General features: G+C 71.9%; 44 protein-coding genes (1 of these 44 cut by a window edge). 23 read left to right on the top strand and 21 right to left on the bottom strand.

The window, feature by feature from the left end; translation table 11 throughout:
* Positions 1-714: 714 nt before the first annotated feature.
* Positions 715-1,719: a tryptophan--tRNA ligase gene (trpS, locus tag ACIQZO_RS35625; protein WP_403634671.1), complete on the top strand. Its 1,005-nt coding sequence runs from the start codon at positions 715-717 to the stop codon at positions 1,717-1,719.
* A gap of 39 nt (positions 1,720-1,758) precedes the next feature.
* Here trpS and proC read toward each other — a convergent pair whose 3' ends face one another.
* The 5 genes from proC to ACIQZO_RS35600 all read right to left on the bottom strand — a co-directional run bounded on the left by proC (position 1,759) and on the right by ACIQZO_RS35600 (position 5,402).
* Positions 1,759-2,568: a pyrroline-5-carboxylate reductase gene (gene proC, locus ACIQZO_RS35620; protein WP_403634669.1), complete on the bottom strand. Its 810-nt coding sequence runs from the start codon at positions 2,566-2,568 to the stop codon at positions 1,759-1,761.
* A gap of 125 nt (positions 2,569-2,693) precedes the next feature.
* On the bottom strand, positions 2,694-3,449 hold the full coding sequence (locus tag ACIQZO_RS35615) for an ABC transporter permease (protein WP_403634687.1): 756 nt from the start codon (positions 3,447-3,449) through the stop codon (positions 2,694-2,696).
* A 5-nt stretch (positions 3,450-3,454) separates the two neighbouring features.
* Entirely contained in the window at positions 3,455-4,297 is an 843-nt protein-coding gene (locus tag ACIQZO_RS35610) for an ABC transporter ATP-binding protein (protein ID WP_403634667.1), read from the bottom strand.
* 100 nt (positions 4,298-4,397) lie between these two features.
* Complete coding sequence (locus ACIQZO_RS35605) at positions 4,398-4,928, bottom strand: hypothetical protein (protein WP_403634664.1); 531 nt, start codon at positions 4,926-4,928, stop codon at positions 4,398-4,400.
* Between the two features lie 174 nt (positions 4,929-5,102).
* Complete coding sequence (locus ACIQZO_RS35600) at positions 5,103-5,402, bottom strand: peptidase (RefSeq protein WP_403634661.1); 300 nt, start codon at positions 5,400-5,402, stop codon at positions 5,103-5,105.
* A 105-nt stretch (positions 5,403-5,507) separates the two neighbouring features.
* On the opposite strand from ACIQZO_RS35600, the gene ACIQZO_RS35595 reads away from it, so the two are divergent.
* Positions 5,508-7,682, top strand: a complete 2,175-nt coding sequence (locus ACIQZO_RS35595; RefSeq protein ID WP_403634658.1) for a serine/threonine-protein kinase — start codon at positions 5,508-5,510, stop codon at positions 7,680-7,682.
* Positions 7,683-7,766: 84 nt separating this feature from the next.
* On the opposite strand, the gene ilvD is transcribed toward ACIQZO_RS35595, so the two are convergent.
* The 5 genes from ilvD to ACIQZO_RS35570 all read right to left on the bottom strand — a co-directional run bounded on the left by ilvD (position 7,767) and on the right by ACIQZO_RS35570 (position 12,840).
* Positions 7,767-9,617: a dihydroxy-acid dehydratase gene (gene ilvD, locus ACIQZO_RS35590; RefSeq protein ID WP_403634655.1), complete on the bottom strand. Its 1,851-nt coding sequence runs from the start codon at positions 9,615-9,617 to the stop codon at positions 7,767-7,769.
* A gap of 122 nt (positions 9,618-9,739) precedes the next feature.
* Complete coding sequence (locus tag ACIQZO_RS35585) at positions 9,740-10,369, bottom strand: TetR family transcriptional regulator (RefSeq protein WP_403634653.1); 630 nt, start codon at positions 10,367-10,369, stop codon at positions 9,740-9,742.
* On the bottom strand, positions 10,366-11,211 hold the full coding sequence (locus ACIQZO_RS35580; protein WP_403634650.1) for a sugar phosphate isomerase/epimerase family protein: 846 nt from the start codon (positions 11,209-11,211) through the stop codon (positions 10,366-10,368). Before ACIQZO_RS35580 ends, ACIQZO_RS35585 begins: the two co-directional genes overlap by 4 nt.
* A gap of 122 nt (positions 11,212-11,333) precedes the next feature.
* On the bottom strand, positions 11,334-11,759 hold the full coding sequence (locus ACIQZO_RS35575; protein WP_403634648.1) for a DUF3592 domain-containing protein: 426 nt from the start codon (positions 11,757-11,759) through the stop codon (positions 11,334-11,336).
* A gap of 142 nt (positions 11,760-11,901) precedes the next feature.
* Positions 11,902-12,840 carry a Ppx/GppA family phosphatase gene (locus tag ACIQZO_RS35570; protein ID WP_403634645.1) on the bottom strand — a complete coding sequence of 313 codons (939 nt, stop codon included), beginning with the start codon at positions 12,838-12,840 and terminating at the stop codon, positions 11,902-11,904.
* A 63-nt stretch (positions 12,841-12,903) separates the two neighbouring features.
* Here ACIQZO_RS35570 and ACIQZO_RS35565 point away from each other — a divergent pair, with 63 nt between their 5' ends.
* The gene (locus ACIQZO_RS35565; protein ID WP_403634642.1) at positions 12,904-13,761 is read left to right on the top strand and encodes a hypothetical protein; all 858 of its coding nucleotides are present in this window, start codon (positions 12,904-12,906) and stop codon (positions 13,759-13,761) included.
* A 71-nt stretch (positions 13,762-13,832) separates the two neighbouring features.
* Here the strand turns inward: ACIQZO_RS35565 and ACIQZO_RS35560 are convergent, their stop codons facing one another.
* The gene (locus ACIQZO_RS35560) at positions 13,833-15,611 is read right to left on the bottom strand and encodes a hypothetical protein (protein WP_403634640.1); all 1,779 of its coding nucleotides are present in this window, start codon (positions 15,609-15,611) and stop codon (positions 13,833-13,835) included.
* A 275-nt stretch (positions 15,612-15,886) separates the two neighbouring features.
* Between ACIQZO_RS35560 and radA the strand changes: the two genes are divergently transcribed.
* Positions 15,887-17,299: a DNA repair protein RadA gene (gene radA / locus ACIQZO_RS35555; protein WP_403634638.1), complete on the top strand. Its 1,413-nt coding sequence runs from the start codon at positions 15,887-15,889 to the stop codon at positions 17,297-17,299.
* Positions 17,300-17,492: 193 nt separating this feature from the next.
* Positions 17,493-18,617, top strand: coding sequence for a DNA integrity scanning diadenylate cyclase DisA (gene disA / locus ACIQZO_RS35550; protein WP_403634635.1), 1,125 nt, complete (start codon positions 17,493-17,495; stop codon positions 18,615-18,617).
* 109 nt (positions 18,618-18,726) lie between these two features.
* Here the strand turns inward: disA and ACIQZO_RS35545 are convergent, their stop codons facing one another.
* Positions 18,727-19,464, bottom strand: coding sequence for a hypothetical protein (locus ACIQZO_RS35545; protein ID WP_403634632.1), 738 nt, complete (start codon positions 19,462-19,464; stop codon positions 18,727-18,729).
* A 223-nt stretch (positions 19,465-19,687) separates the two neighbouring features.
* Between ACIQZO_RS35545 and ACIQZO_RS35540 the strand changes: the two genes are divergently transcribed.
* From ACIQZO_RS35540 to ACIQZO_RS35510, 7 genes are all read left to right on the top strand, one after another.
* Positions 19,688-20,305: a phosphatase PAP2 family protein gene (locus ACIQZO_RS35540; RefSeq protein ID WP_403634630.1), complete on the top strand. Its 618-nt coding sequence runs from the start codon at positions 19,688-19,690 to the stop codon at positions 20,303-20,305.
* Positions 20,306-20,328: 23 nt separating this feature from the next.
* The gene (locus ACIQZO_RS35535; protein ID WP_403634628.1) at positions 20,329-21,258 is read left to right on the top strand and encodes an A/G-specific adenine glycosylase; all 930 of its coding nucleotides are present in this window, start codon (positions 20,329-20,331) and stop codon (positions 21,256-21,258) included.
* A 184-nt stretch (positions 21,259-21,442) separates the two neighbouring features.
* Complete coding sequence (locus ACIQZO_RS35530) at positions 21,443-22,003, top strand: SigE family RNA polymerase sigma factor (RefSeq protein WP_403634625.1); 561 nt, start codon at positions 21,443-21,445, stop codon at positions 22,001-22,003.
* 35 nt (positions 22,004-22,038) lie between these two features.
* Positions 22,039-22,680 (top strand): hypothetical protein, encoded by a 642-nt coding sequence (locus ACIQZO_RS35525; protein WP_403634685.1) that lies wholly within the window; start codon positions 22,039-22,041, stop codon positions 22,678-22,680.
* Between the two features lie 29 nt (positions 22,681-22,709).
* Complete coding sequence (gene cseB, locus ACIQZO_RS35520) at positions 22,710-23,420, top strand: two-component system response regulator CseB (RefSeq protein WP_403634623.1); 711 nt, start codon at positions 22,710-22,712, stop codon at positions 23,418-23,420.
* Positions 23,417-24,736, top strand: a complete 1,320-nt coding sequence (gene cseC, locus ACIQZO_RS35515; protein ID WP_403634620.1) for a two-component system sensor histidine kinase CseC — start codon at positions 23,417-23,419, stop codon at positions 24,734-24,736. The genes cseB and cseC overlap by 4 nt, the downstream gene beginning before the upstream one ends.
* Positions 24,737-24,807: 71 nt before the next feature.
* A complete protein-coding gene (locus ACIQZO_RS35510) occupies positions 24,808-26,043 on the top strand; it encodes a LamG-like jellyroll fold domain-containing protein (RefSeq protein WP_403634617.1) in 1,236 nt (411 codons plus the stop codon).
* Between the two features lie 88 nt (positions 26,044-26,131).
* Here the strand turns inward: ACIQZO_RS35510 and ACIQZO_RS35505 are convergent, their stop codons facing one another.
* Complete coding sequence (locus tag ACIQZO_RS35505; RefSeq protein ID WP_403634614.1) at positions 26,132-26,725, bottom strand: M23 family metallopeptidase; 594 nt, start codon at positions 26,723-26,725, stop codon at positions 26,132-26,134.
* A gap of 343 nt (positions 26,726-27,068) precedes the next feature.
* On the opposite strand from ACIQZO_RS35505, the gene ACIQZO_RS35500 reads away from it, so the two are divergent.
* Positions 27,069-30,065 carry an NACHT domain-containing protein gene (locus ACIQZO_RS35500; RefSeq protein ID WP_403634611.1) on the top strand — a complete coding sequence of 999 codons (2,997 nt, stop codon included), beginning with the start codon at positions 27,069-27,071 and terminating at the stop codon, positions 30,063-30,065.
* Positions 30,066-30,136: 71 nt separating this feature from the next.
* Here ACIQZO_RS35500 and ACIQZO_RS35495 read toward each other — a convergent pair whose 3' ends face one another.
* Positions 30,137-32,662 carry an ATP-dependent Clp protease ATP-binding subunit gene (locus ACIQZO_RS35495; protein ID WP_403634608.1) on the bottom strand — a complete coding sequence of 842 codons (2,526 nt, stop codon included), beginning with the start codon at positions 32,660-32,662 and terminating at the stop codon, positions 30,137-30,139.
* Positions 32,663-33,125: 463 nt separating this feature from the next.
* Between ACIQZO_RS35495 and ACIQZO_RS35490 the strand changes: the two genes are divergently transcribed.
* Positions 33,126-33,722 (top strand): SCO3374 family protein, encoded by a 597-nt coding sequence (locus ACIQZO_RS35490; protein WP_403634605.1) that lies wholly within the window; start codon positions 33,126-33,128, stop codon positions 33,720-33,722.
* Here the strand turns inward: ACIQZO_RS35490 and ACIQZO_RS35485 are convergent.
* From ACIQZO_RS35485 to ACIQZO_RS35455, 7 genes are all read right to left on the bottom strand, one after another.
* Entirely contained in the window at positions 33,701-34,039 is a 339-nt protein-coding gene (locus ACIQZO_RS35485; protein WP_398678203.1) for an Lsr2 family protein, read from the bottom strand. The two genes, ACIQZO_RS35490 and ACIQZO_RS35485, sit on opposite strands and share 22 nt — an antisense overlap.
* 165 nt (positions 34,040-34,204) lie before the next feature.
* Positions 34,205-34,735 carry an amino-acid N-acetyltransferase gene (locus ACIQZO_RS35480; RefSeq protein WP_403634602.1) on the bottom strand — a complete coding sequence of 177 codons (531 nt, stop codon included), beginning with the start codon at positions 34,733-34,735 and terminating at the stop codon, positions 34,205-34,207.
* Between the two features lie 11 nt (positions 34,736-34,746).
* A complete protein-coding gene (locus ACIQZO_RS35475; RefSeq protein WP_403634599.1) occupies positions 34,747-35,223 on the bottom strand; it encodes a BlaI/MecI/CopY family transcriptional regulator in 477 nt (158 codons plus the stop codon).
* A 102-nt stretch (positions 35,224-35,325) separates the two neighbouring features.
* Positions 35,326-35,490 carry a hypothetical protein gene (locus tag ACIQZO_RS35470; protein WP_030389724.1) on the bottom strand — a complete coding sequence of 55 codons (165 nt, stop codon included), beginning with the start codon at positions 35,488-35,490 and terminating at the stop codon, positions 35,326-35,328.
* Positions 35,491-35,503: 13 nt separating this feature from the next.
* Positions 35,504-36,067 carry a hypothetical protein gene (locus tag ACIQZO_RS35465; RefSeq protein WP_403634683.1) on the bottom strand — a complete coding sequence of 188 codons (564 nt, stop codon included), beginning with the start codon at positions 36,065-36,067 and terminating at the stop codon, positions 35,504-35,506.
* 98 nt (positions 36,068-36,165) lie between these two features.
* Positions 36,166-36,351 (bottom strand): DUF397 domain-containing protein, encoded by a 186-nt coding sequence (locus tag ACIQZO_RS35460; protein ID WP_030389722.1) that lies wholly within the window; start codon positions 36,349-36,351, stop codon positions 36,166-36,168.
* 182 nt (positions 36,352-36,533) lie between these two features.
* On the bottom strand, positions 36,534-37,664 hold the full coding sequence (locus tag ACIQZO_RS35455; RefSeq protein WP_403634595.1) for a threonine aldolase family protein: 1,131 nt from the start codon (positions 37,662-37,664) through the stop codon (positions 36,534-36,536).
* A gap of 112 nt (positions 37,665-37,776) precedes the next feature.
* On the opposite strand from ACIQZO_RS35455, the gene ACIQZO_RS35450 reads away from it, so the two are divergent.
* The 9 genes from ACIQZO_RS35450 to ACIQZO_RS35410 form a co-directional block, all read left to right on the top strand.
* On the top strand, positions 37,777-38,688 hold the full coding sequence (locus ACIQZO_RS35450; protein WP_403634592.1) for a Rossmann-like and DUF2520 domain-containing protein: 912 nt from the start codon (positions 37,777-37,779) through the stop codon (positions 38,686-38,688).
* Positions 38,685-39,677 carry a pantoate--beta-alanine ligase gene (gene panC, locus ACIQZO_RS35445; protein ID WP_403634589.1) on the top strand — a complete coding sequence of 331 codons (993 nt, stop codon included), beginning with the start codon at positions 38,685-38,687 and terminating at the stop codon, positions 39,675-39,677. Before ACIQZO_RS35450 ends, panC begins: the two co-directional genes overlap by 4 nt.
* A complete protein-coding gene (locus ACIQZO_RS35440; RefSeq protein WP_403634587.1) occupies positions 39,674-41,434 on the top strand; it encodes an L-aspartate oxidase in 1,761 nt (586 codons plus the stop codon). Before panC ends, ACIQZO_RS35440 begins: the two co-directional genes overlap by 4 nt.
* A 2-nt stretch (positions 41,435-41,436) precedes the next feature.
* Positions 41,437-42,405 carry a carboxylating nicotinate-nucleotide diphosphorylase gene (gene nadC, locus ACIQZO_RS35435; RefSeq protein WP_403634584.1) on the top strand — a complete coding sequence of 323 codons (969 nt, stop codon included), beginning with the start codon at positions 41,437-41,439 and terminating at the stop codon, positions 42,403-42,405.
* A 3-nt stretch (positions 42,406-42,408) separates the two neighbouring features.
* On the top strand, positions 42,409-43,218 hold the full coding sequence (locus ACIQZO_RS35430) for a type III pantothenate kinase (RefSeq protein ID WP_052876528.1): 810 nt from the start codon (positions 42,409-42,411) through the stop codon (positions 43,216-43,218).
* A 99-nt stretch (positions 43,219-43,317) separates the two neighbouring features.
* Entirely contained in the window at positions 43,318-43,749 is a 432-nt protein-coding gene (locus tag ACIQZO_RS35425; RefSeq protein ID WP_403634581.1) for a Scr1 family TA system antitoxin-like transcriptional regulator, read from the top strand.
* A 14-nt stretch (positions 43,750-43,763) separates the two neighbouring features.
* A complete protein-coding gene (locus ACIQZO_RS35420) occupies positions 43,764-43,955 on the top strand; it encodes a DUF397 domain-containing protein (RefSeq protein ID WP_403634578.1) in 192 nt (63 codons plus the stop codon).
* A 204-nt stretch (positions 43,956-44,159) separates the two neighbouring features.
* Positions 44,160-44,576, top strand: a complete 417-nt coding sequence (locus ACIQZO_RS35415) for a hypothetical protein (protein WP_403634576.1) — start codon at positions 44,160-44,162, stop codon at positions 44,574-44,576.
* A 5-nt stretch (positions 44,577-44,581) separates the two neighbouring features.
* Positions 44,582-45,052 carry the start of a KGGVGR-motif variant AAA ATPase gene (locus ACIQZO_RS35410; RefSeq protein ID WP_403634680.1) on the top strand. 1,200 nt of this gene lie beyond the right edge of the window, so the window shows 471 of its 1,671 coding nt (coding positions 1-471); it begins with the start codon at positions 44,582-44,584; its stop codon lies off the right edge, out of view.

Here is a 45,052-nt window from a genome sequence, read left to right as displayed (position 1 = left end):
TCAAGGAACGGACGCTTCCTTTGTACTCACCCTCTCGGGCTTTCCTCCGGGCTTTCGTTCTGTTCTTGCGTTTCCGACTCTATCAGACTCTTTCGTGTCCGACTTCCTCGGCGCTTTCCAGGTTTTCGCTTTCGCGCTTTCCTTTCCGGCGGTTCCGACTCTATCAGATCCTTTCGGGCCTGATCCCCGGTCAGCGGGGCTTGTCTTCGGGGCTGTTGGGCCCTTTCGACGAGTGAGACAGTAGCGGATTCCTTGCCTCCGAACCTAATCGGGGGCTGCGTCCTGGAACGCGGATTCCTCATTCGCAAATACGCATGAAAACGAGCCGACGGAGTGCGTCGTTCGTTCGAATGTGTAGTGCGGGATGGCCGTCCGGGGACCGACCGGGGTCGGCGCTCACTTCGGACAACTCGAAGAACCTTACGGACCGGGCACATCTGTGTCAACCCCTCCTGGGCCCGCCGCGCGAGGTTCGCGAAACTCACCGCATCCTCGTCCCCCTCCCTCTACGCTGGGTCCATGACTACGCATGCGCTCACGTTCAGCCTGTGCTGGTGGGCCGCCTGACGGCGGCCGACTTTCCACGCGAGCACGCATGCGCTCACGGCCGCCGCTACGGCGGCCGTTTTTGTTTCTCCCCCTCCCGGGAGTGACTCGGTCGCCCGACGCGGTGGCACCGACACCACTCACGTTCAGACAGAGGGAGAGCCGGACATGGCAACGACGAGGATCTTCAGCGGCATCAAGCCCACGGGACACCTGACGCTGGGGAACTACCTGGGTGCCGTGCGGCAGTGGGTCGCCGCCGACCACACGCCGGAGTCGGCGCTGTTCTGCGTCGTCGATCTGCACGCACTCACCGTCGCGCACGAGCCGGCGCGCGTACGGAGGCTGAGTCGGCAGGCGGCGACGCTGTTGCTGGCCGCCGGGCTGGATCCGGCGCGGTGCACCCTGTTCGTACAGAGCCACGTGGATGAGCACACGCGGCTGGCCTACCTCCTGGAGTGCACCGCGACCGACGGCGAACTGCGGCGGATGATCCAGTACAGGGAGAAGGCGGCGAAGGCGCAGGGCTCCGGAGAGGGCGTACGGCTGTCGCTCCTCACCTATCCCGTGCTGATGGCCGCCGACATCCTGGCGTACGAGGCCCAGGAGGTGCCGGTCGGTGAGGACCAGCGCCAGCACGTCGAGCTGACCCGGGATCTCGCGGTGCGGTTCAACCAGCGCTACGGGCACACCTTCACCGTGCCGCGGGCCACGCATCCGGCGGTGGCCGCGCGGGTCATGGACCTGCAGGACCCGACGTCGAAGATGGGGAAGTCGCACGAGAACGCGGCGGGGATCGTCTATCTGCTCGACGAGCCCGGGGTCGTGCGCAAGAAGGTGATGCGGGCGGTCACCGACAGCGGCGACGGCGACGTGGCGTACGACCGGGAGGCGCAGCCGGGGGTCGCGAACCTGCTGGACATCCTGGCGGCGTGCACCGGCGGCGCTCCGGCCGCGCTCGCCGAGGGGTACAGCGGCTACGGGGCGCTGAAGCGGGATGTCGCCGACGCGGTGGTCGAGCTGCTGAGGCCGGTGCAGGAGCGGCACGCGCAGCTCGCGGGTGATCCGGCCCAGGTGGAGAAGGTGCTGCGGGAGGGTGCGGGGCGGGCCAGGGAGCTGGCGCGGCCGGTGGTGGACCGGGCGTACCGGGCCATCGGGCTGCTGGAGCCGTAACGGATGGGGCCCGCGCGGGCCCCATCCGTTGCGGGTGTCTCAGCTGTTGCCGGAGGCGAGCTCGCGGCTGCGGTCGCGGGCCGCTTCCAGGGCGGCGATGAGGGCGGCGCGCACGCCGTGCTTCTCCAGCTCGACGATCGCGTTGATCGTCGTACCGGCCGGGGAGGTGACGGCCTCGCGGAGCTTGACCGGGTGTTCGCCGCTGTCGCGGAGCATCACGGCGGCGCCGATGGCGGCCTGGACGATCAGGTCGTGGGCCTGGGCGCGGGGCAGCCCGAGGAGGATGCCGGCGTCGGTCATGGCCTCGACGAGGAAGTAGAAGTAGGCGGGTCCCGAGCCGGAGAGCGCGGTGGCCGCGTCCTGCTGGGACTCGGGGACGCGCAGGGTCTTGCCGACGCTGCCGAAGATCTCCTCGGTGTGGGCGAGATGCGCCGCGGTGGCGTGGCTGCCGGCGGAGATGACGGACATGGCCTCGTCGACGAGGGCGGGGGTGTTCGTCATGACGCGCACGACGGGGGTGCCGGGGCTGAGCCGTTCCTCGAAGAAGGCGGTGGGGACGCCCGCGGCGCCGCTGATGACCAAGCGGTCGACGGGGACGTGCGGGGCGAGCTCGTCGAGGAGCTTGGCCATGTCCTGGGGCTTGACGGTGAGGATGAGGATGTCGGCGCGCTTGGCGGCCTCGGCGTTGGAGACGGCCTCGACCCCGTAGCGGGTGCGGAGTTCCTCGGCCCGTTCGGTGCGGCGGGCGGTGACGAGGAGCTTGGCGGCGGGCCAGCCGCCGCGGATCATTCCGCTGAGCAGGGCCTCGCCGATCTTTCCGGTACCGAGGACTGCGACTGTCTGGGTCATGCCCGATTCACCTCGCCTGGGGGTCCCTCCCAACGGTGGCTGGGGGAGTTTCACGCGCGATACGTATACGGCCTCATCCTTTCACTCGTGAAAGGCGCGGGGCGGGACTGTCCGGCCTGTGGGCGTCAGGGGGTGCGGCGGCGGAGGGTGACCGCGCCGAGGGCGAGTACGAGCACGGCGCAGGCGGCGACGATGCCGGCGTCGCGGACGAATGCGGCGGTCATGTCGGTGTGGGTGAGGACCTGGGTCATGCCGTCGACGGCGTAGGACATCGGCAGGACGTCGGACAGGCCCTCGAGGACCGGGTGCATGGTGTCGCGGGCCGCGAAGAGGCCGCAGAGCAGGAGCTGCGGGAAGATCACCGCCGGCATGAACTGGACGGCCTGGAACTCGGAGGCCGCGAAGGCCGACACGAAGAGTCCGAGTGCGGTGCCGAGGAGGGCGTCGAGGAGGGCTACGAGGAGCAGCAGCCAGGGGGATCCGACGACATCGAGGCCGAGGACCCACAGGGCCAGGCCGGTGGCGAGGACGGACTGGACGACGGCGACGGCTCCGAAGGCGAGGGCGTAGCCGGCGATGAGGTCGCCCTTGCCGAGCGGCATGGCGAGCAGGCGCTCCAGGGTTCCGGAAGTGCGTTCGCGCAGGGTGGCGATGGAGGTCACCAGGAACATGGTGATGAGGGGGAAGATCCCGAGGAGTGACGCGCCGATGCCGTCGAAGGTCTTGGGGCTGCCGTCGAAGACGAAGCGCAGCAGGGTGAGCATCAGGACGGGGACCAGGAGCATCAGCGCGATGGAGCGCGGGTCGTGGCGGAGCTGGCGCAGTACGCGGGCGGCGGTGGCGGTGGTGCGGGCGCCACTCATGGCGGTCATGGCGGTCATGGCGGTCATCGGCTCTGCTCCGGGGTGAGGGCGGCGGCGTTGGACGTGTCGGCGTCGGTGGTGTCGGCTGCGGCGTTCGCGTTGGCCTCGTCGACGAGGCGCAGGAAGCCCTCCTCGACGGTGGCGGAGTGGGTCCGGGTGCGCAGCGCGTCGGGGGTGCCCTGGGCGAGGATGCGGCCCTCGCGCATGAGGAGCAGGTCGTGGCAGCGCTCGGCCTCGTCCATGACGTGGGAGGAGACGAGGATCGTCGTACCGCGGGTGGTGGTGATGTCGTGGAAGAGGTTCCACAGGTCGCGGCGCAGGACGGGGTCGAGGCCGACGGTGGGTTCGTCGAGGACCAGGAGCTCGGGGGTGCCGAGGAGGGCGACGGCGAGGGAGACCCGGCTGCGCTGGCCGCCGGAGAGGTTGCCGGCGAGGGCGCCGGCGCGGCTGGTGAGGTCGACGTCGGTGATGGCGCGGGCGACGGCGGCGGCGCGGCGGTCGGCGGCGGCCCGGCCGGGGTCGAGGACGGCGGCGAAGTAGTCGAGGTTCTGCCGGACGGTGAGGTCGTCGTAGACGCTGGGCGCCTGGGTGACGTAGCCGATGCGGGAGCGGAGCCGGGGGTGGCCGGCGGGGTGGCCGAGGACGTCGAGGGTGCCGGTGACGCGGGCCTGGGTGCCGACGATGGCGCGCATGAGGGTGGACTTTCCGCAGCCGGAGGGGCCGAGGAGGCCGGTGATGCGGCCGCGGGGGACGTCGAAGGCGAGGGAGTCGAGGACGGTGCGGGGGGTGCGGCCGGTGCCGCGGCGGACGGTCAGGTCATGGGCGTGGACGGCGGCCGGGTCTCCGTCGGCCTGGTTATTCATCATCTGATGAATAATGCTCCCGGTGGTGCCGGAACGTCAATCGCCGGGAAGGAATCGGACTGCCGCGCGGGGCTGCTCCGCTCCGGGGCTGCTCCGCCCGGGGCTACTTCTTGCGCTTGGGGCGGCGCGTGGCCGGGTTACCCGTACGGCTGCTGCGGCGGCGGGCGTATTCGACCCGGGCGCTCTCGTACTCGGCGCGGCGGAGCTTCTCGCCCGGGGCCTCGCCGAGGCAGCGCAGGAAGTACGCGATCAGGGAGCCGATGAAACCGATCGTCTTCAGGCCCTTGAGGGCGGCCTCGTCCGAGGACGGGGCGGGGCGACGGCTGTAGGAGGCCCAGGTCTTGGTGAAGGCGATGGAGCTGGCGATCGCGAACAGGACGACGACCGAGATGCTGAGGAAGGGGCCGACGTTGCCGATCTCCAGACCCTCGTAGGAGAGGCGGAGCAGTACGGCGGCGGAGACGGCGGTGGCCAGCGAGCCGATGGCGAGGCCGACGCGGCGCAGGGCGTAGCCGCCGTCGTGCTCGACCCACGTGGTGCCGAAGAACCGGATCGGCTCGGGCTGCGGGCCTGCGGGGGCAGCCGCCTGCGCGGCCGGCTCGGCGGGGGTCTGGTCTCGCTGGTCGTCGCTCACGTCAGCGATTATCCCTCGCCGGGCCGGTCGGGCCGGGTGCGTCTCACGTGTCAGACGGGTCGGACGGGTCCGACCCGGGTGCTCGTTCCGGTCGCTCCTGCCGCTGTGCCGATCCCCCCACGGAACTCGGTACGCGACTCGGTACGCGACTGGATACGCGATTCGGTACGGAACTCAGCAGCGGGTGGCGACGTAGCCGTCACTGCCCGTCCTGACGTAGGCGTCGGACACGAACTGCCCGTTGCCGATGCAGTCCCAGATATTGGTCGTGCCGTAGGGGCCGGAGACCGTCGTACCGGGGCCCTGGCAGCGGATCGAGACGTACGAGTCGTACGGCAGGACCTTGACGACGGAGTAGCTGGTGCCCGGCCCGCTGCGGACGTTCACCCGGTAGCCGGGCGCGACCGGAAACGTCTGGAAACCGGACTCGGCGGCGAGGCTGTGGACCTGGCCGGACTCGCTCTTTTCGGACATGCGAAAACTCCCCCCTGAGCGTTGCGCTTCGCAACTCGCGCAGGGTAGCAGGACCTTGGAGATCCTCAGGGGGCATCGACTAGGCTCCGGCGGGGGTGGTCAGCGGTGCAGTCGCTGCGCAGGGATCGGGCGGGCTTTCCGGAGTACGCCGGGCAGTACCGGCTGGAATCCGTCCTGGGTTCGGGCGGCATGGGGGTCGTCCACCTCGCCACCTCCGCGTCGGGGCTGAAACTCGCTGTCAAGATCGTGCATCCCGAGCACGCCGTGGATCCGGAGTTCCGGGCCCGGTTCCGGCAGGAGGTCGCCGCGGCGCGCAAGGTGAGCGGGGCGTTCACCGCACCCGTCGTGGACGCCGACCCCGACGCCGAACGGCCTTGGATGGCCACGCTGTTCATCGACGCGCCGACGCTCTCCGAGCGGGTACGGGAGCAGGTGCTGGAGCCCGCCGAACTGGCCAGGCTCGGCGCCGGGCTGGCCGAGGCGCTGCGCGACATCCACCGGGCCGGCGTGGTGCACCGGGACCTGAAGCCGAGCAACGTCCTGATGGCGCCCGACGGGGTGCGGGTCATCGACTTCGGGATCTCCCGGCCGACGGACAGCGACCTGCGCACCGAGACCGGGAAGCTGATCGGGACACCGCCCTTCATGGCGCCCGAGCAGTTCCAGCGGCCGCGGGAAGTGGGGCCCGCGGCGGACCTGTTCGCGATGGGCGCCGTCCTCGTGCACGCGGCGACCGGGCGCGGGCCCTTCGACTCCGACAGCCCCTATCTGGTGGCGTACCAGGTCGTGCACCACGACCCCGACCTGACCGGGCTGCCGCCGGAACTGAAGCCGATCGTCGAGGGCTGCCTCGCGAAGGACCCGGCCGAACGTCCCACTCCCGACGCCCTGATCAGCGAACTGCGGGCGCTGGCCTACCCGACGTCGGAGGACACCCGGGCCTTCATACCGAGGCCGCGGCGTCCGCAGCGGGTGGAGGAGAGCACCCACCGGCGGGACCGGATCGGCGGCCGGCCCGCTGCCGCGCCGGTCGTGCCCGCCGCCCGGCCGCGGTGGCGGTCGCGGCTGTTCCCGGCCGTCGGGATCGTGCTGCTGGTGACCGCCGGAGCGCTCGGCGGGTACTTCGCCCTCGGGGCGGACGGCGGCAGCTCGGACGCGCCGGATCCGTCCGCCGTGCGCTCCGCGGCCACGCGGCAGGGCTCCGGGGCGGGCGCCGTGACCCCCTGGGCCGTCCCGGTCGGCGAGCGGGGGCAGGGCAGTCCCTTCCCGGCCTGCTCCTGGTCGGCCGCAGGGCTGTACTGCTCGGGATCCGGGCTGACGGCCGCCCGCCTCGACCCCGCGAGCGGCTCGGTGCTGTGGTCCGTACGCGGCGCGGCACCCGCGTCGCGGTTGACCCCGAACCCGGCCCCGCTGCACGCCGCCGGGCTGGTGCTCGCGGTGGACGACGGCGGGAAGACGCTCCGGGCCCTGGATCCGGCGGGCGGCGCGCAGCGCTGGAAGCAGATTCTGCAGCAAGGTGCGCAGGTGGTGCCCGCGGGAGGGCTGCTGCTGGTCGCGGGCCCGGACGGGAACGTCACGATGCTGGACGCGGCCACCGGCGCCACGCAATGGACGCACCGGATCGGCGGGCCCGGCTCCGTCTGGTTCGCCGGAGCCGACCCGTCCGGCGGCTCCGCCCTGTACGTGTCCACGCAGGCGGCGGACGGGAAGTCCACGCAGGTCAGCGCGGTCGACCCGGCGAACGGCACGGTGCGCTGGCAGGTCCGCAGCCCCTCCCTGCTGGAACCGGTCGGCGCGGCCGCCGGCGGGCTGTACCTGCTGGAGGGCGACTCGCGCTCGGCGTCCGGGGCGGTGAGCAAGGCGGTCGTCCGCGTGGACCTCACGACGCGTGCCGTACGCAGGACCGCGCTGGCCGCGCCCCTGCTCGACGCGCAGGCCGCGGTCGGCCCGGACGGGCGGGTGTACGCCTTCGGAACGTCGGGCGCGCTGGCCGCGGTCGGGGCGGAGCGCGAGGAATGGCGGCTGGAGACGGGCGTGGCCGTGGGCTCGCGGCCGGTGGTCCACGACGGACGGATCCACCTGACGGCCTCCGACGGGCGGACGCTGGCGGTGGACGGCGGCGGTCGGCCGCTGGGCCAGACGAAGCCCCGGATGGCGGGCCGGCCGGGCGGCTACACCTCGACCCTGCCCGCGCCGGTGCTCGGGGACGGGCGGCTGTTCGCGAGTGCGCCCGACGGGACGGTGTTCGCGGTGGCGGCGGACACGCCCGGCGCCTGGTGACGCGGTGGCACGGTGAGGCGCTGACATGCGGTCGCCCCCGCACCGGAGGGTGCGGGGGCGACCGTGACGTGTCGCGCTGCGGGGTCAGCCCAGGAGGTTGACGTCGCGGACCGCGCCCTTGTCGGCGCTGGTCGCCATCGCGGCGTAGGCGCGCAGGGCCGCGGAGACCTTGCGCTCGCGGTTCTTCGGCGCGTAGACGCCGCCGAGGGCCTCGTGGCGGGCGGCGAGGGTGGCCTCGTCGACCAGGACCTCGATGGACCGGTTCGGGATGTCGATGCGGATCCGGTCGCCGTCCTCGACGACCGCAATCGTGCCGCCCGAGGCCGCCTCCGGGGAGGCGTGGCCGATGGACAGGCCCGAGGTGCCGCCGGAGAAGCGGCCGTCCGTGACCAGGGCACAGACCTTGCCGAGGCCGCGACCCTTGAGGAAGGAGGTCGGGTAGAGCATCTCCTGCATACCGGGGCCGCCGCGCGGGCCCTCGTAGCGGATGACGACGACGTCGCCCGCCTTGACCTCCTTGCGGAGGATCTTGTCGACGGCCTCGTCCTGCGACTCGCAGACCACGGCCGGGCCCTCGAAGGTCCAGATGGACTCGTCGACACCGGCGGTCTTCACGACGCAGCCGTCGACGGCGATGTTGCCGCGCAGCACGGCCAGGCCGCCGTCCTTGGAGTACGCGTGCTGCACCGAGCGGATGCAGCCGCCCTCGGCGTCGAGGTCGAGGGTCTCCCAGCGCCGGGACTGGGAGAACGCGGTGGCGGAGCGCTCGCAGCCGGGGCCCGCGTGCCACAGCTCCATGGCCGTGTCGGTGGCCGTGCCGGAGCGGGCGTCCCACTTCGCGAGCCAGTCCTCCAGGCCCTCCGAGTGGACGGTGCTGATGTCCTTGTTGAGCAGACCGCCGCGGTGCAGTTCACCGAGGATGGCGGGGATGCCGCCGGCCCGGTGGATGTCCTCCATGTAGTACGTGCCTCCGGGCGCCACGTTCGGCGCGACCTTGGACAGGCACGGGACGCGGCGCGAGACGGCGTCGATGTCGGTGAGGTCGTACTCCAGGCCCGCTTCCTGGGCGGCGGCCAGCAGGTGCAGGATCGTGTTCGTGGAGCCGCCCATCGCGATGTCGAGGGCCATGGCGTTCTCGAAGGCCTCGCGGCTGGCGATGTTGCGCGGCAGGACGGACTCGTCGCCGTCCTCGTAGTAGCGCTTGGTGATCTCCACGACCGTGCGGCCGGCGTCCTCGTACAGGGCGCGGCGGGCGGTGTGCGTGGCGAGGACCGAGCCGTTGCCGGGGAGGGCCAGACCGATGGCCTCGGCGAGGCAGTTCATCGAGTTGGCCGTGAACATGCCGCTACAGGAGCCGCAGGTGGGGCAGGCGTTCTCCTCGATGCGGAGCACGTCCTCGTCGGAGACGTTCTCGTTGGAGGCGTCGACCATGGCGTCGATCAGGTCGAGCTTGCGCACGGTGCCGTCGACGAGCGTCGCCTGACCGGCCTCCATCGGACCGCCCGAGACGAAGACGACCGGGATGTTGAGGCGCAGCGCGGCCATCAGCATGCCCGGAGTGATCTTGTCGCAGTTGGAGATGCAGATCAGCGCGTCGGCGCAGTGCGCCTCGACCATGTACTCGACCGAGTCCGCGATGAGGTCGCGGGAGGGGAGGGAGTACAGCATGCCGCCGTGGCCCATGGCGATGCCGTCGTCCACCGCGATGGTGTTGAACTCGCGCGGGATCGCACCGGCGGCACGGATGGCGTCGGAGACGATCCGGCCGACCGGAGCCAGGTGGGTGTGCCCGGGGACGAACTCGGTGAAGGAGTTGGCGACCGCGACGATCGGCTTGCCGATGTCCGCGCTCGCTACGCCCGACGCGCGCATCAGCGCACGCGCGCCTGCCATGTTGCGGCCGTGGGTGACGGTGCGGGACCTCAGCTCGGGCATGCGGTTTCACTCCCCATGAGTGCGGCTGTACGGTCAGCCGCGACTGCGGATATGGCTCAGCTACGAGGCTACGCCCACCGCCCGCGATCCGGACACCGCGTCCGGATGCCGGGACGGCCGGCTCATTCCTCGGTCAGGTACCGCTGGAGCGTGGGAGCCACCAGGGCGATGATCTCCTCCGGGTCGGCGGATGCCAGGGGCTCCACCTGGACCACGTAGCGCAGGATCGCGATGCCCACCATGTGGGAGGCCGCGAGCTCGGCGCGGAAGGTCGGCTCGGGGACATCGAGGTCGGCGGCCACCCGCTCCAGGACCCGCCGCAGCACCAGCCCGCGCAGCACCTTCGCGGCGGCCTCGTGCGTGAGCGCCGAACGGATCACGGCGAGGAGCGGGACCCGGGTGACCGGGTTCTCCCAGATGCCCAGGAAGTAGCGGGCGAGGCGCTCGCCGATGCCGTCCGGACCCTCGCCGACGATGGTGGGGACCACCAGGGCGGGCTCGAAGCTGACCTCGATGGCGGCGGCGAAGAGATCGTCCTTGCTGCCGAAGTAGTGGTGGACCAGCGCCGGGTCGACGCCGGCGACCTTCGCGATACCGCGCACGGACGTCTTGTCGTACCCGCGCTCCGCGAACACCTCGCGGGCGGCGAGGCGGATGCGCTCCTGCGTGCCGGGGCCGTCGTCGGCCTCGTCCTGCCGGGGGCGGCCGGGGCCACGCCGGCGCGGCTTCGGCGCGTCCGGGGTGTCGGTCATGGGCGGCGGACCCCGTCGCGCTCGGTGGTCGTTCCGCGGGCGGCGGTGGCGAGGTGCAGGCGCGTGAAGGCCAGCGCCTCGGCGAGATCGGCCTCGCGCTCGGCGGAGGACATCGCCCGGCGGGTGTTCACCTCGATCACCACGTGCCCGTCGAACGAGGTCCGCGCGAGGCGCTCCAGAAGCTCGGCACAGGGCTGCGTACCGCGGCCCGGCACCAGGTGCTCGTCCTTGGCCGATCCGTTCCCGTCGGCGAGGTGGACGTGCGCGAGCCGGTCGCCCATCCGGTCGATCATCGCGGTGGCGTCGGTCCGGGCGGTCGCGGTGTGCGACAGGTCGACGGTGAAGTGCCGGTAGTCGTCCTTGGTCACGTCCCACTCGGGGGCGTACGCGAGCATCTCGCGGTCGCGGTAGCGCCACGGGTACATGTTCTCCACGGCGAACCGGACGTCGGTCTCGTCAGCCATCCGCCAGATGCCGGTGACGAAGTCCCGCGCGTACTGGCGCTGCCAGCGGAACGGCGGATGCACGACCACGGCGCTCGCCCCGAGCCGCTCGGCCGCGGCCCGGGCACGCTGGAGCTTGGTCCACGGATCGGTGGACCAGACCCGCTGGGTGATCAGCAGACACGGCGCGTGGACCGCCAGGATGGGCACCCCGTGGTGTTCCGAGAGACGGCGCAGGGCGTCGACGTCCTGACTCACCGGGTCCGTCCAGACCATGACCTCGACGCCGTCGTACCCCAGGCGCCCGGCGATCTCGAAGGCGGTCGCCGTCGACTCCGGATAGACGGAGGCGGTGGAGAGCGCGACTTTCGCGGTCGGGACACGGACTGGTTCTGCCACGGACACAGGGTACGGGCCCAGAACGCCGAGCGACCGTGACGGGGACCACGCGGACGGCGGGGGCGGGGCCGGTCGGGGTCGGGGTCGGGGTTGTGCGCGGGGCGGCTTCGGTGGGCGGGCGTTCAGAGGGTGAGCAGTCGGACGACCAGGACGATCACGGTGCCCGCTGTGAATACCGAACCCAACACGGTGAAGAGCAGGTCGACGGTCCTCGCGTCCCAGCCCACGACCTCGAAACGGCGGGGGTTTTCCGGGTCGTATCGGACGGTGGCGTTCGCTCCCACACCAAAGGCGTGTCCGACCGATCCACGCCCGAATCTGGATGAGTACTCACAGGCGCGCCCGTCCCGGGACGTCCATGCCATGACCGGGTGGTAGTACGTGACGCCCTCGTCACCCTTCATGACTTCGTGGCGGACGATCCGAGCCACTGCGGTGATGCCATGACGGCGCAGCAGGCCGGCACGGCGCAGGCCGTGGATTCCGACGCCGAGAAAAGCTACGCCGACCGTCAGCGGTATGAGGGAGAAAAGCCATTCGCGTCCCATGATCTATGCGACGCGTCCGCCAGGATGTCGGTTGCGCCCTCGGCCGGTCGCCGCACAGCGCCCATTGCGTCGTGGAGCCGGGTCGGCGCACGAGAGCGGGCCCACGTCCGTCCCCGTCGCGCCTCTCCGGCCGCTCCGCCCCCTACACCCCCGCCGCCGGCATGTGGTCCAGCCTGCGCAGGATGACGCCCTCGCGCAGGGCCCACGGGCAGATCTCCAGTTCTTCCACACCGAAGATGTCCATCGTGGCCTCGGCCACCAGCGCGCCCGCCAGGAGCTGGTTCGAGCGGCCCTCCGAGACGCCCGGGAGGGCGGAGCGCTGGATGGTGGTCATCGCCGCCAGGCGCGGGACCCATTCCTCCAGGGACTTGCGGCTCAGGTCCCGCTGGACGTAAAGACCCTCCGCCGAGCGCGCCGCGCCCGCGATGCGCGCCAGCTGCTTGAAGGTCTTCGACGTCGCCACCACGTGGTCCGGCGTGCCGAAGCGGCGGAACTCTCCGACCGTGCGGGCGATCTCCGCCCGTACGTGCCGCCGCAGCGCCCGGATGTCCAACGCGTCCGGCGGGTCGCCCGGGAGCCAGCCCGAGGTGAGGCGGCCCGCGCCCAGCGGGAGGGAGACGGCCGCGTCCGGGTCCTCGTCGATGCCGTACGCGATCTCCAGCGAGCCGCCGCCGATGTCCAGGACCAGCAGCTTCCCGGCGGACCAGCCGAACCAGCGGCGGGCCGCGAGGAAGGTGAGCCGGGCCTCGTCCTCGCCGCTCAGCACCGGCAGGTCGACGCCGGTCTCGGCCTTGATCCGGGCCAGCACCTCGTCCGCGTTCGTGGCCTCGCGCACGGCACTGGTCGCGAAGGGGAGGACGCCCTCGCACCCCTTGTCCTCGGCGGCCTGCACCGCGTCGCCGACCACCGAGACGAGACGCTCGACGCCGTCCGGGGTCACGGCGCCGCGCTCGTCGAGCAGCTCCGCCAGCCGCATCTCCACCTTGTGCGAGTGCGCCGGCTGCGGGCGCGCGCCGGGGTGCGCGTCCACCACCAGCAGATGGACCGTATTCGAACCCACATCCAGCACACCGAGTCTCATAGGGGGAAACGCTACTGCGAGGAAGACTCGGGGGTTGAGTAAGGGGCGCATAGGCTTGGGTTTGTGCCAAATACGAAGAAGGCCAACAAGACCCGGTCGCAGAAGGACGCGGGCAAGGACGACACCGTCAAGGACAGGGCCAAGGCCAAAACCAAGGGCGGCAAGGACAAGGTCGTGGCCGACGAGAAGGGGCTCGACTTCCCACGGGCCTGGGTGGAGTTCCCCGACCCCGCCGACGACGAGCAGATCTTCCGCTGTGACCTGACCTGGCTCACCTCCCGCTGGACCTGCATCTTCGGCAGCGGCTGCCAGGGCATCCAGGCGGGTCGGGCGGACGACGGCTGCTGCACGCTCGGCGCGCACTTCTCCGACGAGGACGACGAGAAGCGCGTCGCGCAGCACGTGGCCAGGCTGACCCCCGAGCTGTGGCAGTTCCACGACGTCGGCAGCGAGAGCGGGTGGACGCAGCACGACGACGACGGGGAGAAGCAGACCCGCCGCTGGGACGGCGCGTGCATCTTCCTGAACCGGCCTGGGTTCCCCGCCGGGGCCGGCTGCTCGCTGCACATCCTGGCCGTGAAGGAGGGCCGGGAGCCGCTGGAGACCAAGCCCGACGTCTGCTGGCAGCTGCCCATCCGCCGCACGTACGACTGGATCGACCGGCCGGACGACACCCGCGTGCTGCAGGTGACGATCGGTGAGTACGACCGGCGCGGCTGGGGTCCGGGCGGCCACGACCTGCACTGGTGGTGCACGTCGGCCACGTCCGCGCACGGCGCCGGGGAGCCGGTGTACGTGTCGTACCGCCCCGAGCTGACGGAGCTGATGGGCAAGGAGGGGTACGACGCGCTCGTGGAGCACTGCGAGGCGCGGCTGGCCTCGCTGCTGCCGATGGCCCCGCACCCCGCGGACCCCGCCTGACCCGACCGGCGCTCTGACCCGACCGCCCCGACCGCCCCCGCCCCGACCGGCCCCCGCCCCGCCCCGACGTGTCAGGTGCCCGAGGCCCCCGACGGGCCCGGATCCGGGTCCGGGTCCGGGGAAACCGTTCCGCCTGAGCCCTCCGTCGGGCTCGGCGAGGGCGTCGGGGACGGCGGAGGGATCGTCGGCTCCGTCGGCGACGGGGCCGGGGTGGTCGGCTGCGTCGGGTCCGGCGAGGGCGCCGGGGTCGCGGGCTGCGTCGGGTTCTGGGTGGGCGCGGGCGTCGACGCCGGGCGGCCCCGGCCCTGGATGGAGACCACCGCGCCGCTGGGGTCGACCCCGACCCGGGCCGACCATGCGCCGACGGGCTGGGCCTCGGGGTCGACGACGATGCGCAGGGTGACCGATTCTCCTGGGGCCAGCGTGCCCGCGGTCCGGCTCGCGCGCAGCCAGGGCGCGTCGGACCAGAGCCGCCAGTCGACCGGGGCGCCGCCGGAGGCGGCGAGGGTGAGCAGGGTGACGGCGCCCTGCGAGGACGCGGCGACGGTGAGGCGGCCGGCGCTGCCGGGGTGGTCCGGGGTCGCCGGCGGACCGCTGCTGATCACCTCGACGGAGACGTCGGAGTCGGTGTCGTTCCGGGCGAAGCCGGGGCCGCCGGTCGTGGTGGCGGCGTTCCCGGCGTTCTCGTACGCGGTGAGCGGGCGGCCGTCGGTCCGCGCGGTCGGGAGCTCGGACTCGCTGGCGGAGATGCGGGTGGCGTCGCCGGCGGGCTCCCCCGAGTCGGGACCGCCGCGGTACGCCGCCCACAGCGCCAGAACCGGGGCCGCGACGACGGTGGCGACCACGGTGGTGGTCAGCACCCGGGCGCGCAGCCGGTCGCGACGGGCGACGCGGTCCTTGGGGTCCATCGGGAAGCCCGTGCGGTCGAAGCGCGGGGCGCGGCCGCGGCCCCGGCCGGAGCGGAGCATCGCGGCGTGGACGGCGGTGCGGGGGGCGGGCACGAGGGGGAGGGCGGCGGTGTTGAGGCCGCCGGAGCCGGGCCAGGGGCCGGCGGCGCCGACGCGTTCGGCGACGCGGCGGCAGCGGGGGCAGTCGTCGACGTGGCGGACGAGCTCGGCGCGCAGGGTGCTGGAGAGGAGCACGTTGCCGTTGCCGTTGCTGTCGCCGTCTCCGTCGTCACCGGTGAGCCGGGAGACGCTGGGGCAGTTGCCGGTCTCCACGACGGCGAGGGCGGCGCGGGTGCGCTCGACCTCGCAGGCCGCCCCGGAGAGCAGCTCGCGGGCGGCGGCCGCGGGGGTGCCGAGGACGGCGGCGAGTTCGGGGACGCCGAGGCGGTGGCGGACGGCGAGTTCGAGGGCCTCGCGCTGCTCGGGTGTGGTGCCTGCGGCTTCGGGCCAGGCGAGCCGGGCCAGCTCGGTGCGGCGGTAGGCGCTCACGTCAAGGGGGCGGTGGGCCTCCGGGCCGCGCGCGGGGCCGGTGCCGCCACCCGGCGCACGGTCGCGCTCGGCATGCTCCGGCGCACGCCGGGCGGAATGCGCTCCCTGTCGTGCGCGCCGTTGCTCCCCCAGCCGGTGCAGACAGCCCCAGCGGGCGAGCGCGTAGAGCCAGGCGCGCCGGTCCCCCTCGTCGGGGCAGCGGCCGGGGTGCCGCTCGGCGACGGCGAGGACGTCCCCGAGCACGTCGGTCGCGGTGTCGTGGTCGCACAGGACCGACAGGCAGTACGTGAACAGGCCGTCCAGGTAGGGCTCGTGCCGGAACGGCGGCGGCTGCTCGCCCTCGTGGGGCGTGCGCCCGTGCGCCCGGTGTGCGCCGGTGCGCGCTGAGGAGTGTGCCTGGTTGCTGCTGTTCACCTGGCGACCGTAGGTGGCGCGCCGGTGACGGCCTGGAAGCCTTCGCCACTTTTAGTCCTTACGGGTGAACAGATCGGTGAGGAGCTGACGCAGGCCCTGACGCCGCGGGCCCGAGAGGCCCCCGAACGACTCCCGAACGACTCCCGAACGGACCCCCGACCGGCCCCACCTCCGCCTCCGCCCCCACACACACCCGGGCCCTTGGGACTCCACCGCGCCCCGGCGAACCGCCACCGCGGTCCGGCCTGTCAGTGGGGGCGGCTACCGTGAACTCCATGGCTGCCCGCACCGCTCGTTCATCCGCCAAGGACCGGCCGTCCTACCGCTGTACCGAGTGCGGCTGGACGACCGCGAAGTGGCTCGGCCGCTGTCCCGAGTGCCAGGCCTGGGGCACCGTCGAGGAGATGGGCACGCCCGCCGTGCGGACCACCGCCGCCGGCCGGGTGTCGACGCCCGCGGTACCAATCGCGCAGGTCGACGGGCGGACGGCGACCGCGCGCAGCACCGGCGTCGACGAGCTGGACCGCGTCCTCGGCGGCGGTCTCGTGCCCGGCGCCGTCGTGCTGCTGGCCGGCGAGCCCGGCGTCGGCAAGTCGACGCTGCTGCTGGACGTCGCGGCGAAGGCGGCCAGCGACGAGCACCGCACGCTGTACGTCACGGGCGAGGAATCGGCGAGCCAGGTGCGGCTGCGGGCCGACCGCATCAATGCCCTCAGCGATCACCTCTACCTGGCCGCCGAGACCGACCTGTCCGCCGTGCTCGGGCATCTCGACGCCGTGAAGCCCTCCCTGCTGATCCTGGACTCCGTACAGACCGTCGCCTCGCCCGAGATCGACGGCGCGCCCGGCGGCATGGCCCAGGTCCGCGAGGTGGCCGGGGCCCTGATCCGCGCCTCCAAAGAACGCGGGATGTCCACCCTCCTCGTCGGCCACGTGACCAAGGACGGAGCCATTGCCGGTCCCCGTCTGCTGGAACACCTCGTCGACGTGGTGCTGAGCTTCGAGGGCGACCGGCACGCCCGGCTGCGGCTGGTGCGCGGCATCAAGAACCGGTACGGGGCCACCGACGAGGTCGGCTGCTTCGAGCTGCACGACGAGGGGATCACCGGGCTCGCCGACCCGAGCGGGCTGTTCCTGACCCGCCGCGCCGAGGCCGTGCCCGGCACCTGCCTGACCGTGACGCTGGAGGGCAAGCGCCCGCTGGTCGCCGAGGTGCAGGCGCTGACCGTGGACTCGCAGATCCCCTCCCCCCGGCGCACGACCTCCGGTCTGGAGACCTCGCGCGTCTCGATGATGCTGGCGGTGCTGGAGCAGCGCGGCCGGATCACGGCGCTCGGCAAGCGCGACATCTACAGCGCCACCGTGGGCGGGGTGAAGCTGACCGAGCCGGCCGCCGACCTGGCGATCGCGCTCGCCCTGGCCTCCGCCGCCAGCGACGTCCCGCTGCCGAAGAACCTCGTGGCGATCGGCGAGGTCGGCCTGGCCGGCGAGGTGCGCCGGGTGACCGGCGTGCAGCGGCGGCTCGCGGAGGCGCACCGGCTGGGCTTCACGCACGCCCTGGTCCCGGCCGATCCGGGCAAGGTACCGGCCGGGATGAAGGTCATCGAGGTGGCCGACATGGGCGACGCGCTACGGGTGTTGCCGCGGGGCCGGTCCCGCAAGCCGGCCGGGGAGCGGTCCGCGGAGTAGCCGACCGGGGAGCACGATCCCCTGGTCGGAGGGGCCGGTGAGGGGTCCGCGCGCGGCCCCCTCGAGCCGTACCTGGCCAAGCCACGGCGGGGCCGCGGCGCGCGCCGGTAGACTTCTGGATGGTCCGCCCGGCCGTACGCACGTCCTCGTGCCCGCGGCGCAGGGCGGCGCAACCCGCGACCGGAGGAGTGCAGTGGCAGCCAAGGACGGGGCAGCAGCATCCGGAAAGTCGGGCGCGAGCTCCAAGCAGGAGGCCATGATGCGCGCCTCGCTGAGCGCGGTCGCACCTGGTCAGCCGCTGCGTGACGGCTTGGAACGGATCGTCCGCGGCAACACCGGCGGGCTCATCGTCCTCGGTATGGACAAGAGCGTCGAGGCGATGTGCACCGGCGGCTTCGTCCTGGACGTGGAGTTCACCGCGACCCGGCTGCGCGAGCTGTGCAAGCTCGACGGCGCGCTCATCCTCGACAAGGACATCACCAAGATCCTGCGGGCCGGTGTGCAGCTGGTGCCGGACGCGTCGATCCACACGGAGGAGACGGGTACGCGCCACCGCACGGCCGACCGCGTCTCCAAGCAGTGCGGCTTCCCGGTGGTGTCGGTGTCGCAGTCGATGCGGCTGATCGCGCTGTACGTGGACGGGGAGCGCCGGGTCCTGGAGGAGTCCGGGGCGATCCTGTCGCGGGCGAACCAGGCGCTGGCCACGCTGGAGCGGTACAAGCTGCGCCTCGACGAGGTCGCGGGCACGCTGTCGGCGCTGGAGATCGAGGACCTGGTCACGGTCCGCGATGTGACGGCGGTCGCGCAGCGGCTGGAAATGGTCCGCCGGATCGCGACCGAGATCGCCGAGTACGTGATCGAACTGGGCACGGACGGGCGACTGCTGTCGCTGCAGCTGGACGAGCTGACGGTCGGGATCGAGCAGGAGAGGGAGCTCGTCATCCGGGACTACGTGCCGGAGCCGACGGCGAAGCGTTCCCGCACGGTGGACGAGGCGCTGGCCGAGCTGGACGCGCTGACGCATCCGGAGCTGCTGGAACTGGCGATCGTGGCGCGGGCGCTCGGGTACACGGGCTCTCCGGAGACCCTGGACTCGGCGGTGTCGCCGCGCGGATACCGGCTGCTGGCGAAGGTGCCGAGGCTGCCGGGCGCGATCATCGAGCGGCTCGTGGAGCACTTCGGGGGCCTGCAGAAGCTGCTGGCGGCTTCCGTGGACGACCTCCAGGCCGTGGACGGGGTGGGCGAGGCCCGCGCGCGGAGCGTCCGCGAGGGCCTGTCCCGCCTGGCCGAGTCGTCCATCCTGGAACGGTACGTCTGACGCTCGGCCCACCCGCCGCTGACGGGGCTCCGCCCCGGAGCCGGCCCCGGGCCCGCTCGTTCGGATCGTGCCGGGCAGCACCGGCCCGGCACGATCCGAACGAGACGACCTAGTCCTGCTTCAGGACGAACGAGGTGCGGGCCACCGGCATGCCCGGGGCCTTGACCTCGACCACGTAGGTGTCCGGAGCCGCCGACCCCGCCGGAGGCGTCTGGCACTGGTCGGCCGCGCTGAACCGGCGGTCCCAGTCCAGCGACTGCTTGGTCTCGCCCTGCGCCGGCAGGCGGAAGAAGGCGTTGCCCGCGCCCGCCGGGCAGTCCGCCGAGGACCACACCGCCTTGCTGCTGCTCGCCTGAAGGATGGTCAGGACGGCCTGCTTCGGCCCGAGGCCGACCTTGCAGGTGGTTCCGGAGGTGTTGCGCGCGACCAGTTCGAGGCGGGGCTTCTCGTTCGCCTCGTACTCGTTCTTCGCGCTCTTGACCTCCCACTGCAGCGCACCCGGCGCGCAGGTGGGCAGCGGGGAGTCCGCCGGGACCTGGGCGGGGCCGCCCGCGGCGCCGCCGGAGCCGGAGCCGCCGTTCGAGGCGGTGCCGCTGCCCGGTTCGCCGTTCTTGCCCGCGCCGCCCGTGGAACCGCCCTCGGAGCCGGTGGTTCCGCCACTGCCCGTGTCCGGGCGCCCGCCGGGGGCCGCGCTGATGGCGGGCCCGGTGCCGGCCGGACCCGGGGTGATCGAGGAGACGGGGTCGGGGCCGCCCTGGCCCTTTCCGTTCGTACTCGTCCTCCCCCCACCGGAACTGACGGTCCATACGGCGAGGAGCGCGAGGAGCGCGACAACGGAAGCCAGCACAGCCCTCCGTCGCCAGTAGATGGAGGAGGGGAGCGGCCCGACCGGATTGCGCAGAGATCCCACGGACGGAACTTTACGAGAGTTCGCGACCCGATCAGTGCCCCACATGCCGCGCAGTGGGCTCGATTTGCCGATGATCATCCTGCGGGCGCAATCGGGAGCGCCGAGATCCGGCCAAAGGGCTGACGCGGAGATTAATCCGCTTTACGTATGTTGGGTCAGCATGGACCGTTCCGACCCCTACCGCGCCGTCGTCGATTTCGCCCACTGGACACCCTCATGGGTGCAATCGTCCTTCGAGATCTGGACGCGGTACGGGCTCCTGCTCTTCGGGGCGCTCTTCGCCGCCGTCTGGTGGCGCGCACGCGGGCGCGGCGCCGCCCGGCCGGTGGCCCTGGCCGTCCTCGCGCCGGTGGCCACCGTCCTCGCGTACGCCGCGTCGGAGTTCGTGAAGTCCACGGTGGACGAGGAGCGGCCCTGCCGCGCCGTCACCGGGGCCGCGGCCTCGCTGGTGCCCTGCCCGGGCCCCGGCGACTGGTCGTTCCCCAGCAACCACGCGGTCCTCGCGGGCGCCGCCGCGGTGGCGCTCACCATGGCCGTACGCCGACTCGCGCCGCTGACCGTGCCGCTCGCGCTGCTGATGGCCTTCTCCCGGGTCTTCGTCGGCGTGCACTACCCGCACGACGTGGCGTTCGGCCTGCTGCTCGGCGGGTCGGTCGCCGCCCTCGCCGTCCTCGCGCTCACCGGCCCGGCGGCCGCGGTCATCACCGCGGCCCGGGCGGGCGGGATCCCGGCCGCCGTCTGGCTCACCGGCCCCGGTCCGGCGCGCCGGGGGAGGTGAAACGTGCCAGGATGCCGTCTGCCATGACTGCATCCCCCGCTTCCTCCACGGCCGTATCCCCCGACTCCTCCCACGCACTGCACTCCCCCGTCATCGCGTGGTTCGACGAGCACGCCCGCGACCTGCCCTGGCGCCGCCCCGAGGCCGGCCCCTGGGGGGTCATGGTCAGCGAGTTCATGCTCCAGCAGACGCCCGTCAGCCGGGTCCTGCCGGTCTACGAGCAGTGGCTCGCCCGCTGGCCCCGCCCCGCGGACCTGGCCGCCGAGGCCTCCGGCGAGGCCGTACGGGCCTGGGGCCGGCTCGGCTACCCGCGCCGCGCGCTGCGGCTGCACGGCGCGGCCGTCGCCATAACGGAGCGGCACGGCGGCGACGTACCGCGCGACCACACGCAGCTGCTGGCCCTGCCCGGGATCGGCGAGTACACGGCGGCGGCCGTGGCCTCCTTCGCGTACGGGCAGCGGCACCCCGTCCTCGACACGAACGTGCGGCGGGTCTTCGCGCGCACCGCTTCCGGGGTCGAGTACCCGCCGAACGCGACGACCGCCGCCGAGCGGCGCCTGGCCCGGGCCCTGCTGCCCGAGGACGAGGACACCGCGGCCCGCTGGGCGGCGGCCTCGATGGAACTGGGCGCGCTGGTGTGCACTGCGAAGAGCCCCGACTGTGCGCGCTGCCCGGTGGCCGGACTGTGCGCGTGGCGCCTGGCCGGGAAGCCCGCGCACGAAGGTCCGCCGCGGCGCGGGCAGACGTACGCCGGGACCGACCGCCAGGTGCGCGGCAAGCTCCTCGCCGTGCTGCGGGAAGCGGTCGGCGCCGTTCCGCAGGGTGTGCTCGACACGGTCTGGGACGAACCGGTGCAGCGGGCCCGGGCGCTGGACGGGCTGGTCTCCGACGGACTGGTGGAGCCCCTGGACGGAGGCCTCTACCAGCTCCCGCAGACTGCTCCCCGGACCTGATCGAAGCTGACGCCGAGATTCCGCTTCCTGCCGTTAAACCGCAGCTCACGGGGGTTGTTACACAACCTATGGCTGTCCGTGCGTCCACCGAAGGCTGGCTCGCACAGGCCCGTGACAACCCCTCCGTACCTTCGAATCCGTAAGACAGCGGATGAGCGGTGGACGACGGCGGAGGCGGTCTCAGATGGCGCACGGTGAGGTACTCGGATTCGAAGAGTACGTACGCACCCGGCAGGACGCGCTGCTGCGCAGCGCCCGGCGCCTGGTTCCGGACCCCACCGACGCCCAGGACCTCCTGCAGACCGCGCTCGTACGCACCTACGGCCGCTGGGACGGCATCGCCGACAAGTCCCTGGCCGACGCCTACCTGCGCCGCGTCATGATCAACACCCGTACCGAGTGGTGGCGTGCCCGCAAGCTCGACGAGGTCCCCACCGACCAGCTCCCGGACGCCTCGGTCGAGGACGGCACCAACCAGCGCGCCGACCGCGCCCTCCTCATGGACATCCTCAAGATTCTCGCGCCCAAGCAGCGCAGCGTGGTGGTGCTGCGACACTGGGAGCAGATGAGCACCGAGGAAACGGCCGCGGCGCTCGGAATGTCGGCGGGAACCGTGAAGAGCACTCTGCACCGCGCGCTGGCCCGCCTCCGGCAGGAGCTGGAGAGCCGGGATCTGGACATGCGTGCGCTGGAGCGCGGTGACCACACCATGCGGTACGAGGGGCGTGAGCGGTGCGCGGCCTGAACGGCCAAGGTTTGTCCGGAGGTTCTCTGGTGCTGATGTCGGCGGGGACGGTCGTCCTCGTCGGCACAGCCGTGTTCGCGGTCGGGTGCGCCACCGGCGGCACCGGCCTGCGCGACGGCGGCCCGGCCCGCACCGAGGCCGTGTCCAGGACCTCCCCCTCGGGGCCCGCCCCCGAGGACTCCTCCGGGGCCTCGGCCGCCTCGTCGGGCCAGGCGTTGAAGAAGGTCGACCCCGTCGCGCTGCTGATGAAGGACCCCAAGGTCAGCGCCGAGGTCAAACGCGACCTCAAGCCCTGTTCGGGCAAGGAGTACCCGGTGGACGTGAGCTACGGGAAGGTCACCGGCAGTCCCGTCGCGGACATCGTCGTCAACGTCCTGTCCTGCGCGGACGCCCTGGGCCGCGGAACCTACGTGTACCGGGAGGACGGCGGTGCGTACGAGAATGTGTTCTCGGACGAACAGCCACCCGTCTACGCGGAGATCGACCGCGGCGACCTCGTGGTCACGAAGCAGGTCTACGGAAAGAGCGACGCGCTCGCCTATCCGTCGGGCGAGGACGTGATCACGTACCGCTGGAACGGGGAGAAGTTCACCGAGCAGGACCGAGTTCACTCGGAGTACAGCAACGTGGTCGACGGCGGAGTCCCGCCCGCCCCGGTCACGAGTCAGAAGAACTGAGCACAGAAGAACCGAGGCGAGGCTCCCGCATGGCCGAGACCCATGTCCTGTTCGTGGAGGACGACGACGTCATCCGTGAGGCCACGACCCTGGCGCTGGAACGCGACGGGTTCGTGGTCACGGCCATGCCCGACGGCCTCTCCGGCCTGGAGTCCTTCCGCGCGGACCGGCCCGACATCGCGCTGCTGGACGTGATGGTCCCGGGCATGGACGGCGTGAGCCTGTGCCGCCGCATCCGCGACGAGTCCACCGTCCCGGTGATCATGCTTTCCGCGCGGGCCGACTCCATCGACGTGGTGCTGGGCCTGGAGGCGGGCGCCGACGACTACGTCACCAAGCCCTTCGACGGATCCGTCCTCGTCGCCCGCATCCGCGCCGTGCTCCGCCGCTTCGACCACTCGGGCGGCCCGCAGAACGGCGGCCCGAACGGGGCCGACGACTCGGACGCCGAGCGCGGAGTGCTCTCCTTCGGCGACCTGGAGGTGGACACCGAGGGCATGGAGGTCCGCCGGGCGGGCGCCGCCGTGGCCCTGACGCCGACCGAAATGCGGCTGCTGCTGGAGTTCTCCTCCGCGCCCGGCACCGTCCTGTCGCGCGACCGCCTGCTGGAGCGGGTCTGGGACTACGACTGGGGCGGCGACACCCGCGTTGTGGACGTCCACGTCCAGCGCCTGCGCACCAAGATCGGCCAGGACCGGATCGAGACGGTCCGGGGCTTCGGATACAAGCTCAAGGCATGAGACGGTTCACCCTCCGCACGGGGATCCGCTGGAAGATCACGGTCGCCATCGCCTCCGTGGGCGCCCTCGTCACGATCGCGCTGAGTCTGGTGGTGCACAGCGCTGCCCGCGTGTCGATGCTGGAGAACGCCCGCGAAGTGCAGCTGGACCGCGTGCAGTTCATCTCGCGCAATGCCGAGGCCGGCCGCAAGCCGCCCATGGGCGCCAAGCTCAACGATCCCGAACTTCCCTCCGAGCTGCGGCACAAGGCGCAGTCGGGCCGGCGCGGGACCTACATCCAGGAGCGGCCGCAGGGCGGACTGCCCGAGGTGTGGGCGGCCGTGCCGCTCGGGAACGGGCAGGTGCTGTCGCTGCACACGCCGTTCCGGGAGAGCGCGAACCTGCTCCCCGACCTGGACCGGGCCCTGCTGATCGGCGGACTGTCCGCCGTCATCGGCGGCTCGGCGCTCGGCGTGCTCATCGGCGGGCAGATCTCGCGCAGGCTGCGCAAGGCCGCGGCCGCCGCGCAGCGGGTGGCACACGGTGATCCCGACGTACGCGTCCGGGACGCGGTCGGCGGCGTCGTCCGCGACGAGACGGACGACCTCGCGCGGGCCGTCGACGCCATGGCCGATGCCCTCCAGCAGCGGCTGGAGGCCGAGCGGCGGGTGACCGCGGACATCGCGCACGAGCTGCGGACGCCGGTGACGGGCCTGCTCACGGCGGCGGAACTGCTGCCTCCGGGGCGACCCACCGAGCTGGTGCGGGACCGGGCGCAAGCGCTGCGCGCGCTGGTCGAGGACGTACTGGAGGTGGCCCGGCTGGACAGCGCGTCGGAGCGGGCGGAGCTCCAGGACGTGGCGCTGGGCGAGTTCGTGAGCCGGCGGGTCACGTCGCTGATGCCGGAGGCGACCGTACGGATCGTCGCCGACGAGATCGTGAGCACCGACCCGCGGCGCCTGGAGCGGATCCTGGGCAACCTGCTGGCCAATGCGGCGCGTTACGGGCAGCCGCCGATCCAGGTCGACGTCGAGGGCCGGGTCGTACGGGTCCGGGACCACGGGCCGGGCTTCCCCGAGGCGCTGCTGCGCGAGGGGCCCAGCCGCTTCCGCACCGGCTCGACGGACCGCGCGGGCGTGGGGCACGGGCTGGGGCTGACCATCGCGGAGGGCCAGGCGCGGGTGCTGGGCGCCCGGCTGACGTTCCGTAACGTGGCGGCCCGGGGCGGTCTGGAGCGCCAGGGCGCGGCGGCGGGTGCCGTGGCGGTGCTGTGGCTGCCGGAGCACGCGCCGACGGCGACGGGCAGCTTCCCGATCCTGGGGCCGGCGCAGGGCTGAACCGGGGCGGGTCGGACGGGACGGGTACCGGGCTGTGCCCACCAGGGGGTCCGTGACTTAGCATCCCTGGCATGACCGACGGTACGAATCCCCCGAGCCACCCGCACCCCGAGTCCGCCCCCGGGAGTGGCGGATACGGGTTCCCGCCGGGACCGCCCGCCCAGGGCGGCTACGGCTACCCGTCCTCCGCCGGGAACTACGGCTACCCGCCGGCCGGGCAGCAGCCGAACCCGTACCAGCAGCCGGACACGGCAGGTGACCAGTGGCAGCCGGACACGGCAGGTGACCAGTGGCAGCCGGACACGGCAGGTGACCAGTGGCAGCCGGACACGGCAGGTGACCAGTGGCAGCCGACCCCGGCCCCGGCCCAGCCGGGCTTCACGAGGCTGGCCGGTCCGGAGCTGCCCGGCTCGTCGCAGCAGCCGGACTGGGATGCCATGGCCGACCGCTCGGCGGCCGAGCGGCGCAAGAAGCGGCGGTGGATGCTGGTCGGCGGGGTGACCGTACTGGCCCTGCTGGCCGGTGGCGGAACGTTCTTCCTGCTGGGCGACAGCGGTGACGACGGCCAGCCGGACGCCCAGCCCTCGACGTCGACCGCCCCGCCCGAGACGGGCGAATCCTCTCCCACCGCCTACACCGCCACCGTCGCGGGCGACGACACCCTGCTGCGCGACAGCTACGGCAAGACGGGCATCCGGCTGGGCCCCGACCTCAAGGTCGGCCCGCTGGGCAAGCGGTTCCAGGTCGTCGGCAAGGGCAACGCGAACTCGTGGGCGCAGTCCGCCGAGCCGGTCGTGGACGTGACCAAGAGCTTCACCCTCACGGCCCGGGCCTACAACTCCGCCACCAAGGGCTCGCGGATCATCATGAGCCAGGGCGACGGGGAGTCGTTCTCCTTCGAGCTCGGCGTGAACGAGGTGAACGGCAAGCAGGCCTGGATCTTCCGCGTGCAGACCGGCGACCAGGGCGCCGAGGCCACGACGAAAACCGTCGCCGTGGAGGGGCTCAGCATGGTGAAGACCCCCACGCTGCTGATGGCCACCTACGACGCCGAGAAGAAGGCCATCGCCCTTTACGTGGACGGCAAGGCGGCCGGCGAGACCCCGGTACCGCCCATCTGGCAGGCTCCCGGTCCGCTCCAGCTCGGCCGGTCCAGGCACCACAACATCTGGACCGGTGCGTGGCAGGGTGCCCTGCACAACATCAAGGTCTACAACATGGCCTTCACGGCGGAGCAGGCCGCCGGGTACAACGAAGGGAAGCTCTCCCCCGCGCCGAAGCCGACCCATGCCTGGCTGCTCACCTGATCGGTGAGCAGGGCGGGTCGGCCGGTACGACGTGCGCCGCGGGGCGGCGGTGAATCAGGGTCGAGCGGGGTGGATCAGATCCGGCGGATCAGATGCTGACGCCGTTGGTGCGCAGGAAGGCCACCGGGTTGACGGCGGAGCCGTAGTTCGGGGTGGTGCGGATCTCGAAGTGCAGGTGCGGGCCGCTGGAGTTGCCGGTGTTGCCGGACAGGGCGATCCGCTGCGACGCCTTGAGCTTCTGGCCGATCTTGACCTGAATCTTCGAGAGGTGCGCGTACTGCGAGTACGTGTTGTTGGCGTGCTTGATCACGATGGCGTTGCCGTACGCGGGGCCGTCGCCGCCGCCGTTCGGGCCGGCCTTGACGACCACGCCGGCGGCCGCGGCCTTGACCGGGGTGCCGATCGGGGCGGCGAAGTCCTGGCCGGAGTGCTTGTGGGACCACATGTTGCCGCCCTTGCCGAAGGTGGCGGACAGCGTGTACTTCTCCAGCGGCTTGTCCCAGAGACCGGTCTTCGCGGCACCCGCGGCGCCGGCAGCGCCGGCCGCCTTGGCGGTGACGGCGGTCTGCGGGGCGTCTGCGAACGCGGCGGTCGTGCCCGCCCCGAGGGCCAGCACCGCACCGAGAGCGGTGGTGCCGACAGCGATACGGGTACGACGGGTGTTGACGCGCTTCGCGAACATGTGCAGACCTCCGGGGCCGGGGACAAGGGGGGTTTCACACCTGTAAGAGGCATGAAGTGACCCGGCACGATGAAGCGAGTGCCGGGCTGGCTCATCCTTGGTAACCCGAGCCCCCGTACTTCCCCAAACCTCCCGATTACTACCCGAACTCGTAGCGACGTCCGGGCTCTCCGGCCTGTTGACGGCGGTTTTCCAGGGGCGAAGGTCCTGCTGCGGGGTCCATTTGATCTACGAATCAACCTAGTACGTCCAGTTTGTCCTGTGCGGCTTGTCACCGGCCCTGGAACACCGGCCCCGGCGAAAGCAGGGCCGATTGCGACCCAGGTCACTAGGCTCCAGCCTCGTGGACGCATCGGTGGTGGGGATCCGGTTGGCCTCGGCGGTCGTGACGCCCCTCGTCAGGAAGCTCTTCCGGCAGGAGGGGGCGGGCGCGGGCCTGGTGGACCGGCCGCTGCGGATCTCCTCCTACGTGGCGTGGCGCGAGAAACGCGGCCTCGACCAGGCGGACCTGCGCAAACTCGCCGACCACCTGGTGAAGGAAGCCTTACGGGCCCCCGGGGAACAGCCCCTGCCGCCCGGCGAGGAAACGGGCGTGGCGGCCGCCCTCGCCGCCACCCTGCACGCCCTGGGCGACCTCGCCCTCTCCGACGTGGAGGCCGTGCGCCTCGGACCGCAGGCCTTCGCCCGCAGGCTCCGGGCCGCCGCCCCGCACCCCGGGCTCTCCCGGGACGCCGAGCACTTCCACGCACGCCTGGTGGACCTGGCCTGCCTGCACATCCTGAACTTCTTCACCCAGCGCTCCACCTTCATGGCCGCGACCCTGGTCGAGCAGAGCCGGCTGCACGCCGAGACCATCGCCAAGGTGGACGAGCTGCTCACCCGGGTCCCCCGGCAGGACGGCCGCGACACCGCCTTCGAGGCCCGGTACCTGGACTATCTGGCCCGGCGGCACGGCACCCTCACCATCTTCGGCCTCGACCTGGAGCCGGGCTCCTCCCACTGGCCGCTGGACACCGCCTACGTGAGCCTGGAGGTCTCCCCCACCCCCGGAGCCGGGGGTGGGGCGGGCTCCGGGACGGGCCCGGGGACGGGCTCCGCGGCTCGGGCCGAGACGCTCCCCGTCCCCTACCCCCTGCCCGCCGACCGGCTGCTGGCACAGCACCACCGCGTCCTGCTGCGCGGCGAGGCCGGATCCGGCAAGACCACCCTCATCCAGTGGCTGGCCGTTTCCGCCGCCCGGGAACCCGGCGCGGGGATCATCCCGTTCGTCCTGCCGCTGCGCACCCTGACCCGGCACGGCGAGCGGCTGCCCGCACCCCGCGACTTCCTCGCCGGCTCCCCGCTGGCCGGGGAGGCCCCGGACGGCTGGGAGGTCCGGGTCCTGCGCGACGGACACGCCCTGCTGCTGGTCGACGGCATCGACGAGATCCCGGAGGCCGAGCGGAACCGCGCCCGCGACTGGCTCGCCGACCTGATCACCGCCTGTCCGGGCAACCGCTGGCTGGTGACCTCCCGCCCCACGGCGGTCCGGCAGGACTGGCTGGCCGCCGTGGACTTCACCGAGGTGGTCCTCACCCCGATGAGCCCGGCGAACGTACGGGCCTTCATCGAGCGCTGGCACTCGGCCGCCGACCACGCCCCGCCGGAGTACCGGGAGCAGCTGCTGGACTCCGTCGCCAGGAAGCCGGACCTGGCCAGGCTGGCCACCAATCCGCTGCTGTGCGGGATGATCTGCGCCCTGCACCGGGAACGCCGGGGATTCCTGCCCACCGGCCGCAAGGAGCTGTACGCGGCCGCCCTGTCGATGCTCCTGCACCGCCGGGACCGCGAGCGCGGCCTGCGGCTGCCGGAACTGGCCGAGGAGCCCCAGCTCCAGCTGCTCCAGCGGCTCGCGTACTGGCTGATCCGCAACGGCCGTACGGAAATGGACCGCTCCCGCGCCGAGGCGCTGATCGAGGACGCGCTGCCCGCCGTGCCGGCCGCCGAAGTGCTCGGCGAGGCACCGGCCGTCTTCGCGCACTTCCTGGAGCGCACCGGCCTGCTGCGGGCCCCGACGGACGACACCGTCGAGTTCGTCCACCGCACCTTCCAGGACTTCCTGGGGGCCCGGGCCGCCCTGGACGAGGGCAGCCTCGGCGAGCTGACCGGCCACGCGGAGGACGACCAGTGGGAGGACGTCATCCGCATGGCGGTGGCCCAGGGCCGCCCTCGCGACCGCGTCGAGATCATCCGGGCCCTGCTGGACCGTGGCCCCAACCGGTCCGTGCTCCTCGCCTACGCCTCCCTCCAGTACGCGGCGGAACTCAACCCCGCGCTGCGCGCCGAGGCCGAGTCCGCCGTGCGGCACCTGCTGCCGCCCCGGAGCATCGACGAGGCCCTGGAACTGGGCCGGACCGGACCGCTCGTACTGGAGCTGCTGGCCGACCCTGCCGAGGCGAGCGAGGAGGAAGCCCTCATGGCCATCGCCGCAGCCGGCGAGACACTCTCGGATCTGGCGATCCCCTATCTGGCGGGCTTCCGCGACACACCGTCGCCCGCGGTCCACCACGCCCTGGTCTCGCTGTGGGGCCGCTTCGACGCCCGGGAGTACGCCCGGGAAGTGATCGAACACCTCCGCCATGATCCGCACGCCCTACAGCTCCTGCGTGATACCCAGGCCGACGCCCTGCACGCGTTCGCGCGGCCGCCGGGGCTCATCGTGCGCGATGCGGTGTCCGTCCGCGCCCTGTCCGCGCTGTGCTCCCGCGTCCAGGTGGTGAGTCTGGGCCTGTTCCATCTCGGAGAGCTCCGCGACCTGGAATTCCTGCGCGGACAGGGTTCGCTCGAGGTGCTGGAAATCAACCGGTGCCTCGGGCTCACCGATGTGACGGCCCTCCACGGCCTGCCGATGCGGGTCGCCCGCCTCCGCATGTCCGTGCCGGGCCTGCACGAGGCCATCGCGAGCTGGCCCCGCCTGCGTTCGCTGGAGCTGTATTCGCCGTATCCCTGGTCGGCTCGCGACCTTGCGCCCGGAGCGGATCTCGAATCCCTGATCCTGGACACCGCCGCGGTGCAGCTGGAGGGCCTCAGCCGACATTCGGGTCTGCGCATCCTGAACCTCGGCCACCGTTGGAGGCCTGCCGGCCCGGCGGACTGGGCCGAGCTGTCCCGGCTGGATCAGCTGGAGGAGCTGGCCGTGTCGGACGAGGTCATGGCGAGCCTGGTCGAGCACCTGCGGCTGCCGTCGCTGCGAACCCTGCGGCTGTACGGGGACGACCTGTCGCCGGATCTGGAGGAGCGGTTGGCTCAGCGCTTTCCCGAGACCGACGTCGAGTCCTTCTACATGGTGTACGAGCAGTGACCCCGTGACGGAAAAGGGGCGGCCCCGGGACTGTTCAGTCCCGGGGCCGCCCCTTTGGTGCCGTGTCGCGCCTACGCGCCCTTCGACAGGTCCGGGCCGGAGCCCGTGGCCTCGATCGGGGGGAGGTCCGGCATGGCCGACTTCTCCTCGCCGCGGAAGGTGAACTTGGCTTCCTCGCCCTCACCCTCCTTGCCGACGACCACGATCTGACCGGGACGCAGCTCGCCGAAGAGGATCTTCTCCGAGAGCATGTCCTCGATCTCGCGCTGGATGGTCCGGCGCAGCGGGCGGGCGCCCATGATCGGGTCGTAGCCGCGCTTGGCGAGCAGGAGCTTCGCGTCACCGCTCAGCTCGATGCCCATGTCGCGGTCCTTGAGGCGATCGTCAACCTTGGCGATCATGAGGTCGACGATCTGGATGATGTCTTCCTCGGTCAGCTGGTGGAAGACGACCGTGTCGTCGACACGGTTGAGGAACTCGGGCCGGAAGTGCTGCTTGAGCTCTTCGTTGACCTTCGCCTTCATCCGGTCGTATCCGGACTTGGTGTCTCCCTGCGCCGCGAAGCCCAGGTTGAAGCCCTTCGAGATGTCCCGCGTACCCAGGTTGGTCGTCATGATGATGACCGTGTTCTTGAAGTCCACGACCCGGCCCTGGGAGTCGGTCAGACGACCGTCCTCCAGGATCTGGAGAAGGGAATTGAAGATATCCGGGTGGGCCTTCTCGACCTCGTCGAAGAGGACGACGGAGAACGGCTTCCGGCGCACCTTCTCGGTGAGCTGGCCGCCCTCTTCGTAGCCCACGTAGCCGGGGGGCGAACCGAAGAGACGGGAAACCGTGTGCTTCTCGCTGAACTCCGACATGTCGAGGGAGATCAGCGCGTCCTCGTCGCCGAAGAGGAATTCGGCGAGCGTCTTGGAGAGCTCGGTCTTACCGACACCGGACGGACCGGCGAAGATGAACGAGCCACCCGGACGCTTCGGGTCCTTCAGACCCGCACGGGTACGGCGGATCGCCTGGGAGAGCGCCTTGATGGCGTCCTTCTGGCCGATGACCCGACGGTGGAGCTCGTCCTCCATGCGGAGCAGTCGCGAGGACTCCTCCTCGGTGAGCTTGAAGACGGGAATGCCGGTCGCGGTCGCGAGGACTTCGGCGATGAGCTCGCCGTCGACCTCGGCGACGACGTCCATGTCGCCGGCCTTCCATTCCTTCTCGCGCTTGGTCTTCGCCGCCAGCAGCTGCTTCTCCTTGTCGCGGAGAGAGGCTGCCTTCTCGAAGTCCTGGGAGTCGATGGCCGACTCCTTGTCGCGGCGCACGCCCGCGATCTTCTCGTCGAACTCGCGGAGGTCCGGCGGCGCGGTCATCCGGCGGATGCGCATCCTGGAGCCGGCCTCGTCGATCAGGTCGATCGCCTTGTCCGGGAGGAAGCGGTCCGAGATGTACCGGTCCGCCAGCGTCGCCGCCTGGACGAGGGCCTCGTCCGTGATGGAGACGCGGTGGTGGGCCTCGTAGCGGTCGCGCAGGCCCTTGAGGATTTCGATCGTGTGGGGGAGGGAAGGCTCCGCCACCTGGATCGGCTGGAAGCGGCGCTCGAGGGCCGCGTCCTTCTCGAGGTGCTTGCGGTACTCGTCGAGTGTCGTGGCACCGATGGTCTGCAGCTCACCACGGGCCAGCATGGGCTTCAGGATGCTCGCGGCGTCGATCGCGCCCTCGGCGGCACCCGCACCCACGAGGGTGTGGAGCTCGTCGATGAACAGGATGATGTCGCCGCGGGTGCGGATCTCCTTGAGCACCTTCTTCAGGCGCTCCTCGAAGTCACCGCGGTAGCGGGAACCCGCGACCAGGGCGCCGAGGTCAAGCGTGTAGAGGTGCTTGTCCTTGAGCGTCTCGGGAACCTCGCCCTTGACGATCGCCTGGGCCAGGCCCTCGACGACGGCGGTCTTGCCGACGCCGGGCTCGCCGATGAGGACCGGGTTGTTCTTCGTACGGCGGGACAGCACCTGCATGACCCGCTCGATCTCCTTCTCGCGCCCGATGACCGGGTCGAGCTTGGATTCGCGGGCCGCCTGGGTGAGGTTGCGGCCGAACTGGTCCAGGACGAGCGAGGTCGAGGGCGTGCCCTCGGCCGGGCCGCCGGCCGTGGCCGATTCCTTGCCTCCGCCGGTGTAGCCGGAGAGCAGCTGGATGACCTGCTGCCGGACTCGGTTGAGATCGGCGCCCAGCTTCACGAGGACCTGGGCGGCGACGCCCTCGCCCTCGCGGATCAGGCCGAGCAGGATGTGCTCGGTGCCGATGTAGTTGTGGCCGAGCTGGAGGGCCTCTCGGAGCGAAAGCTCCAGGACCTTCTTCGCCCGCGGGGTGAAGGGGATGTGGCCGGACGGGGCCTGCTGCCCCTGACCGATGATCTCCTCAACCTGCTGGCGAACAGCCTCGAGCGAAATCCCGAGGCTCTCCAGGGCCTTAGCGGCGACACCCTCACCCTCGTGGATCAAGCCCAGGAGGATGTGCTCGGTGCCGATGTAGTTGTGGTTGAGCATCCGGGCTTCTTCCTGAGCCAGGACGACAACCCGCCGCGCGCGGTCGGTGAACCTCTCGAACATCGTTTATCGCTCCTCAGAGCGGTCGGGCAGTTCGGGGTCGGTCCCCGCCCTGTCCTTCCGCATGCTAGTCCCGCGGGGCGGGACAGCTCATTCCAACTGCCGACATCCGTCCGCGGCTCACCCCTGCATCAGCGGGAAAACCGGCTTGAAGAGCCGACAACTGCTCCAACTCGATGGTGCGAGACGATGTTCCCGCAGGCCAGGCAGATACCCGTCATGCGTGTACGCCGACGGCGAACGGAGGCCCGTCAAATCAGCGTGTCGCCCCGATCCACTAGGAATGTCTTACCCGTAAGGACTGACACTCCATGCCGGTAGCACCGGTTCCCTCCGCTAAGGGCGAACACAGTTGCGTCCCGAATGCGGGACTCCGGCCATCACGGACGTTTACGTTCCGCATGGTGATGCGTGCGGTCTGTCACATTGAGCGTAACCCCGGGGCGTTTCGGAAGTTGCTCCGGACATGGCCGTAACCCTCCCGCCGCTCGCCCCGTCGCTCGTGCCTCCGCCCCGCACGGCGCCCGAGGAGGACGCCTGCGCCTCCTGGTACGGGAGGGTGCTCGGCTGGACGGTCACCGGCGGGCCTCCCGCCCAGCTCGCGACCGGGGTGTGGTTCGACGTGCTGGAGCTGCCGTCCGACGCGGGAGCGGCGCTGCTGCGCAGGCCGGTCGCCACGGGTCCGGTGGCGCTGATGGGGCGCCGGATGCGGTTCCTGGTGGCCGCGGGCAGCGCGGACGAGCTGGAGGGGCTGCTCGACTGGCTGGAATGGGGCGGGGTCGCCCTCGATCTGACCGCCCTGGGTGCGGGTGGCCGGATCACCGCCCCGGCTCCCCCGGGGCCACCCCCGGGAGAAAGCCCTCGGGGGGCCGCCGTGTGGCTGCGACCCCCCGAGCAGGGGTGTGAGGCACTGCTGCCGGCCCTGCCCGGTCCCGGGCTGGCCGCCGGACCCGCTCGCGGGCCCGACCTCGTACGCCTGGTGGCGACGGCGGCGACGGAATGTCACCGGGCGCGCCTGGGCCGGCGTACGACGGGGTTCCGTCAGCCCTTGGCCTTCTCGTAGGCCTCGCGGATCTCGGCCGGGACGCGACCTCGATCGTTCACGTTGTAGTTGTTCTCCTTGGCCCACGCGCGGATCTCCGCGGTGTCCGGGTGACCGGTCGCCACGGAGCCGCGGCCCTTGGCGCGGGCGGCGTTGGCACGGCCACCGGTGCGGCGGCCGCCCTTGGTGTACGGGTCGAGCAGACCGCGGAGCTTTTCAGCGTTGGCGGTGGTGAGGTCGATCTCGTAGGTCTTGCCATCCAGAGCGAACGTCACCGTCTCGTCCGCCTCGCCACCGTCGAGGTCGTCGACAAGAAGGACCTGAACCTTCTGTGCCACCGGGATTTCCTTTCATCGAAAAGCAGTACGCGGAAAGGAAACCGCTTTTGCCTGGAAAACACAAACCCCCGGGGAGAGGTTCGAGACCGCAACAGGGCGGGAAACGTGCGCGATTCGGACATAGGCCACAGGTGCGCAGAGCGCCGGAAAAGCTGAGGCCATGGATCAGAGGTGCAGAAGCATCCGACTGTTGCCCAAGGTGTTCGGCTTCACTCGTTCGAGACCGAGGAACTCGGCGACACCCTCGTCATAGGAACGCAGGAGCTCCATGTAGACATCGGTCTTGACCGGGGTCTCGCCGATCTCGACGAAGCCGTGCTTCGCGAAGAACTCGACTTCGAAGGTCAGGCAGAAAACCCGGCTCACCCCGAGCGTACGGGCGGTGCGCAACAACTGGCCCAGCACCTGATGCCCGACTCCGCCGCCCTTCAAGTCGCGGTCGACGGCGAGAGTGCGTACTTCGGCAAGGTCTTCCCACATCACGTGGAGAGCGCCGCAGCCGACGACCTGGCCGTCGGACTCGCGTTCCGCGACCCAGAACTCCTGGATGTCCTCGTAAAGGACGACCGGTGCTTTGTCGAGCAGGATGCGCTGCTGCACGTACTGGTCGAGGAGGCGGCGCAGCGCGGGAACATCACGCGTGCGTGCGCGGCGGATCGTCACTGTTTCTGCATGTGCAGTGGAAAACTCTCCCATGGCTGCGGACGCTATCGCCCCGGCGCCTCCGGGCGCTCGGCGGAGTCCCCTTCGGCCGCGGGCGGAGCGGGAGGCTCGGCGGCGGGCGGAGCAGGAGGCTCGGCGGCCGATTCCGCGCCGGACTCGTCATCGTGCTGCACGACCCGCACGGCGTCACGGAGGGCTTCGCGCTGTTCCGCGGACATCATGCCGAAGAAGGCGACGAGGGCGGCCGCCGGGCTGTCACTCGTCGACCAGGCTTCGTTCATCAACGCGGCGGAGTAGGCGGCGCGGGTGGAGACCGCCGTATATCGATAGGCGCGGCCTTCGGCTTCCCGGCGGACCCAGCCCTTCTGATGGAGATTGTCCATAACGGTCATCACCGTGGTGTACGCGATGGACCGTTCCTGCTGGAGGTCTTCCAGTACTTCTCGGACGGTGACCGGGCGGTTCCACTGCCACACCCGCGTCATGACGGCGTCTTCGAGATCTCCCAGTGGGCGAGGCACAACAGCACGATAGTGCGGCTTGTGCGGAATTGCCCGGCCATTCGCTCGGCAACGCGCAACAAAATCGGGCGCGCGGCCGGTGCGGCCACACGCCCTGAGGGGTTACTTCTGCTGCTGGGTGGCCTCGGCCCGGGCGATCACGGCGTCGACCGCCGCGTCCTCCTTGGCCTTGTTGGCGCCGCCCTGGCTCTTCACGATCGTCACGACGAGAGCGATGAAGAACGCGGCCATCACGAAGGGGGGCACGAGCGCGGAGACGTAGTCCATGCCCACAGCGTAGCTACCCCGCGGCCCGCCCGGCCGCCGGGGGCGGGGCGGGCTTGCGGCGCGGCGGGAACACCTCGCCGGGGGTCGGGATCGGCCGCTCGGGGCGCGGCTCCTCCTTGGGCTGCGGGGCGGGACGCGGCGGCTGCCCGTCCTTCTCCTTGCCGCCGGCGAGGGCCAGCAGCCGGGTCCGGGGCGCGGGGGTGGTCGACAGCCGCCGCCGTACGGAGCGCTCCGCGACCGTCCGGACCCGCTCCAGCAGCGCGGCCGCGACCGGGTTGGCGCGGAGCGCGCGCAGGGCGGCGAGGTCGTCGGGCTCCGGTTCGTACCCGGCGGCCAGGGCGTCCTGCAGCAGCTCCAGGTAGCCGGAGAGGCTGCCGGGCAGGGCGCCGCGGTAGCGGGCGAGGTCCTCGAGGAGGAACGCTCTGAGCCGGCCCGCCTCCTGGACCGCATCGTCCACCGACTGCGCCAGGCGCAGGCAGTCCTGGACCTCCTCGGCCGCCAGGGGGGCCGAGGAGGACTGAAGGGCGTGGGCGAGAAGACGCCTGAGCAGGTGCAGCTCAGCGGCGCTGAACGCCATGCCGCCGCGGGATCCGTAGGGCGTGGGCATGGGCCGAAGATACGCGCTAATCGGACAAAATCCCCTGATCGTGGGCACGGCGCGGCGCGGCGGGTCCCTCAGCCGGTCTCTTTCACCGCGCGCAGGAAGTCCGCCCAGGCGGCCTGGGTGGTGGCGAGCACGAGGTGCGCGGGGTCCGCCCGGTCGGCGACCTTGACGAGGGCTCCGGGGGCGGTGGCGACGTAGACGCAGGCGTCGCCCTCGCTGCAGAACGAGGACTTCCGCCACGCGGGCTGAGTGGTCATGGTGTCTCCTCCGGGCGCGGTGGCCGGTAATTGCCGTGAAGGGACGGTAGCGCCGCGGCCGTTCCGAGCCGATAAGTTTCCCGGAATTCGATGGTTCACCGCGTCCCAGCGGGGCGGGTGCGGATAACGCGCGGTGTGCTCCCCGCCCCTTCCCCGGGGCTCCGCCCCGGACCCCGGTTTCGTCAGATGCGGGCCACGAAGGCCGAGACCGCTTCCCGGACGTCGGATTCCGTCCAGGACAGGCCCGGCTGCGTGATCTCGAGTTCCGTCACCGCCAGCCCCGGCGGCCCCTCCGCGGACCAGCGGCGGAACAGGACCGTGCCCGTCTCCTCCGCCTGGCGCAGACCCGCCTCCGTCAGCCGGTCCGGCTCGTACGGGAGCCACACCTGGAACTGGTGCGTGTGCGGCTCCTCCGGGTTGATCCGGGCCCACGGGACCCCCGAGTCCGCGAACGCCGACCGCAGCGCCGCGGCCACCATCCGCGCCTGGGCGACGTACGACGGCAGCCGCGGCAGTTCGCCTTCCAGCCCGGCCAGCGCCGCGAGGACCTGTGGGAACTGCCGGAAGATCTGGCCGCCGTAGCGGTGGCGCCAGACCCTGGTCTCCTCCACGAACGCCCGCGGCCCCGCCAGCGCCGCCCCGCTCAGGCCGCCGAGCGACTTGTAGAACGAGACGTAGACCGAGTCCGCGAGCCCCGCGATCTCCGGCAGCGTGCGCCCGAAGTGGACGGTGGACTCCCACAGCCGGGCCCCGTCGAAGTGGACGACCGCGTCCCGCTCCCGGGCCGCCGCCGTCAGCGCCTCCAGCTCCTCCCAGGTCGGCAGCAGGAAGCCCGCGTCCCGCAGCGGCAGCTCCACCATCAGCGTGCCGAAGGGCTCCCGCAGCTCGGTGACCTCCTCGGCCGACGGCTGGCGCGCCTCCGTCGTCGGGTGCGCCACCCGCAGGCCGGAGACCTCGGACAGGGCGTCGCCCTCCCAGCGCTCCGGATGGCTCATCGGGTGCAGCGCCACCACCGGGTTCCCGGTCCGGCCCGCCCAGCAGCGCAGCGCGATCTGCTGGGCCATCGTCCCGCTGGGGAAGAACGCCGCGTCCTCGGTCCCCAGCAGCTCCGCGACCCTGCGCTCCAGCTCGGTGACGATCCCGTCGCCGTAGACGTCGGCCGGCCCGTCCAGGTCGTGGGGGGCCCGGGCGAGCGAGCCGAGCAGCTCGCCCACCGTGGGCTCCAGCAGGCTGCGGGACAGCCGCCGATCCGCCCCGCGCCAGGCCGCGACCAGTCGCTTCGTACGTTCCGTGTCCTCGCTGTTGTCACTCATGAGGACAGATCCTCGCCCTCATCACCGCCGACCGGCCAACAGCCCCAGGAGCTAGCATGGCGACGTATCGTCCGGTACCCCCCGCGGACTGGAACGGAAGGGCCCTTCCCGCGTGAATCCATCACAGCCGCCACGCCCTGCCCGGCTCGCCGTCGGCGTCGTCGGAGCCGGCCGCGTCGGTCCCGCCCTGGCGCGCGCGCTCCAGCAGGCCGGACACCGGCCCGTCGCCGTCTCCGGGGTCTCCGACACCTCCGTGCGCCGGGCCGCCCGGATGCTGCCCGACGTACCGATCGTGCCGCCCGCCCAGGTGCTGGAACTGGCCGACCTGGTGCTCCTGACCGTCCCCGACGACACGCTGCCGTCCCTCGTGGAGGGCCTCGCCGAGACCGGCGCGGTCCGGCCCGGACAGCTCCTCGTGCACACCTCCGGCCGGTACGGGACCTCCGTGCTCGACCCGGCGCGCCGCGCGGGCGCCCTGCCGCTGGCCCTGCACCCGGCGATGACCTTCACCGGTACCGAGGTCGACGTGCAGCGCCTCGCCGGCTGCGCCTTCGGCGTCACCGCGCCCGACGAGCTGCGCCTGGCCGCCGAGGCCCTGGTCATCGAGATGGGCGGGGAGCCCGAGTGGATCGCGGAGGAGAACCGTCCGCTCTACCACGCGGCCCTCGCCCTCGGCGCGAACCACCTGGTCACGCTGGTCGCCCAGTCGATGGAACTGCTGGCCAAGGCCGGCGTGGAGCACCCCGACCGGATGCTCGGCCCGCTGCTCGGCGCGGCCCTCGACAACGCACTGCGCTCCGGTGACGCCGCCCTGACCGGGCCGGTGGCCCGCGGCGACGCCGGGACGGTCGCCGCGCACGTCTCGGAACTGCGCCGGCACGCGCCCGGCGCGCTCGCCGGCTACCTCGCGATGGCCCGCACCACCGCGGACCGGGCCCTCGCGCACGGTCTGCTCAAGCCCGAACTCGCCGAGGACCTGCTCGGTGTGCTCGCCGATACGGAGTCCGACGGGGGCGACCGGTGACCGATCTGCTGCTGCACACCGCCGAGGAGCTGCACCAGCTGCCGCGCACCGGCCGCCGGGCCGTGGTGATGACCATGGGCGCCCTCCACGAGGGCCACGCCGCCTTGATCCGCACGGCCCGCGAACAGGCCGGGCCGGGCGGCCAGGTCGTCGTCACCGTCTTCGTCAACCCGCTTCAGTTCGGGGCGGGCGAGGACCTCGACCGCTACCCGCGCACCCTCGACGCGGACCTGGTGATCGCCGAAGAGGCGGGCGCCGACGCGGTGTTCGCCCCCGCCGTCGACGAGGTCTACCCGGGCGGCGACCCGCAGGTGCGGATCACCGCCGGTCCGATGGGCGGGTGCCTCGAAGGCGCCACCCGCCCGGGGCACTTCGACGGGATGCTGACCGTCGTCGCCAAGCTGCTCCACCTCACCCGCCCCGACCTGGCCCTCTTCGGCCAGAAGGACGCGCAGCAACTGGCCCTCATCCGGCGGATGGTGACCGACCTGAACTTCCCCGTCGAGGTGGTCGGCGTACCGACCGTCCGCGAGGAGGACGGGCTCGCACTGTCGTCCCGCAACCGCTACCTCTCGGCCGTCGAGCGGAGCACCGCCCTGGCTCTGTCGCGCGCCCTGTTCGCCGGCCGCGACCGGCTCGCCGCGCAGGCCGCGCTGCGCGCCCGCGCCGAGGCCTCCCCGGCCAGCGACGAGCGGGCCACCGCCCTGGCCCGCCTCGGCGAGATCCGCGCCTCCGCCGACGCGCACGCCGTTTCGGCGGCGGGTGCCGGGCTGCCGGACGCCGTACGGTCCGCCGCGCTCCACGTCCTGGAGGAGGCGGGCCGCCACGAGCCGCCGCTCGTGCTGGACTACCTGGCGCTGGTGGACCCCCTGGACTTCACCGAGACCGGTCGGGACTTCACCGGGCAGGCCGTACTGGCCGTCGCCGCGAAGGTGGGCTCGACCCGGCTGATCGACAACATCCCATTGGAATTCGGAGCACACTCGTGAGCACACCGGGCAGAGGTCCCGCAGGCAGCGACGGCGCGGACACGGCCGCGGGCACCGGCATACGGCTGCACGCGCCGGCCCCCGGCTGGTCCCTCGACGCCGATGTCGTGGTCGTCGGTTCCGGCGTGGCGGGGCTGACCGCCGCGCTGCGCTGCGCCGCCGGGGGCCGCCGAACCGTCGTGGTCACCAAGGCCCGGCTCGACGACGGCTCCACCCGCTGGGCCCAGGGCGGGATCGCCGCGGCCCTCGGTGAGGGCGACACCCCGGAGCAGCACCAGGGCGACACCCTGGTCGCGGGCGCGGGCCTGTGCGACGAGGAGGCCGTACGGCTGCTCGTCACGGAGGGCCCGGACGCGGTACGGCGGCTGATGGCCACCGGCGCCGTCTTCGACACCTCCACGGAGACCGGCGAGATAGAACTGACCCGCGAGGGCGGCCACCACCGCCGCCGGATCGCGCACGCGGGCGGCGACGCCACCGGCGCCGAGATCTCGCGGGCGCTCGTCGAGGCCGTCCACGCCGCGGGCATCGAGACCGTGGAGAACGCCCTCGTACTGGACCTGCTGCAGGACGCGCGGGGCCGTACGGCCGGTGTCACCCTGCACGTCATGGGCGAGGGCCAGCACGACGGGGTGGGCGCCGTCCACGCGCCCGCCGTGATCCTCGCGACCGGCGGCATGGGCCAGGTCTTCTCCGCGACCACCAACCCGTCGGTGTCCACCGGCGACGGCGTGGCGCTCGCGCTGCGCGCCGGCGCCGAGGTCTCCGACCTCGAATTCGTGCAGTTCCACCCGACGGTGCTCTTCCTCGGCCCGGACGCCGAGGGGCAGCAGCCGCTGGTGTCGGAGGCGGTCCGGGGCGAGGGCGCGTACCTCGTCGACGCGGACGGCGTGCGCTTCATGCAGGGGCAGCACGAGCTCGCCGAGCTGGCACCCCGCGACATCGTCGCCAAGGCCATCATGCGCCGCATGCAGGAGCAGGGCACGCAGCACATGTACCTCGACGCCCGGCACTTCGGCGCGCGGATGTGGGAGCAGCGCTTCCCGACCATCCTGGCCTCCTGCCGCTCCCACGGCATCGACCCGGTGACCGAGCCCATCCCGGTCGCGCCCGCCGCTCACTACGCGTCCGGCGGCGTCCGCACCGACCTGCGGGGGCGCACCACCGTCCCCGGCCTGTACGCCTGCGGCGAGGTCGCCTGCACCGGTGTGCACGGCGCGAACCGGCTGGCCTCCAACTCCCTGCTGGAGGGCCTGGTCTTCGCCGAGCGGATCGCCGAGGACATCGTCGCCGAGCGGCCCGCCGGCAGCGGCCCGGGCATACCGGTCCCCGCGACCGGCCCGCTGCAGCCCTCCGGGGCCCGGTTCGAGATCCAGCGGATCATGACGGACGGCGCGGGCGTGCTGCGCTCCGCCGCTTCGCTGAGCGCGGCCGCCGAAGCCCTCGAAGCGCTGTACACCACCGCGCTGAACGATCTCGAGGCGCACGGCAAGACCGCCGAGCCGGGTGTGGACACCTGGGAGGCCACCAACCTGCTGTGCGTGGCGCGGGTCCTGGTCGCCGCGGCGCAGCGGCGCGTGGAGACCCGTGGCTGCCACTGGCGCGAGGACCACCCCGAGCGGGACGATGCGCACTGGCGCCGCCACCTCGTCGTCCGGCTCTCCGCGACCGAGAAGCGCGCCCTGGTCGTCGTACCCACCGACTCCGCGGACTTCCCGTCCGTGCACCCCCTGAGCACCCCGAGCCTGGAGCAGTGACCGTGAGCACCCCCGAACTTCCCCTGATCGACCAGAACGACGGCGGCTGCGGCGACGACTGCGCCTGCGGCGACGGCGAGGAGAGCGGCCTCGACCCGGCGCTCGCCCAGCTGCTGGCCGACGCCGGCCTGGACCCGATCGAGGTCGAGGACATCGCGCACATGGCGCTGTCCGAGGACCTGGACGGCGGCGTGGACGTGACGACCGTCGCGACCGTGCCGGAGGAGGCCGAGGCCGTCGCCGACTTCGTCGCCCGCGAGGACGGCGTCGTGGCCGGTCTGCGCATCGCCGAGGCCGTCTTCTCCGTGGTCTGCACCGAGGCCTTCGAGGTGGAGCGGCACGCCGAGGACGGCGACGCCGTCACGGCCGGCCAGCTGCTGCTGTCGGTCCGCTCGCGCACCCGCGACCTGCTCACGGCGGAGCGCAGCGCGCTGAACATCGTGTGCCGGCTGTCGGGCATCGCGACGGCCACCCGCCACTGGGCCGACGTACTGGAGGGCACCGCGGCGAAGGTCCGCGACACCCGCAAGACCACGCCGGGCCTGCGCTCCCTGGAGAAGTACGCGGTGCGCTGCGGCGGCGGCGTCAACCACCGGATGTCGCTCGCGGACGCGGCCCTGGTCAAGGACAACCACGTCGTGGCGGCGGGCGGTGTCGCGCAGGCATTCAAGGCCGTCCGCGAGGCCTTCCCGGAGGTCCCCGTCGAGGTCGAGGTCGACACGCTGGAGCAGGTCGGTGAAGTCCTGGAGGCCGGCGCCGACCTGATCCTGCTGGACAACTTCACCGTCGAGCAGACCGCGCAGGCCGTGGCCCTGGTCGCCGGCCGCGCGGTACTGGAGTCCTCGGGCCGCCTCACCCTGGACACGGCGCGCGCGTACGCGGAGACCGGCGTGGACTACCTGGCCGTCGGCGCGCTGACCCACTCCTCGCCGATCCTGGACATCGGGCTCGATCTGCGCGAGGCGGTGTAACCCGTGCTCCTCACCATCGACGTAGGCAACACCCACACGGTCCTGGGCCTGTTCGACGGTGACGAGATCGTCGAGCACTGGCGCATCTCGACCGACCCGCGGCGCACGGCCGACGAGATGGCCGTGCTGATGCAGGGCCTCATGGGCATGCACCCGATGCTCGGCAGCGAGCTGGGCGACGGGATCCACGGCATCGCGATCTGCTCGACGGTGCCGTCGGTCCTGCACGAGCTGCGCGAGGTCACCCGGCGCTACTACGGCGACGTGCCGGCGGTGCTGGTGGAGCCGGGCATCAAGACGGGCGTGCCGATCCTCATGGACAACCCGAAGGAGGTCGGCGCGGACCGCATCATCAACGCGGTCGCGGCGGTCGAGCTCTACGGGGGCCCGGCGATCGTGGTCGACTTCGGCACGGCGACCACCTTCGACGCGGTGTCCGCGAAGGGCGAGTACGTGGGCGGGGTGATCTCCCCGGGCATCGAGATCTCGATGGAGGCGCTCGGCGTACGGGGTGCCCAGCTGCGGAAGATCGAGCTGGCCCGGCCGCGGAACGTGATCGGGAAGTCCACGGTCGAGGCGATGCAGTCGGGCGTGGTCTACGGCTTCGCGGGACAGGTCGACGGGGTCGTGACCCGGATGGCGAAGGAGCTGGCCGGACCGCACGGCGACCCGGACGACGTCCGCGTCATCGCCACCGGCGGACTGGCTCCGATGGTGCTGGGCGAATCCTCGGTGATCGACGACCACGAGCCGTGGCTCACGCTGATCGGGCTGCGGCTGGTGTACCAGCGCAACGCGCCCAATTTCGAGTGACGCCGCCGGGGCAGGGCCGTACCCGCCGGTGCGCAACCCGGTGCGTACGGTCCCGTCCCGGATCAGGCGCGGACTTCGACCCACAGCAACTTCCCCCCGGTGTCCTCGTACCGCCCCGCCCCACCGAGCGGATACCCGCCCCAGTTGTCGGCGTATGCCCGTACGAGGAACAGTCCGCGACCGCGCTCGGCGCCCCACTGCGGTGTTCCTACGGGGGAGTTCGGCGGGCTCTCCGTCGTGAAGGCTCAGCTGGTCCACTTGCTGGAGATGGGGGAGCTGAGCCATGTCCGGATTCTGGTGATCCCCTTCGACGCCGGTTCCTTTCCCGGCTCCGGCCAGTCGATCTACTACGTCCACGGGCCCGTACCGCAACTCGACACCGTCCACCTCGACCAGTCCCACGGCCCGGCCCTGGTCGACGCGGAAGCTCAGCTCGCCAAATACCGGCTGCTTCTGGACCGCATGGAGGGCGCAGCCCTCGGGTGCGGGGAGAGCCGGGATTTCATCCGCAGCATCCTGCGCACCCTGTGACCCGAGGAGTCCCCATGGCTCAGCTCAGCTGGCGTAAGTCCTCGTTCTGTCAGGAGGGCGAGGCCTGTGTGCACGTCGCGATGACCGCTCCCGGCGGGGCCGTGAAGGTGGCCGGGAGCGCCGACCCCGGCGAAACCCACTTCACCGTCTCCCCAGCCACATGGTCGGCCTTCCTCCGGGCGATGAACGAACTCAGCGCCCCTTGAGGGGACACGCGGTATCGGGGTCTTCGCGGTGCGGGGAACGCGGGAGCGCGGCCTGAGAGTGGGAGGTCGTGCCGTGCGGCAGCGTCGGTGGGATACGTCCCCGCCCGGCGAGTGGCTCCACCGTGATCCTGACCACCAGATCCTTCCGACGGCCGTCCTGAGAAACCGGTCCCCCTCCCTTCCTCCGGTGAGTAGCCTGATGCGATGGTCGACGTGGGGGCCGGCGAGTTGCGGCGCAGCCGCGAACGGCTCGCCAAGCAGGGGGAGGCCGCCGAGCGGGCGGGGGAGAACGCGGTCGGCGGATTGCTGCTCTTCTACGCTGCCGAGTGCGGGCTGAAGGCCGAGGTGCTGCGCTGGGTCCTGTGCTGCGAGGACACCGCCTCCCTACCCGATGACCTGCGGACGCACCATCTGCGCCGCTTGGCCAAGGCCCTCAATCTCCAGGACCCCTCCCCTGGGCCGGACCCGCTGCGCTGCCACCGGCACAAGAACGGCACCTGGATCGAGAGCCACGAGTTGCATGAAGCATGGCGCTATGGTGCAGAACTGCGCGCCGATGATCAGAAAGCGGCGATGGAAGCTCTGAAGGCACTGGTGGAGGACGCCAGGAAGGGATCTTGAGCGCTATGACCGGCAAGCTCTTCACCTGGGTCGACGTCGATTCCCAACTTGCGGAAGCAGCTGTGGAGGGCCAGTGGCCGCAATGGCTGCTGGAAGTCGACGCCTGGTGGGACGGGCTGGAGCTGACAGTCCTCCCAGGCACTGAGACCGCCGCTGTCCGCGATTGGCTGGACCGACAGTTCGGCCTCGGATCCACCGCCGAACATGAAATGGGCCTGGATCTCGCCCTGGACCGCCCCACACTCCTGGCTTCCCAATCCCTTCCCGTGCGTCTGGTCGAAGCCGCCGATTTCGGAGCACTCCCCCATCGCCGTCCAAAGCTCAGCGAACGCCGTGTCACCTCCGCTCTGAGCGAGGCCCTTCCCCGCCCGGAGAGCTCGCAGTTCGTCGGTGGCAAGCAGCTCACCGCCTTCCACTCCTTCAAGGGCGGCGTTGGGCGCACACTGCACGCGGTGGCGCTGGCCGATCTCCTCGCT

Source organism: Streptomyces sp. NPDC097617 (assembly GCF_044761485.1).
Taxonomy (GTDB): domain Bacteria; phylum Actinomycetota; class Actinomycetes; order Streptomycetales; family Streptomycetaceae; genus Streptomyces.
This window is presented reverse-complemented; position numbering and strand designations above follow the sequence as displayed.

What these genes read in the sequence shown, in the direction of transcription:
- trpS (WP_403634671.1), top strand. Translation starts at nt 715, where the DNA reads ATGGCAACGACGAGGATCTTCAGCGGCATCAAGCCCACGGGACACCTG.
- proC (WP_403634669.1), bottom strand. Translation starts at nt 2,568, where the DNA reads ATGACCCAGACAGTCGCAGTCCTCGGTACCGGAAAGATCGGCGAGGCC.
- ACIQZO_RS35615 (WP_403634687.1), bottom strand. Translation starts at nt 3,449, where the DNA reads ATGACCGCCATGACCGCCATGAGTGGCGCCCGCACCACCGCCACCGCC.
- ACIQZO_RS35610 (WP_403634667.1), bottom strand. Translation starts at nt 4,297, where the DNA reads ATGATGAATAACCAGGCCGACGGAGACCCGGCCGCCGTCCACGCCCAT.
- ACIQZO_RS35600 (WP_403634661.1), bottom strand. Translation starts at nt 5,402, where the DNA reads ATGTCCGAAAAGAGCGAGTCCGGCCAGGTCCACAGCCTCGCCGCCGAG.
- ilvD (WP_403634655.1), bottom strand. Translation starts at nt 9,617, where the DNA reads ATGCCCGAGCTGAGGTCCCGCACCGTCACCCACGGCCGCAACATGGCA.
- ACIQZO_RS35585 (WP_403634653.1), bottom strand. Translation starts at nt 10,369, where the DNA reads ATGACCGACACCCCGGACGCGCCGAAGCCGCGCCGGCGTGGCCCCGGC.
- ACIQZO_RS35575 (WP_403634648.1), bottom strand. Translation starts at nt 11,759, where the DNA reads ATGGGACGCGAATGGCTTTTCTCCCTCATACCGCTGACGGTCGGCGTA.
- ACIQZO_RS35570 (WP_403634645.1), bottom strand. Translation starts at nt 12,840, where the DNA reads ATGAGACTCGGTGTGCTGGATGTGGGTTCGAATACGGTCCATCTGCTG.
- radA (WP_403634638.1), top strand. Translation starts at nt 15,887, where the DNA reads ATGGCTGCCCGCACCGCTCGTTCATCCGCCAAGGACCGGCCGTCCTAC.
- ACIQZO_RS35540 (WP_403634630.1), top strand. Translation starts at nt 19,688, where the DNA reads ATGGACCGTTCCGACCCCTACCGCGCCGTCGTCGATTTCGCCCACTGG.
- ACIQZO_RS35535 (WP_403634628.1), top strand. Translation starts at nt 20,329, where the DNA reads ATGACTGCATCCCCCGCTTCCTCCACGGCCGTATCCCCCGACTCCTCC.
- ACIQZO_RS35530 (WP_403634625.1), top strand. Translation starts at nt 21,443, where the DNA reads ATGGCGCACGGTGAGGTACTCGGATTCGAAGAGTACGTACGCACCCGG.
- ACIQZO_RS35525 (WP_403634685.1), top strand. Translation starts at nt 22,039, where the DNA reads ATGTCGGCGGGGACGGTCGTCCTCGTCGGCACAGCCGTGTTCGCGGTC.
- cseB (WP_403634623.1), top strand. Translation starts at nt 22,710, where the DNA reads ATGGCCGAGACCCATGTCCTGTTCGTGGAGGACGACGACGTCATCCGT.
- cseC (WP_403634620.1), top strand. Translation starts at nt 23,417, where the DNA reads ATGAGACGGTTCACCCTCCGCACGGGGATCCGCTGGAAGATCACGGTC.
- ACIQZO_RS35510 (WP_403634617.1), top strand. Translation starts at nt 24,808, where the DNA reads ATGACCGACGGTACGAATCCCCCGAGCCACCCGCACCCCGAGTCCGCC.
- ACIQZO_RS35505 (WP_403634614.1), bottom strand. Translation starts at nt 26,725, where the DNA reads ATGTTCGCGAAGCGCGTCAACACCCGTCGTACCCGTATCGCTGTCGGC.
- ACIQZO_RS35495 (WP_403634608.1), bottom strand. Translation starts at nt 32,662, where the DNA reads ATGTTCGAGAGGTTCACCGACCGCGCGCGGCGGGTTGTCGTCCTGGCT.
- ACIQZO_RS35490 (WP_403634605.1), top strand. Translation starts at nt 33,126, where the DNA reads ATGGCCGTAACCCTCCCGCCGCTCGCCCCGTCGCTCGTGCCTCCGCCC.
- ACIQZO_RS35480 (WP_403634602.1), bottom strand. Translation starts at nt 34,735, where the DNA reads ATGGGAGAGTTTTCCACTGCACATGCAGAAACAGTGACGATCCGCCGC.
- ACIQZO_RS35470 (WP_030389724.1), bottom strand. Translation starts at nt 35,490, where the DNA reads ATGGACTACGTCTCCGCGCTCGTGCCCCCCTTCGTGATGGCCGCGTTC.
- ACIQZO_RS35465 (WP_403634683.1), bottom strand. Translation starts at nt 36,067, where the DNA reads ATGGCGTTCAGCGCCGCTGAGCTGCACCTGCTCAGGCGTCTTCTCGCC.
- ACIQZO_RS35460 (WP_030389722.1), bottom strand. Translation starts at nt 36,351, where the DNA reads ATGACCACTCAGCCCGCGTGGCGGAAGTCCTCGTTCTGCAGCGAGGGC.
- ACIQZO_RS35455 (WP_403634595.1), bottom strand. Translation starts at nt 37,664, where the DNA reads ATGAGTGACAACAGCGAGGACACGGAACGTACGAAGCGACTGGTCGCG.
- ACIQZO_RS35420 (WP_403634578.1), top strand. Translation starts at nt 43,764, where the DNA reads ATGGCTCAGCTCAGCTGGCGTAAGTCCTCGTTCTGTCAGGAGGGCGAG.
- ACIQZO_RS35415 (WP_403634576.1), top strand. Translation starts at nt 44,160, where the DNA reads ATGGTCGACGTGGGGGCCGGCGAGTTGCGGCGCAGCCGCGAACGGCTC.